61 protein-coding genes, 5 tRNA genes and 1 rRNA gene (1 of these 67 only partly in view) are annotated in these 56865 nt (G+C 56.9%); 6 read left to right on the top strand and 61 right to left on the bottom strand.

Annotated features, from left to right (window positions below; genetic code table 11):
- A protein-coding gene (locus R0125_RS15595; protein ID WP_248183690.1) for a potassium channel family protein crosses the window boundary here: on the top strand, window positions 1-342 show its 3' end. Its footprint begins 810 nt before the window's first position; the window shows 342 of its 1152 coding nt (coding positions 811-1152); its start codon lies off the left edge, out of view; its stop codon occupies window positions 340-342.
- Here the strand turns inward: R0125_RS15595 and R0125_RS15590 are convergent.
- From R0125_RS15590 to typA, 5 genes are all read right to left on the bottom strand, one after another.
- The gene (locus R0125_RS15590) at window positions 339-1205 is read right to left on the bottom strand and encodes a CYTH domain-containing protein (protein ID WP_317238744.1); all 867 of its coding nucleotides are present in this window, start codon (window positions 1203-1205) and stop codon (window positions 339-341) included. The two genes, R0125_RS15595 and R0125_RS15590, sit on opposite strands and share 4 nt — an antisense overlap.
- A gap of 107 nt (window positions 1206-1312) precedes the next feature.
- Window positions 1313-2341 (bottom strand): porin, encoded by a 1029-nt coding sequence (locus R0125_RS15585; RefSeq protein WP_317238743.1) that lies wholly within the window; start codon window positions 2339-2341, stop codon window positions 1313-1315.
- A gap of 508 nt (window positions 2342-2849) precedes the next feature.
- The gene (gene dtd / locus R0125_RS15580; protein WP_317238742.1) at window positions 2850-3305 is read right to left on the bottom strand and encodes a D-aminoacyl-tRNA deacylase; all 456 of its coding nucleotides are present in this window, start codon (window positions 3303-3305) and stop codon (window positions 2850-2852) included.
- An 81-nt stretch (window positions 3306-3386) separates the two neighbouring features.
- Window positions 3387-4349 (bottom strand): prolyl aminopeptidase, encoded by a 963-nt coding sequence (pip, locus tag R0125_RS15575; protein WP_317238741.1) that lies wholly within the window; start codon window positions 4347-4349, stop codon window positions 3387-3389.
- A gap of 97 nt (window positions 4350-4446) precedes the next feature.
- Window positions 4447-6258 carry a translational GTPase TypA gene (gene typA, locus R0125_RS15570; protein ID WP_248183684.1) on the bottom strand — a complete coding sequence of 604 codons (1812 nt, stop codon included), beginning with the start codon at window positions 6256-6258 and terminating at the stop codon, window positions 4447-4449.
- A 469-nt stretch (window positions 6259-6727) separates the two neighbouring features.
- Here typA and glnA point away from each other — a divergent pair, with 469 nt between their 5' ends.
- The 4 genes from glnA (at window position 6728) to ntrC (ending at window position 11641) form a co-directional block, all read left to right on the top strand.
- Window positions 6728-8131 (top strand): glutamate--ammonia ligase, encoded by a 1404-nt coding sequence (gene glnA / locus R0125_RS15565; protein ID WP_248183683.1) that lies wholly within the window; start codon window positions 6728-6730, stop codon window positions 8129-8131.
- A gap of 200 nt (window positions 8132-8331) precedes the next feature.
- Window positions 8332-8856 (top strand): DUF4124 domain-containing protein, encoded by a 525-nt coding sequence (locus tag R0125_RS15560; protein WP_317238740.1) that lies wholly within the window; start codon window positions 8332-8334, stop codon window positions 8854-8856.
- A 266-nt stretch (window positions 8857-9122) separates the two neighbouring features.
- Window positions 9123-10214: a nitrogen regulation protein NR(II) gene (gene glnL / locus R0125_RS15555; protein ID WP_248183681.1), complete on the top strand. Its 1092-nt coding sequence runs from the start codon at window positions 9123-9125 to the stop codon at window positions 10212-10214.
- Window positions 10214-11641 (top strand): nitrogen regulation protein NR(I), encoded by a 1428-nt coding sequence (ntrC, locus tag R0125_RS15550; protein WP_317238739.1) that lies wholly within the window; start codon window positions 10214-10216, stop codon window positions 11639-11641. Before glnL ends, ntrC begins: the two co-directional genes overlap by 1 nt.
- Before the next feature lie 76 nt (window positions 11642-11717).
- On the opposite strand, the gene ssb is transcribed toward ntrC, so the two are convergent.
- Both ssb and R0125_RS15540 read right to left on the bottom strand, forming a co-directional pair.
- Window positions 11718-12245, bottom strand: a complete 528-nt coding sequence (gene ssb / locus R0125_RS15545) for a single-stranded DNA-binding protein (RefSeq protein ID WP_317238738.1) — start codon at window positions 12243-12245, stop codon at window positions 11718-11720.
- A 58-nt stretch (window positions 12246-12303) separates the two neighbouring features.
- A complete protein-coding gene (locus R0125_RS15540) occupies window positions 12304-13674 on the bottom strand; it encodes an MFS transporter (protein WP_317238737.1) in 1371 nt (456 codons plus the stop codon).
- Between the two features lie 179 nt (window positions 13675-13853).
- Between R0125_RS15540 and uvrA the strand changes: the two genes are divergently transcribed.
- On the top strand, window positions 13854-16676 hold the full coding sequence (gene uvrA, locus R0125_RS15535; protein ID WP_317238736.1) for an excinuclease ABC subunit UvrA: 2823 nt from the start codon (window positions 13854-13856) through the stop codon (window positions 16674-16676).
- Window positions 16677-16736: 60 nt separating this feature from the next.
- Here the strand turns inward: uvrA and rplQ are convergent, their stop codons facing one another.
- From rplQ to rrf, 54 genes are all read right to left on the bottom strand, one after another.
- On the bottom strand, window positions 16737-17135 hold the full coding sequence (rplQ, locus tag R0125_RS15530) for a 50S ribosomal protein L17 (protein ID WP_248183664.1): 399 nt from the start codon (window positions 17133-17135) through the stop codon (window positions 16737-16739).
- 33 nt (window positions 17136-17168) lie between these two features.
- A complete protein-coding gene (locus R0125_RS15525; RefSeq protein WP_213478377.1) occupies window positions 17169-18173 on the bottom strand; it encodes a DNA-directed RNA polymerase subunit alpha in 1005 nt (334 codons plus the stop codon).
- Between the two features lie 35 nt (window positions 18174-18208).
- Window positions 18209-18829, bottom strand: a complete 621-nt coding sequence (gene rpsD, locus R0125_RS15520) for a 30S ribosomal protein S4 (protein ID WP_248183663.1) — start codon at window positions 18827-18829, stop codon at window positions 18209-18211.
- An 18-nt stretch (window positions 18830-18847) separates the two neighbouring features.
- Entirely contained in the window at window positions 18848-19237 is a 390-nt protein-coding gene (gene rpsK / locus R0125_RS15515; RefSeq protein WP_004580767.1) for a 30S ribosomal protein S11, read from the bottom strand.
- A gap of 13 nt (window positions 19238-19250) precedes the next feature.
- Window positions 19251-19607 (bottom strand): 30S ribosomal protein S13, encoded by a 357-nt coding sequence (gene rpsM, locus R0125_RS15510; RefSeq protein ID WP_048497755.1) that lies wholly within the window; start codon window positions 19605-19607, stop codon window positions 19251-19253.
- A 141-nt stretch (window positions 19608-19748) separates the two neighbouring features.
- Window positions 19749-19862: a 50S ribosomal protein L36 gene (rpmJ, locus tag R0125_RS15505; protein WP_008174902.1), complete on the bottom strand. Its 114-nt coding sequence runs from the start codon at window positions 19860-19862 to the stop codon at window positions 19749-19751.
- 30 nt (window positions 19863-19892) lie between these two features.
- Window positions 19893-21215, bottom strand: a complete 1323-nt coding sequence (gene secY, locus R0125_RS15500; protein ID WP_248183662.1) for a preprotein translocase subunit SecY — start codon at window positions 21213-21215, stop codon at window positions 19893-19895.
- Window positions 21216-21232: 17 nt separating this feature from the next.
- Window positions 21233-21667, bottom strand: coding sequence for a 50S ribosomal protein L15 (rplO, locus tag R0125_RS15495; RefSeq protein ID WP_248183661.1), 435 nt, complete (start codon window positions 21665-21667; stop codon window positions 21233-21235).
- A gap of 1 nt (window position 21668) precedes the next feature.
- Window positions 21669-21857 carry a 50S ribosomal protein L30 gene (rpmD, locus tag R0125_RS15490; protein ID WP_012139786.1) on the bottom strand — a complete coding sequence of 63 codons (189 nt, stop codon included), beginning with the start codon at window positions 21855-21857 and terminating at the stop codon, window positions 21669-21671.
- Window positions 21858-21861: 4 nt separating this feature from the next.
- Window positions 21862-22362 carry a 30S ribosomal protein S5 gene (gene rpsE, locus R0125_RS15485; protein ID WP_008174892.1) on the bottom strand — a complete coding sequence of 167 codons (501 nt, stop codon included), beginning with the start codon at window positions 22360-22362 and terminating at the stop codon, window positions 21862-21864.
- Window positions 22363-22374: 12 nt separating this feature from the next.
- Window positions 22375-22722 carry a 50S ribosomal protein L18 gene (gene rplR / locus R0125_RS15480; protein ID WP_213478382.1) on the bottom strand — a complete coding sequence of 116 codons (348 nt, stop codon included), beginning with the start codon at window positions 22720-22722 and terminating at the stop codon, window positions 22375-22377.
- Window positions 22723-22731: 9 nt separating this feature from the next.
- Window positions 22732-23265 (bottom strand): 50S ribosomal protein L6, encoded by a 534-nt coding sequence (gene rplF / locus R0125_RS15475; protein ID WP_248183659.1) that lies wholly within the window; start codon window positions 23263-23265, stop codon window positions 22732-22734.
- 9 nt (window positions 23266-23274) lie between these two features.
- Window positions 23275-23667: a 30S ribosomal protein S8 gene (gene rpsH, locus R0125_RS15470; protein ID WP_248183657.1), complete on the bottom strand. Its 393-nt coding sequence runs from the start codon at window positions 23665-23667 to the stop codon at window positions 23275-23277.
- Window positions 23668-23755: 88 nt separating this feature from the next.
- The gene (gene rpsN / locus R0125_RS15465; protein ID WP_099615764.1) at window positions 23756-24061 is read right to left on the bottom strand and encodes a 30S ribosomal protein S14; all 306 of its coding nucleotides are present in this window, start codon (window positions 24059-24061) and stop codon (window positions 23756-23758) included.
- Window positions 24062-24073: 12 nt separating this feature from the next.
- Window positions 24074-24613 (bottom strand): 50S ribosomal protein L5, encoded by a 540-nt coding sequence (gene rplE, locus R0125_RS15460; protein WP_012139778.1) that lies wholly within the window; start codon window positions 24611-24613, stop codon window positions 24074-24076.
- 15 nt (window positions 24614-24628) lie between these two features.
- Entirely contained in the window at window positions 24629-24949 is a 321-nt protein-coding gene (gene rplX, locus R0125_RS15455; RefSeq protein WP_248183656.1) for a 50S ribosomal protein L24, read from the bottom strand.
- A gap of 16 nt (window positions 24950-24965) precedes the next feature.
- Window positions 24966-25334, bottom strand: a complete 369-nt coding sequence (gene rplN / locus R0125_RS15450) for a 50S ribosomal protein L14 (protein ID WP_007154005.1) — start codon at window positions 25332-25334, stop codon at window positions 24966-24968.
- 18 nt (window positions 25335-25352) lie between these two features.
- Window positions 25353-25619, bottom strand: coding sequence for a 30S ribosomal protein S17 (gene rpsQ, locus R0125_RS15445; RefSeq protein ID WP_008174879.1), 267 nt, complete (start codon window positions 25617-25619; stop codon window positions 25353-25355).
- Window position 25620: 1 nt separating this feature from the next.
- Window positions 25621-25812 (bottom strand): 50S ribosomal protein L29, encoded by a 192-nt coding sequence (gene rpmC, locus R0125_RS15440; protein WP_248183822.1) that lies wholly within the window; start codon window positions 25810-25812, stop codon window positions 25621-25623.
- Entirely contained in the window at window positions 25812-26225 is a 414-nt protein-coding gene (rplP, locus tag R0125_RS15435; protein ID WP_048497744.1) for a 50S ribosomal protein L16, read from the bottom strand. Before rplP ends, rpmC begins: the two co-directional genes overlap by 1 nt.
- Before the next feature lie 12 nt (window positions 26226-26237).
- A complete protein-coding gene (rpsC, locus tag R0125_RS15430) occupies window positions 26238-26921 on the bottom strand; it encodes a 30S ribosomal protein S3 (protein WP_048497743.1) in 684 nt (227 codons plus the stop codon).
- An 11-nt stretch (window positions 26922-26932) separates the two neighbouring features.
- Window positions 26933-27265 carry a 50S ribosomal protein L22 gene (gene rplV / locus R0125_RS15425; RefSeq protein WP_008940674.1) on the bottom strand — a complete coding sequence of 111 codons (333 nt, stop codon included), beginning with the start codon at window positions 27263-27265 and terminating at the stop codon, window positions 26933-26935.
- Between the two features lie 17 nt (window positions 27266-27282).
- On the bottom strand, window positions 27283-27558 hold the full coding sequence (gene rpsS / locus R0125_RS15420) for a 30S ribosomal protein S19 (RefSeq protein ID WP_012139770.1): 276 nt from the start codon (window positions 27556-27558) through the stop codon (window positions 27283-27285).
- Window positions 27559-27581: 23 nt separating this feature from the next.
- Window positions 27582-28409 carry a 50S ribosomal protein L2 gene (gene rplB, locus R0125_RS15415; protein ID WP_213478390.1) on the bottom strand — a complete coding sequence of 276 codons (828 nt, stop codon included), beginning with the start codon at window positions 28407-28409 and terminating at the stop codon, window positions 27582-27584.
- Between the two features lie 17 nt (window positions 28410-28426).
- Window positions 28427-28720, bottom strand: coding sequence for a 50S ribosomal protein L23 (gene rplW, locus R0125_RS15410; RefSeq protein ID WP_248183655.1), 294 nt, complete (start codon window positions 28718-28720; stop codon window positions 28427-28429).
- Window positions 28717-29322 (bottom strand): 50S ribosomal protein L4, encoded by a 606-nt coding sequence (gene rplD / locus R0125_RS15405; RefSeq protein ID WP_248183654.1) that lies wholly within the window; start codon window positions 29320-29322, stop codon window positions 28717-28719. The genes rplW and rplD overlap by 4 nt, the downstream gene beginning before the upstream one ends.
- 11 nt (window positions 29323-29333) lie before the next feature.
- On the bottom strand, window positions 29334-29972 hold the full coding sequence (rplC, locus tag R0125_RS15400) for a 50S ribosomal protein L3 (RefSeq protein ID WP_248183653.1): 639 nt from the start codon (window positions 29970-29972) through the stop codon (window positions 29334-29336).
- Window positions 29973-30048: 76 nt separating this feature from the next.
- Entirely contained in the window at window positions 30049-30360 is a 312-nt protein-coding gene (gene rpsJ, locus R0125_RS15395; protein ID WP_041341420.1) for a 30S ribosomal protein S10, read from the bottom strand.
- Window positions 30361-30548: 188 nt separating this feature from the next.
- Window positions 30549-31745: an elongation factor Tu gene (gene tuf / locus R0125_RS15390; RefSeq protein ID WP_248183643.1), complete on the bottom strand. Its 1197-nt coding sequence runs from the start codon at window positions 31743-31745 to the stop codon at window positions 30549-30551.
- 35 nt (window positions 31746-31780) lie between these two features.
- A complete protein-coding gene (gene fusA / locus R0125_RS15385; RefSeq protein WP_317238735.1) occupies window positions 31781-33886 on the bottom strand; it encodes an elongation factor G in 2106 nt (701 codons plus the stop codon).
- An 18-nt stretch (window positions 33887-33904) separates the two neighbouring features.
- Window positions 33905-34375 carry a 30S ribosomal protein S7 gene (gene rpsG, locus R0125_RS15380; protein WP_048497735.1) on the bottom strand — a complete coding sequence of 157 codons (471 nt, stop codon included), beginning with the start codon at window positions 34373-34375 and terminating at the stop codon, window positions 33905-33907.
- Between the two features lie 113 nt (window positions 34376-34488).
- Entirely contained in the window at window positions 34489-34863 is a 375-nt protein-coding gene (gene rpsL, locus R0125_RS15375) for a 30S ribosomal protein S12 (protein WP_012139854.1), read from the bottom strand.
- A 166-nt stretch (window positions 34864-35029) separates the two neighbouring features.
- Entirely contained in the window at window positions 35030-39244 is a 4215-nt protein-coding gene (gene rpoC / locus R0125_RS15370) for a DNA-directed RNA polymerase subunit beta' (protein ID WP_248183651.1), read from the bottom strand.
- A gap of 79 nt (window positions 39245-39323) precedes the next feature.
- The gene (gene rpoB, locus R0125_RS15365) at window positions 39324-43400 is read right to left on the bottom strand and encodes a DNA-directed RNA polymerase subunit beta (RefSeq protein WP_317238734.1); all 4077 of its coding nucleotides are present in this window, start codon (window positions 43398-43400) and stop codon (window positions 39324-39326) included.
- Between the two features lie 242 nt (window positions 43401-43642).
- Window positions 43643-44017, bottom strand: coding sequence for a 50S ribosomal protein L7/L12 (gene rplL, locus R0125_RS15360; protein ID WP_213478402.1), 375 nt, complete (start codon window positions 44015-44017; stop codon window positions 43643-43645).
- Between the two features lie 40 nt (window positions 44018-44057).
- Window positions 44058-44588 carry a 50S ribosomal protein L10 gene (gene rplJ / locus R0125_RS15355; protein WP_248183648.1) on the bottom strand — a complete coding sequence of 177 codons (531 nt, stop codon included), beginning with the start codon at window positions 44586-44588 and terminating at the stop codon, window positions 44058-44060.
- A gap of 211 nt (window positions 44589-44799) precedes the next feature.
- Entirely contained in the window at window positions 44800-45498 is a 699-nt protein-coding gene (gene rplA / locus R0125_RS15350) for a 50S ribosomal protein L1 (protein ID WP_248183647.1), read from the bottom strand.
- 1 nt (window position 45499) lies between these two features.
- A complete protein-coding gene (gene rplK / locus R0125_RS15345; RefSeq protein ID WP_012139849.1) occupies window positions 45500-45931 on the bottom strand; it encodes a 50S ribosomal protein L11 in 432 nt (143 codons plus the stop codon).
- 118 nt (window positions 45932-46049) lie between these two features.
- Complete coding sequence (gene nusG / locus R0125_RS15340; RefSeq protein WP_248183646.1) at window positions 46050-46583, bottom strand: transcription termination/antitermination protein NusG; 534 nt, start codon at window positions 46581-46583, stop codon at window positions 46050-46052.
- Between the two features lie 12 nt (window positions 46584-46595).
- Entirely contained in the window at window positions 46596-46964 is a 369-nt protein-coding gene (secE, locus tag R0125_RS15335) for a preprotein translocase subunit SecE (protein ID WP_317238733.1), read from the bottom strand.
- Window positions 46965-46997: 33 nt separating this feature from the next.
- Window positions 46998-47073 (bottom strand) — tRNA-Trp (locus R0125_RS15330).
- Between the two features lie 42 nt (window positions 47074-47115).
- The gene (gene tuf, locus R0125_RS15325; RefSeq protein ID WP_248183643.1) at window positions 47116-48312 is read right to left on the bottom strand and encodes an elongation factor Tu; all 1197 of its coding nucleotides are present in this window, start codon (window positions 48310-48312) and stop codon (window positions 47116-47118) included.
- A gap of 51 nt (window positions 48313-48363) precedes the next feature.
- Window positions 48364-48439, bottom strand: a tRNA-Thr gene (locus R0125_RS15320).
- A gap of 16 nt (window positions 48440-48455) precedes the next feature.
- Window positions 48456-48530: transfer RNA gene (locus R0125_RS15315), tRNA-Gly, on the bottom strand.
- Between the two features lie 10 nt (window positions 48531-48540).
- A tRNA-Tyr gene (locus R0125_RS15310) sits at window positions 48541-48625 on the bottom strand.
- 38 nt (window positions 48626-48663) lie between these two features.
- Window positions 48664-48739, bottom strand: a tRNA-Thr gene (locus tag R0125_RS15305).
- A gap of 31 nt (window positions 48740-48770) precedes the next feature.
- Window positions 48771-49478 carry a hypothetical protein gene (locus tag R0125_RS15300; protein WP_317238732.1) on the bottom strand — a complete coding sequence of 236 codons (708 nt, stop codon included), beginning with the start codon at window positions 49476-49478 and terminating at the stop codon, window positions 48771-48773.
- Window positions 49475-50209, bottom strand: coding sequence for a type III pantothenate kinase (locus tag R0125_RS15295; RefSeq protein ID WP_248183641.1), 735 nt, complete (start codon window positions 50207-50209; stop codon window positions 49475-49477). Before R0125_RS15295 ends, R0125_RS15300 begins: the two co-directional genes overlap by 4 nt.
- Window positions 50206-51174, bottom strand: coding sequence for a biotin--[acetyl-CoA-carboxylase] ligase (locus R0125_RS15290; RefSeq protein ID WP_248183640.1), 969 nt, complete (start codon window positions 51172-51174; stop codon window positions 50206-50208). The genes R0125_RS15295 and R0125_RS15290 overlap by 4 nt, the downstream gene beginning before the upstream one ends.
- Window positions 51175-51294: 120 nt before the next feature.
- A complete protein-coding gene (locus R0125_RS15285) occupies window positions 51295-53691 on the bottom strand; it encodes a DUF6160 family protein (RefSeq protein ID WP_317238731.1) in 2397 nt (798 codons plus the stop codon).
- Between the two features lie 9 nt (window positions 53692-53700).
- Window positions 53701-54252 carry a DUF6160 family protein gene (locus R0125_RS15280; protein ID WP_410797713.1) on the bottom strand — a complete coding sequence of 184 codons (552 nt, stop codon included), beginning with the start codon at window positions 54250-54252 and terminating at the stop codon, window positions 53701-53703.
- A complete protein-coding gene (locus R0125_RS15275; protein WP_317238730.1) occupies window positions 54249-55331 on the bottom strand; it encodes a hypothetical protein in 1083 nt (360 codons plus the stop codon). Before R0125_RS15275 ends, R0125_RS15280 begins: the two co-directional genes overlap by 4 nt.
- Window positions 55331-56443, bottom strand: coding sequence for a hypothetical protein (locus R0125_RS15270; RefSeq protein WP_317238729.1), 1113 nt, complete (start codon window positions 56441-56443; stop codon window positions 55331-55333). Before R0125_RS15270 ends, R0125_RS15275 begins: the two co-directional genes overlap by 1 nt.
- Window positions 56444-56762: 319 nt before the next feature.
- A 5S ribosomal RNA gene (gene rrf / locus R0125_RS15265) occupies window positions 56763-56865 on the bottom strand; the annotation flags it as partial.

The raw sequence follows: 56865 nt of genomic DNA, 5'->3' as shown, positions 1-56865 counted from the left end.
GTCGCGCCGGGCTCCGAGAAAGTTCTGGAGGACATGTTCAATTATCAAAACGACCACCCCCATCGCTATGATCTGAAACTGGATGATCTGGACTGGGCGGACATCGTCAGCGCCCTGATCCGCCATGGTATCGGTACCGCGCTGGCCTATATCGATAACGATGGGGAAGTGGTGTGCCATCCGAGCACCAATGAGGAAATCAAGGGCAAGGGCCTGATCGTGCTGGTCAAGTCCCACGAAACTCCGACGGTTGAAGTGGTGGACGAAGCCCTGACTCGCTACCGGGCTTTCCTCGAAAAATGGAAAACTGCCGACGCCAAGGCCGAAGGTGCAGCCCCTTAAACTGTCGCCGATGCCAGCGCGAGCTGAAGCTGACCAAGCGCCTCCCGATTGGCCATTGCGGGCATCGGCTCGCTGGCCAGCAGGCCCTCAGACACCCGACTGAACTGCTCGCCGGCACCTCGCTGTGCCGCCAGCTGACCGATTGCCGCCAGGGCATCGGGCGCCACTTTCAGCGCCTCACCCTTGAGCCAGGCCACGCTCAGACCATGGAGAAATTCGGTCACCGAGAGACCGGTGGCGCCCTCTTCCCGCAGTGCCTCGGGTTCGTGCAAGCCCGCGAGAAAGTACCCCTGCTCGGCCTTGCTCACCAGATTCAGGAACACCGGCACCTGGGTCGCCAGGGCCTTTGCCCAGCTCACCAGTTGTGAGGCATCGCCGGCCTTCAGTTCAAACTCGATTTCATGCAAAGGGCGTTTGTTGTCGCCAGCGATGATATGGCCGGCATCCACCGCCACCTCGATCACCGTGCCACCATCCTCAACCATCACCACCTGGCGCTCGAAATTGGTTTCAAACACCGGTGTCAGCGCGGCAAGATTGATGCCCTGCCCCACGGGCGTGTCTGACAACAGCCCAAGGTTCAGTTCCGTGCCCATCAGCGGCCACTCCCATTCCTTTCGACGATGGACGCCGTCCACAAATTCACCCTGGGTTTTCAGGGTCTGAATGTAGCGGTCACCGGCCCGCCGGACCCGTAACGCCACTTTATGTCGGTTAAGATCGCCCGCCGGGGTGTCGTAGTAGCGGTTGACCAAGGTCTTGCAGCCCCCCTCAGAAGCAGCGGGCTGCGCCAGCAACCAGGTCAGGGCCAGACGCTGATGCGCCTCGGACAGACTGAGTTTGATTTCCAGTTCTTCGGCCACAAGAGCCCTCCCGGTTCAGATCGGATTTTTTGCAGCATACACAAAAAAACCGGCGACCCGAAGGTCGCCGGTTTTCCGGTTTACTGCCTGATTAGCTGGTTAGCGGATCAGAAGTAGTAAACAGCACCGACAGAGGCGATTGAGCGCTCGTCAGTTACAGCGTCATTGCCCAGTGAGTCAGTGTATTCGTACACGTCGTCACCGCCGCCCAGGTAGCCTTCGAAGTAGACATACATGTGGTCAGACACGTTGTGCAGAGCCTGCAGGGTAATGGTGTCTTGCTTGGTATCAGCAGCGTCATCAGCTTCGGCCAGCTCGTAGGACAGAGCGAACTGATTCGCACCCAGGGTGTAAATACCCATCAGGCCAAACAGATCGCCAGAATCATCACGAGTGTGGAATTCACCAGTCAGGCGCAGGTTGTCCAAGTTGTAGCTGGCACGCAGACCGTAGGTATTCTCGTTGTTGCCATCGCTGAGGTCGTTGGAGTCCATGGCCACGGCCAGTTCCAGAGCGTCAACTTCGTACAAAGCCGCCAGCTGGTATGGGTAGGACTTGCCACCGGCCGCTTTGGTGTCGTCGCCGCCATCAACGCCGTCACCGTTGACTTGCACTGCTCCCCAAATACTCAGGCCGCCAAAGGAAGGAGACATGTACTGAACCAGGTCGCCTTCCCCAGTGGTGTAGTCCGGGCCGATGTTCAGCGTAGCCACTTCATAGAACTCGGCGATCTCGCTGACTGCGCGCTCGTAGGTGGAGTCGTCGGAACCAACCCAGACCTGACCGAAGCTGTCACCTTTCACACCAATGTAGGCTTCGTCGATGTTGGCGCCAGTCGAATCTTTTTCGTCAGCACCAAAACCGTCCAGCTCGAGCTTGAAAAAGCCAGTGATGCCCGGCGCGATCTCGTGATCGTGAACAACACCCAGAGTCGAACCATTGTCGAAATGTTCGATGCCAGAAGGACCGCCATCAAAGCTATCGTGGGCGATTGCGTACTGGATGTTACCGTACACAGTCGGCATGGAATCCATTTTCGCAGCCAGTTCAGAAGCGGACATAGTGGCTTCTTGCGCCAGCGCTGCGCCAGAGAAAGTTGCGGCTGCAACTGCAGATGCGATGAGCGTTTTTTTCATGTTGCGTCTTCCTTTATTGAGTTAACTCAGGTTTTAGCGACGGGTTCAAATCCCGTTCTTGAGACTTTCACCAGGCAGGCTGGTCAGAGCCTTATTTTGTGCAGTTTCCATGTCAGTTTGATGACACGCAGCTAACATTTTTTCAGTTTTTGTTCGCCCCGAAAAACTTCGGATCGTTACAGCTCAATAGCTTACCCTGATAAGTTAAAGCGCTGCATGATGAACCTGTTTTAATACAACCATTGTAGTTTTGCAAATTTTTAACGACCGCTTTTTAGCTTTTTTGGTGCGTATTTACGGCATCGATATTCTTGTTTGGTCTTTCCTTTGTATCCCGCCAACCGTTCAAACCCGGGGCCAGAACATTAAAAAATCTTTTTAATCAGCCACTTAAAAATCGAACCGTTGAAACCCAGACGTAGAACCCATCTTTTTCCCCAATCGGGCCGCACCATTCAAGTTCGCCTTCATGGGCTGCGCGCAATTATGGTGCGAAATGAGATGCATTTCAGGAACTGCCTCCCACCTGCAGCATGAAAGTGACTGGCCCGTCATTAACCAACGCCACTTTCATGTCTGCTCCAAACTGCCCACGCTCGATACGACCGCCGGGCAGAAGGCTGCCAGCCACCTCCAGAAACTGGAGAAACAGAGTCTCGGCAAGCTCGGGGGGTGCCGCTGAAGAAAAGCCGGGCCGGGTACCGGAGCCGGTATCAGCCGCAAGGGTAAACTGGGGAACCACAAGAAGTGCGCCACTGACGTCCAGCAGGCTTCGATTCATCCGTCCCTGGTCATCGGCAAACACGCGGTAGTTGACGATTTTTCTGGCCAGCGCCTCAGCCTGCGCGGGGCCGTCACCACGCTCCACACCCAGCAGCAGCATAAGCCCCTGAGGTATGTCAGCAATGATCTGCCCGTCTACGGAAACACTGGCACTGGATACGCGCTGGATAAGCCCTTTCATCTAACTCCCTGTGGAAGGACCATTAACAAGTGGCAAGAGTGTATCCATGGGGTTACAGGACCGCAACCCCGAAAGGGCAATTCAGGCCAACGTCCCATTCACGTCAGCGGCCACTTCATCCACGCCACGAATGAGCGCATCAATGATGGCCGGCTCCGAGGCCGAATGGCCCGCGTCACGGATAATTCTCAGGTCGGCTCCGGGCCAGGCCGCCGTCAGTGCGAGGGCGTTATCCAGCGGGCACACCATGTCATAGCGCCCATGCACAATGACGCCAGGAATGCCGGCGAGTTTGCCGGCGTCACGCACGATCTGGTCAGGCTCGAGGAACGCCTGATTCATGAAGTAGTGGCACTCGATCCGCGCTAATGCGATGGCAACGTGGGGATGACCGAAATGCTCAACCACACGGGGATTCGGATGCAGAGTGGCACAACGGCCCTCCCAGATTGACCAGGCCTTGGCCGCCTGAATCTGCTCAAGCTCGTTGCTGCTGGTCAACCGTCTGTAGTAAGCAGACACCAGATCGCCGCGTTCGTCTTCGGGAATGGGCGCGAGGAAATCCTCCCAGTAATCCGGGAAAATCCGGCTGGCACCCTCCTGGTAGAACCAGTGTATGTCTCTCGGGCGGCACAGAAAGATTCCCCGCAACACCAAACCAAGAACCCGCTCGGGAAACGCCTGGGCGTACACCAGACTGAGCGTGGAACCCCAGCTGCCGCCGAACAGCAGCCAGCGCTCGATACCCAGAAAGGTGCGAACCGCTTCCATATCCGATACCAGCCGGTCGGTGCTGTTGCCTTCCAGTTCGGCGAGGGGGGTTGATCGTCCAGCTCCGCGCTGGTCCATCAAAATAATGCGGTAGCGCTCCGCATCGAAGAAGCGTCGATGATAATCCTCACACCCGCCGCCGGGCCCGCCATGCACTACCAGCACCGGCATGCCTTGTGGATTACCGCTTTCTTCGACGTACAATTCATGCGGCGGATCCACCGCAATTCGGTGCTGGGCGTTGGGCTTGATGTCTGGGTACAGCGTGAGCATCGGGGGCTCCGGGACGAAGGTATACCCGGAGTGTAGCTGAAGTTAAAAAAAAGGGCGGGCCATTTCGGGCCCGCCCTTCTGTTTCGCCGAACGCTGCTTACTTCTTGTTCGCGCGCTTGCGCTCGTTCTCGGTCAGCAGTTTCTTGCGCAAACGGACCGACTTCGGCGTGACTTCTACCAGCTCATCGTCGTCGATAAATTCCAGCGCCTGCTCGAGGGTGAACTTGATCGGCGGTACCAGAGCAATCACCTCGTCCTTACCGGACGCACGCATGTTGTCCAGCTTCTTGCCCTTGGTGGGGTTCACCACCAGATCGTTATCACGGCTGTGGATACCGCACAGCTGGCCCTCGTAGATTTCCTGGCCCGGATCAAGGAACAGCTTGCCGCGGCTCTGAAGGGTCTCCAGAGAGTAGGTCAAAGCAGTGCCGGTCGCCATGGACACCAGTACGCCGTTCTGACGATTGGTCACGTCACCACCCTTGATCGGACCGTAATGGCTGAACGTGGACGTCAGAATGCCGGAACCGGAGGTCATGGTCAGGAACGAGTTCCGGAAACCGATCAGGCCACGAGCCGGGATGGTGTACTCCAGACGCATACGACCCTTGCCATCCGGAATCATGTTGGTCATGTCACCCTTACGAAGCCCCATCTGCTCCATCAGAGCACCCTGATGCTGCTCTTCGATGTCAACGATCACGTTTTCGTAAGGCTCCTGCTTAACACCGTCGATCTCACGAATGACCACTTCCGGCCGTCCGACGGCCAGCTCGAAATTCTCGCGGCGCATGTTCTCGATCAGAACCGACAGGTGCAGCTCACCGCGGCCAGACACCTTGAACTTGTCCGCGGAGTCGCCTTCTTCCACACGCAGCGCCACGTTGTGCAGCAGTTCTTTCTCCAGGCGCTCCTTGATGTTGCGGCTGGTGACGAACTTGCCTTCCTTACCGCAGAAGGGCGAATCATTAACCTGGAACGTCATGGATACTGTTGGCTCGTCCACCGTCAGCGGAGGCAGGGCCTCAACACTGCTCTGATCACAGAGGGTGTCAGAGATGTACAGCTCATCCAGACCGCTGACACAGACGATATCGCCGGCCTGAGCCTCTTCCACTTCAACGCGCTGCAGACCCGAGTGCCCCATGATCTTGAGAATCCGGCCCTGGCGCTTCTTGCCGTCAGCGCCAATCGCGGTTACCGGGGAGTTGGTCTTGATCTTGCCGCGCGTAATACGGCCGATGCCGATCACGCCCAGGAAGCTGTTGTAGTCCAACTGGGAAATCTGCATCTGGAACGGGCCATCCAGATTGACGGCAGGCGCCGGAACGTGGTCAACGATGGCCTGGAATACCGCGTCCATGTTGTCGTCCAGCTTTTCGTGATCCATGCCGGCAATACCGTTCAGGGCACTGGCGTACACGATCGGAAAATCGAGCTGTTCGTCGGTGGCACCGAGGTTGTCGAACAGATCAAACACCTGATCAACGACCCAGTCCGGACGAGCGCCCGGGCGGTCAATCTTGTTGACCACAACAATCGGGTGAAGGCCGGCATCGAACGCTTTCTGCGTCACGAAGCGGGTTTGCGGCATCGGGCCATCTATGGAGTCGACCACCAGCAGTACACAGTCGACCATGCTCATGACCCGCTCCACCTCGCCACCGAAATCGGCGTGGCCCGGGGTGTCTACGATGTTGATGTCGTAGCCATTCCATTTCAGTGCGGTGTTCTTGGCCAGGATGGTAATGCCACGTTCTTTTTCCTGGTCGTTGGAATCCATCACCCGCTCACTTTCGAGCTCTTTGCGATCCAGTGTGCCCGACTGACGGAGCAACTGGTCAACCAGGGTGGTTTTACCGTGGTCAACGTGGGCGATAATGGCGATATTACGAAGTTTTTCAATCACAAAAATAATCCTGCGGCATGTACGGAGCTTCCCTGCAAAGTATTTCCCGATTTGGCATCCGAAAAGCAGCAGGGTATAAATGAAGCGGCGCGCAGTATATCGAAAACTCGATGTCGTTAATATGAAGAAAAACGCCTATTCGCTCAATTCGACCTGCGCACTAATTTGGGTCATGCTCACGCCTGGCGCACCAACATGACGCACCAATGAAGTGCAGAGGGACGGCAGCAGCGAACCTATGCGCGCCAAAAAAGGCCGAACTCCTTGCAGTTGCGCTGTTCTGGCGCACATGAATCAAATTGGCAAGGCAATTGCTTGACCTGAGACAGCCGATTTTGAAGGTAAGACGCCGCCGCTTTTGGTAAGCTGCCCCGACCTCAATAACAGATCGGAAGTCAGCGTCGCTGAACGATCCGGCATAACGAACATGAAATCACCCGCGCAGCGGGTAACACGATGGAGCATGCACATGTCCAAGACAGTTGATTTGATCAAAGAACACGAAGTCAAATGGGTTGACCTGCGTTTCACCGACAGCCGCGGTAAAGAGCAGCACGTGACCCTGCCCGCCAGCGAAGTGAACGACGACTTCTTCACGGATGGCAAGATGTTCGACGGCTCCTCTATTGCCGGCTGGAAAGGCATCAACGAATCCGACATGATCCTGATGCCGGACGACAGTACATCTGTTCTTGATCCGTTCACCGAAGAAACCACGCTGAACATCACCTGCGACATCGTTGAACCCTCAACCATGCAGGGTTATGAGCGTGACCCGCGCTCCGTTGCACGTCGTGCCGAAGAGTATCTGAAGTCCACCGGCATTGCCGATGGCGCGCTGTTTGGTCCCGAGCCCGAGTTCTTTGTCTTCGATTCAGCCAAGTGGAAGACCGATATGCAGGGCTCCATGTACGAGCTCTACTCTGAAGAAGCGGCGTGGGTTTCCGGCGAAGATTTCGATCGCAACAACATCGGTCACCGCCCGGGCGTCAAAGGCGGCTACTTCCCGGTTCCGCCGGTAGACAGCCTGCATGACCTGCGTGGCGCCATGTGTGCAGCCATGGAATCCATGGGCCTGGACATCGAGGTTCATCACCACGAGGTCGGTACTGCTGGCCAGTGTGAAATCGGCGTTGGCGCCAACACCCTGACCAAGAAGGCTGACGAAGTTCAGATCCTCAAGTACTGCGTACATAACGTCGCTCACGCTTACGGCAAAACAGCGACGTTCATGCCCAAGCCGGTGGTTGGTGACAACGGTTCCGGCATGCACGTTCACATGTCCCTGAGCAAAGACGGCAAAAACCTGTTTGCCGGCGACAGCTACGCGGGCCTGAGCGAATCTGCCCTGTACTACATCGGCGGTGTGATCAAGCACGCCAAGGCTATCAACGCCTTCACCAACAGCTCCACCAACTCCTACAAGCGTCTGGTTCCGGGCTTCGAAGCTCCGGTTATGCTGGCCTACTCTGCCCGCAACCGCTCCGCTTCGATCCGTATCCCGTACGTGAACAGCCCTAAGGCTCGTCGTATCGAAGTTCGCTTCCCTGACCCGTCAGCCAACCCGTACCTGGCATTCGCCGCGCTGATGATGGCCGGCCTCGACGGCATTCAGAACAAGATCCACCCTGGCGATGCTATGGACAAGGATCTGTACGACCTGCCGAAGGAAGAAGCTCTGAACATTCCGAAGGTTGCAGAAACCCTGGCGGAAGCTCTGGACTGCCTGGAAGCCGACCACGAGTTCCTGACCCGCGGTGGCGTGTTCACCGAAGACATGATCGGCGGCTACATCGATCTGAAGCGTGGCGAAGTTGAGCGCATCAACATGACCACTCACCCGGTCGAGTTCGAGCTGTACTACTCCTGCTAACAGCGGCTGCTGTCGACAGGTAAGGAATGACTCTCGGGTCATTCCGCGAAAAAGCCCCGCTCCGGCGGGGCTTTTTTTGTGAGCTACGACACAGTCACTGCGGCCCTTAACGATATGTAACTCTTTGAACCCGAGAGACCGTTGAAAACCCACCGCCGGCGACTGATAATCGAATCAAACCCCAATAACAGGTTAGTGGCATGAACATACGGCTTGGAATCTTTGTTGGCATTTTTCTCATCGGTGCCGCCCCGGCCCTCGCGGAGGTCTACCGCAACGTCGATGCCCAAGGCAACGTCACCTTCTCGGATGAGCCGTCAGACGGAGCAGAGGAGGTCAAGGTCAAGCCTGTCACCACCGTCACGCTACCAAAGCCGGCAGATGTTCAGGAACCGGAGAGGCTGAGGCGGCAGGTGGAAGAGGAAGGTGCCGCCTACGACAGCGTGCGCATTATTGCCCCCAATGACGACGAGGCATTCCACAGTGGCAGTGGGGATGTGGCCTTCCGGGTGGCCAGTGAGCCTGCGCTGAAAAGAGGCCATCGCTATGAGGTAACGCTCGATGGCCAGCCCGTCGGCCAGACGGCTTCCGACACCGTCACGGTTCGCAACGTATTTCGCGGCACCCACAACGCCGGCGTCAACATCATCGACGAGAAGGGTGTTCAGGTAAAATCCGGCGAATCCATCCGCTTTACTATTCATCGTCCCTCCGTCAATAACTGACCCACCAAAGTCTGTGCGCACCAGTATAGTGCGCGCGCACCATAAAAAAGCCATACTCTGATCGCGAACGGGGCGCTCTTTCCGCTACCCTCTGGCAGCCTTTGCCAAAACGCACTACGTAATTGCGTCCGCACAGGCTGTCCGGGCCACGTGCTCGTTAAGCGGGCACGCAAACTGAACCGAATTCGGAAACTGGTTCAGTTTTTGCAGAACTGCGTTGCAAGACCGGGAAGTACGCAGCAATGCCAATCGATCGAGACAGCAGCATGGCACTCTTACAAACCAAAGCCTCCGGCTACAAGAACATTCTGGATAGCCTGACCACCGCCGTTCTGGTGATCGAGGATGGCCTGCGTATCCAGTACCTGAACCCGGCCGCCGAGAGCCTGTTCGAAACCAGCAACACCCGAAGCCAGGGCCTGCCCATCCGGGACATTCTGGTGGACTCCGAAGACGCACTGACCACACTGCACGCCGCGGCCGAGAACGGGCACTCCTACACCCGGCGGGAGGCGGAATTCGTGCTCACCAGCGGCACGCGACTCACTGTGGACTATTCGGTATCACCGGTCAGCCTCGACCCCAACGAATTGCTGATTGAGATTCAGCCCCGGGATCGGCTGCTCCGTATCAGCCGTGAGGAAGACATTATTTCGCAACAGGAAACCACCCGCATCCTGGTACGTGGTATGGCCCATGAGATCAAGAACCCGCTGGGCGGCATCCGCGGTGCCGCCCAGTTGCTCGACCGGGAGCTGGATGACGAAGGCCAGCGGGAGTACACCCAGGTCATCATCGACGAGGCGGACCGTCTGCGCTCTCTGGTAGACCGCATGCTCGGCCCCAACAAAGCGCTGAAGCTGGCGCCCACCAACGCTCACGAAGTGCTGGAGCGGGTCAAAACCCTGCTGGAAGCCGAAAGCCGCGGGCGGCTCCAGTTCCGCCGGGACTACGACCCCAGCCTGCCGGAGTTCTATGGTGACAAGGAGCAACTGATTCAGGCGTTCCTGAACATTGCCCGAAACGCCATGGAAGCGGCGTTTGAAAACCAGGCCGAACAGAGCGGTGACGAGCCGCCCACCATTACCTTCCGCACTCGCGCCCTGCGGCAATTTACCATTGGCCACAAGCGTCATCGCCTGGTCTGCCGGATTGACGTGATCGATAACGGCCCCGGCATTCCGCCGGAGCTGTTGCAAAATATTTTCTACCCGATGATCAGCGGCCGTGCCAGCGGCACCGGCCTGGGCCTTTCGATTACCCAGAGCATCATCGGGCAACACCACGGGCTGGTTGAATGCAAGAGCGAGCCCGGCAAAACCGACTTCATCATCTTCCTGCCCCTGGAGGACAACTAATGAGCCAACCGGCAAACGTCTGGATCATAGACGACGATCGCAGTATTCGCTGGGTGCTGGAGCGCGCCCTTAATCAGGCCGGTATGCAACCCCGGGTTTTCGACAGCGGCGAAAGCATCATGATGCGGCTGGAGCACCAGCAGCCCGACGCCATCATCAGCGATATCCGCATGCCGGGTGTCGATGGCATTACCCTGCTCTCCCAGATCGTAGAGGCCTACCCAGACCTGCCGGTCATCATCATGACCGCTCACTCCGACCTGGAAAGTGCGGTCACCAGCTACCAGACCGGCGCTTTCGAGTATCTGCCCAAACCATTCGACGTGGACGATGCCGTTGCCCTGGTCAAGCGGGCCGTTGCTCACAGCCATGAGCGACGTGCAACGTCGGAACCGCAGGTTGAAAGTACTCAGCGCAACACCGAGATCATCGGTGAAGCCCCGGCGATGCAGGAAGTGTTCAGAGCCATCGGGCGTCTTTCCCATTCCAACATCACGGTTTTGATTAACGGCGAAAGTGGCACAGGCAAAGAGCTGGTCGCGCAGGCGCTTCACAACCACAGCCCCCGTGCCAACCATCCGTTTATTGCCCTGAACATGGCAGCCATTCCCAAGGACCTGATCGAATCCGAGCTGTTCGGCCACGAGAAAGGCGCCTTCACCGGCGCCGGCGCCGCGCGCCAGGGGCGTTTCGAGCAGGCCAACGGCGGCACCCTGTTCCTGGACGAAATCGGTGACATGCCCGCAGACACCCAGACCCGGCTGCTACGGGTACTGGCGGATGGCGAGTTCTACCGCGTGGGGGGCACCACGCCCATCAAGGTGGATGTGCGCATCATTGCCGCCACGCACCAAGATCTGGAAAAGCTGGTTCAGGCCGGCTCGTTCCGGGAGGACCTGTTTCACCGCCTGAACGTGATCCGGGTTCACCTGCCCAAACTGGCCGAACGCCGGGAAGACATCCCGAGGTTGATGCAGCACTTTCTCAAACGGGCTGCCAAAGAGCTGACCGTGGAGCCCAAGATTCTGCGGCCGGAAGCGGAAGAGTACCTCACCACCATGCCCTGGCCCGGCAACGTCCGCCAGCTTGAGAACACCTGCCGCTGGCTGACCGTCATGGCCAGCGGACGGGAGATTCACATCGATGACCTGCCGCCGGAACTGCTCCACCAGGCCGAGACGCCGGCCACTGGTCAGACCTGGCAGGAGGGCCTGCGGAACTGGGCCGAACAGGAGCTCAAGCGGGGCCGTAAAAGCATTCTGGATACTGCGGTACCCGAATTCGAAAAGATCATGATTGAGTGCTCGCTGAAACATACCGGCGGCAGGCGCCGGGACGCATCTATATTATTGGGCTGGGGACGCAACACCTTGACACGGAAAATTAATGAGCTGGATATGGATCATCCCGATGATGGCGAGGACTAAAGCCTGAAGCCCCGCATTTGCAGGGCATAAGAGAATCAGATCGACTCCAGTCGTTACACTTTACAAAAACTCAGTCTTAAAACGGGATGTCGTCGTCAAAATCATCCACCGGCTCAGGCATACTGCCCTGGGACGGCTGGCTGTACCCACCGGACTGCTGCTGCGGCTGGCTACCCTGATTCGCCGGCGGCGCATTGTAGCTAGACTGCTGTGGACGCCCGGCCGGCGCACCCTGTGACATTCCACCGCCGTCAGCGCCGCGGCTGTCGAGCATCTGCATCTGGCCGTTGATATCCACAACCACTTCGGTGGTGTAGACGTCCTGGCCTTCTTTGTTCTGCCATTTACGGGTCTGCAGCTTGCCCTCAATGTAGACCTTGGAGCCCTTGCGCAGATACTGACCGGCCACTTCGGCGATCTTGCCGAACATCACCACCCGGTGCCATTCAGTTTTCGGCACCATCTGACCGGTTTGCCTGTCCTTGTAACTCTCGTCGGTTGCAAGGTTAAGGTTCACCACGGCATTGCCGTTGGGGGTATAACGGGTATCGGGGTCCTGTCCCAGGTTACCGATAAGAATGACCTTGTTTACGCCTCGTGCCATGATCTGCTCCTGACTCTGTTTTCAGGGACAACCCGTCGTCCATGCGGGCTTCCAAATTTCAAGAACCGTTACCGTGCCGGACAAATGGGAAGTCCGCAAGTAACCCTTTATCAAAACGCTGACGATCCACCTTCAGATAGGCCGTACCCGCATCTTCAAGGATCACCACATCCTGAACACCGGGCAGCGCCATCAAGGCGTCATCAATACTATCAAACTGGCTTTGCGCCACTTCTTTCAACTGTACCACGAAACTGGTGGTGTAACCCGGCGCCGGCATGGTCAGAGCGACCAGTAACCACAATACCAGAACACCAACCATCAGCCATAAGACGCCGCTGACGCCAGCCACCTCCAACAGCAAGCCGCCGACGGCGCCGCCCACGAACGCGCCCATGAACTGGGACGTAGAATACACCCCCATGGCGGTTCCCTTACTGGCCGCTGGCGCCTCTTTGCTGATCAATGATGGCAGCGATGCCTCCAGCAGGTTGAACGCCATGAAAAACAGGAACAACACCCCCCAGGCCGCTACCAGACTGCCGGATACCTCGGCTATCCCGGCCGTGGACAGGGTAAGCAGCACAATGGCACCGCAGAGCACCGGCTTCATCTTGCGCAACTTCTCGCCAATGATGATGAACGGCACCATCGCGAAGAATGAGGTCACCATCACCGTCAGGTAGAACCACCAATGGTCGGACGACGCCAACCCGAGCTGGTTCTGAAGCAGCAAAGGAAACACCAGAAATATCGCCGTCAATGCCAGGTGTAACGCAAAAATTCCGAAATCCAGACGCAGCAACCGACGATCCACCAGCACCCTGGACAGCATTTCCCGCGCGGGGTGGGTATCGGCGCTGACCTTGTGCTGATGGGGTGTGGGCACCAGCCGCCAGACAACGAACATCGCGACAACCGCCAGCATGGCCGTCAGATAAAAGAGCCCGGACAAACCGAAAGCCGAGCCGATCAGGGGGCCCAGCACCAGCGACACAGAAAACGACAACCCGATGGAGATACCCACCGTAGCCATGGCTTTGGTGCGCTCCTCTTCCCGCGTCAGGTCACTCAGGAACGCCATCAGCACGCTGGCGATGGCGCCGGCGCCCTGAAGAATCCGTCCGGCGATTACAACGTATATGGAATCGGTCGACGCGGCTACGAGGCTGCCGGCCGCAAACAGAACCAGACCAAGATAAATCATGCGTTTACGGCCAACCCGATCAGACAGCAGGCCGAAAGGTATCTGCAGTAAAGCCTGACTCAGTCCGTAGGCGCCGATGGCGAAGCCGATCAGAGCCGGCGTCGCGCCCTGCAACTCATCACCCAGCAGGACAAATACCGGCATCACCATGAACAGGCCAAGCATCCGCATGGCATACACCGATGCCAGCGCTGCGACGGATCGCCTTTCCAGTGGATTCATGGGGGAGATTATCCTCAAAACGGTTTCTGGCGGGACATCGCCTTTCCGGAGACCGCGTATTGTATCAGAACCACGCAGGTCACGGCACCGTGGCTTGACCTGTCATTACTTACCGTCACGGCTTTCGCCGGGCGGCGGATAACACGGTATAATCCCTGTTTTTCTTGAAGCGAGGTGTTATGGATCATATCCAGATCAAAGGTGCGCGTACCCACAATCTGAAGAACATTGACCTGGATATACCAAGGGACAAGCTGATTGTCATTACCGGCCTGTCCGGCTCGGGGAAGTCATCCCTGGCTTTTGACACCCTTTACGCGGAGGGGCAGCGCCGTTACGTGGAGTCGCTCTCCACTTACGCCCGTCAGTTTCTTTCGATGATGGAAAAGCCCGACGTGGATCACATCGAGGGGCTCTCACCGGCCATTTCTATTGAGCAGAAATCCACCTCCCACAACCCGCGCTCCACCGTCGGCACCATTACCGAAATCTACGACTACCTGCGCCTGCTATTCGCCCGTGCCGGTGAACCTCGCTGCCCCGATCACCACCAGCCGCTGGAAGCACAAACCGTCAGCCAGATGGTTGATCAGGTTCTGGCCATGCCGGATGAAAGCAGGCTGATGATTCTGGCGCCGGTAATCCGGGATCGCAAAGGTGAACACCTGCAGGTTGTCGAGACCATGCGCAGCCAGGGCTTTATCCGTTTGCGTATCGACGGCACGGTGTATGACATTGATGACGTACCGGCACTGGACAAGAAGCGCAAACACCAGATCGACGTGGTGGTGGATCGCTTCAAGGTAAAACCTGGGCTGGAACAGCGCCTGGCGGAGAGCTTCGAAACTGCGCTCGAACTGGCCGACGGCATCGCCCTGGTTGCCCCGATGACCGGGGAGGGTGAGGAGCACACCTGCTCCGCACGGTATGCCTGCACCCAGTGCGGGTATTCCCTGAGCGAACTCGAACCGCGCCTGTTTTCCTTCAATAATCCCGCTGGCGCCTGCCCGACCTGCGATGGCCTGGGCGTCAAACAGTTCTTTGACCCGGAGAAAATCGTCCAGCATCCGGAGGCCAATCTGGCCGCCGGCGCTATCAAAGGGTGGGACCGCCGGGCGGTGTATTATTTCCAGATGCTGACCAGTGTTGCCGAGCACTATGGCGTCGACATGGAAACCCCCTGGGCTGATCTTCCGGACAGCTTCAAGCAGACTCTGCTATACGGTTCCGGCTCCGACGACATTCCCTTCCGCTATATGAACTCCCGCGGTCACATCATGGAAAAGGCACATCCGTTTGAGGGCATCCTGCCCAACCTGGAACGCCGCTACCGTGAAACCGATTCCCAGAGCATGCGCGAAGAGCTGGCACGGAACCTGAGCACCCAGCCCTGTAAGGACTGCCACGGCTCAAGACTGCGGCGCAGTGCCCGGCATGTATTCATTGAAGAGAATAACATCTCCGATGTCACTCATCTGCCGGTGGGCGAGGCTCACAGTTATTTCGAGTCCCTCGCCCTGCCCGGTCGCAAGGGCGAAATCGCCGAAAAGATCCTGAAAGAGGTACGGCAACGTTTACAGTTCCTGGTCAATGTAGGACTGGAATACCTCACCCTTGAACGCAGTGCCGATACGCTATCCGGCGGTGAGGCCCAGCGAATCCGCCTGGCAAGCCAGATCGGGGCCGGCCTGGTGGGCGTCATGTACATCCTGGACGAACCTTCCATCGGCCTTCACCAACGCGACAACGACCGCCTACTGGCTACCCTCACCCACCTCCGGGACCTGGGCAACACGGTGATCGTGGTCGAGCACGACGAAGACGCCATTCGCGCCGCTGACCATGTCATCGACATCGGACCGGGCGCTGGCGTTCATGGCGGCCAGATCATTGCACAGGGGACGCCAGAGCAAATCATCAACAACCCCGACTCCCTGACCGGACAATACCTGAACGGCACCAAAGAAATCGCCATTCCGGCTGAGCGCAACGTTGGAAACGGCAAACAGCTGGTGCTGGCCGGCGCCAGCGGGAACAACTTGCAGAATGTCACTCTGACCATTCCGCTGGGTGTGATGACCTGCGTGACGGGCGTATCCGGGTCCGGCAAGTCGACCCTGATTAACGGCACGCTGTACCCCGTTGCCGCGGCGAAACTCAACAAGGCGACGAGCCTGAATCACGCTCCTTACGACAGCCTCAAGGGGCTCGACCATCTGGACAAGGTCATCGACATCGACCAGAGCCCCATCGGTCGCACCCCGCGCTCCAACCCGGCCACGTACACCGGGCTGTTCACGCCCATTCGGGAGCTCTTTGCCGGCACGCAGGAAGCCCGCTCCCGCGGCTATAAACCTGGACGCTTCAGCTTTAACGTCAAGGGCGGGCGCTGCGAGGCCTGTCAGGGCGACGGTGTGATCAAGGTCGAAATGCATTTCCTGCCCGATGTGTACGTCCCCTGCGACGTCTGCAAGGGTAAACGCTACAACCGGGAAACGCTGGAGGTTCGCTACAAGGGCAAGAGCATCCACGAAGTCCTCGAGATGACGGTTGAGGAAGGCCGGGAATTTTTCGACCCGGTGCCGTTCATCGCTCGCAAGCTCCAGACACTCATCGATGTGGGGCTGTCCTACATTCGCCTGGGGCAGAGTGCGGTTACGCTGTCCGGGGGCGAGGCCCAACGGGTCAAACTGGCGAAAGAGCTGTCCAAACGGGACACCGGCAAGACACTCTACATCCTCGATGAACCCACCACCGGCCTGCACTTCTATGATATTCAACAGTTGCTCAACGTGCTTCAGCGGCTGCGCGACCACGGCAACACCATTGTGGTGATCGAGCACAATCTGGACGTGATCAAGACTGCCGACTGGATCATTGACCTCGGCCCCGAAGGCGGATCGGGTGGCGGCCAGATCATTGCCGAAGGCACGCCTGAACACGTCGCCGGAAGCGCAACCTCCCACACCGGACACTACCTCAAACCCATGCTGGAAAAATAAACAGACATAAAAAAAGCCGGAGGTTTCTCTCCGGCTTTTTTTGTGGCGGCAGCGAAGAGCTTATTCTTCGCCTTCGTCCACTTCTTCCGCTTCGATATCCAGCGGACGGCCAACCAGCTCAACGAATGCCATAGGGGCATTGTCGCCAGCACGGAAGCCGCACTTCAGAATACGAAGGTAACCACCCGGACGCTCGTTGTAACGGGGGCCCAGCTCATTGAACAGCTTGGCTACCGCCGCATCGCTACGCAGGCGTGAAAACGCCAGACGACGATTCGCGACCGAATCATTCTTAGAGAGCGTGATCAAAGGCTCGGCTACACGACGAAGCTCTTTAGCTTTCGGCAGCGTTGTCTTGATCAGCTCGTGTTCAACCAGTGACGCAGTCATGTTACGGAACATGGCCTTGCGATGCGCACTGGTCCTGCTGAACTTACGACCACTCTTACGATGACGCATTGCTCTTATTCCTTACCTTAAACCAATCGGCGATTAACCGCCCAGAACCCGGTCATCACCACGGAGGCTTGCCGGCGGCCAGTTATCAAGACGCATGCCCAGTGACAGACCACGGGACGCAAGAACGTCCTTGATCTCGGTCAGCGACTTTTTACCAAGGTTAGGCGTCTTCAGCAGCTCAACTTCTGTGCGCTGAATCAGATCGCCGATGTAGTAGATGTTCTCAGCCTTCAAGCAGTTAGCTGAACGCACTGTCAGTTCCAGATCATCGACCGGACGCAGCAGGATAGGATCAATTTCTTCCTCTTCCTCAACGCGCTCCGGCTCTTTCTCGTGATCGAAATCAACAAACACCGCCAGTTGCTGCTGGAGAATGGTCGCGGCCCGGCGAATCGCTTCTTCCGGATCGATAGTGCCATTGGTCTCCAGATCAATAACCAGCTTGTCCAGATCGGTGCGCTGCTCTACCCGTGCACTTTCCACGGCGTAAGCGACCCGACGAACCGGACTGAAGGTTGCGTCCAGCTGCAGGCGTCCGATAGCGCGAGTTTCGTCCTCGTCCAGACCCCGCTGATCAGCAGGCTCATAGCCGCGACCACGGGCAACCTTGAGACGCATGTTCACTTCACCGTTTTCACTCAAGTGACAGATCACATGATCCGGGTTGGTGATCTCGACATCATGATCCAGCTTGATATCTCCGGCTGTGACGACGCCCGGACCTTTCTTGCTGAGGGTAACCTCAGCTTCGTCCCGACCGCCCATCTTGACCGCCACGCCCTTGAGATTCAGAAGAATCTCAATGACGTCTTCCTGGACACCCTCGATTGCGCTGTACTCGTGCAGAACACCGTCGATCTGTGCTTCGGTAATCGCACAGCCCGGCATTGAGGACAAGAGTATACGACGCAGTGCACTGCCCAGGGTGTGGCCGAAACCTCTTTCCAGAGGCTCCAGGGTCACCTTGGCGCGCGTGGCGTTTGATTCCTTCACGTCAATGGTACGAGGTGTCAATAACTCATGTACTGAACGCTGCATAGACGCCCCTATCTGCTCTCGTTGCTAACTGGGCTTTACTTCGAGTAAAGCTCGACGATGAGGTTCTCGTTGATGTCGGCCGGCAGTTCAGTACGCTCGGGCACTGACTTGTAAACGCCTGACATCTTGCTGGCGTCGACCTCTACCCAGCTCACCGGTGCGCGGCCTGAAGACAGGTCCAGCGCGCCTTTAACGCGGAGCTGGTTTTTTGCCTTTTCACGCACGCTCACAACATCGCCCGGCTTGACCTGGTAGGAAGCAATGTTCACCACCTTGTCATTGACCAGGATCGCTTTGTGAGAAACGAGCTGACGGGATTCAGCACGGGTAGAACCAAAACCCATGCGGTATACAACGTTGTCGAGACGCGCTTCAAGCAGTTGCAGCAGGTTTTCACCGGTTGCACCTTTGATGCGGGCCGCCTCTTTGTAATAGTTACGGAACTGCTTTTCGAGCACACCGTAAATACGACGAACTTTCTGCTTTTCACGAAGCTGTACGCCGTACTCGGACAGACGACCGCGACGCGCGCCGTGCATACCCGGCGGAGTCTCGATGTTGCACTTCGAATCGAGCGCGCGAACACCGCTCTTCAGAAAAAGATCTGTCCCTTCACGACGAGACAGCTTGCACTTCGGGCCTATATAACGAGCCATAATTCACTGTCTCCTGTGTTAGACGCGGCGCTTTTTGGGCGGACGACAGCCGTTATGGGGAATCGGCGTCACATCAGTGATGTTGGTGATCTTGTACCCGCAGCCATTCAGCGCGCGTACAGCGGATTCACGTCCGGGCCCAGGACCCTTAACCTCTACGTCCAGGTTTTTAAGGCCGTATTCAGCAGCCGCATTACCGGCTCTTTCAGCTGCTACCTGCGCAGCAAAAGGTGTACTCTTGCGTGACCCACGAAAACCGGAACCACCAGAGGTAGCCCAGGACAGGACGTTGCCCTGACGGTCAGAAATGGTCACGATAGTGTTGTTGAAGGACGCGTGAATGTGCGCGACGCCATCAACAACCGTCTTTTTCACCTTTTTACGGGTACGTGTACCTGGCTTTGCCATGTTTGCCTACCTGTTACTTACGAATAGGTTTGCGAGGACCTTTACGGGTGCGTGCGTTGGTCTTGGTGCGCTGGCCACGGACCGGAAGGCCATGACGGTGACGCAGACCACGGTGACATCCGAGATCCTTCAAACGCTTGATGTTCATCTGTACTTCACGACGCAAATCGCCTTCGACAGACACCTTGCCCACTTCGGTACGAAGTGCTTCAAGTTGCTCGTCGCTCAGGTCCTTGACCTTGACGTCCGGCTTGACGCCGGTTGCATCGCAAAGCTTTTGAGCTGTTGTCTTGCCAACACCGAAGATGTAGGTCAGCGAGATAACAGCATGTTTGTGATCGGGTATATTGACACCGGCTATACGTGCCATCCAAATTACTCCGCGTTCAAAGCTTTGCTGTGTGAATTTTCCGCCACTATAAAAGGGCGCGAAATAATAGCGCTTGACCCCATGCGAGGTCAAGCGCCATTAATCGTACCCTCTACAATGCCAGAGCTGAATCCGTAAGGATTAACCCTGACGCTGCTTGTGACGAGGCTCCGAGCAAATGACTCGTACTGAGCCATTGCGACGAATTACTTTGCAGTTACGGCAAATTTTCTTTACCGAAGCGCGTACTTTCATTGTCGACTCCAGTTTTCAAGGGGAACGGGATTAACCGTTCCGACCATAGCCCTTGAGATTGGACTTCTTCATCAGTGATTCATACTGATGCGACATCAGGTGTGACTGCACCTGTGCCATGAAATCCATCACCACGACTACAACAATCAGCAGAGACGTACCGCCCAGATAGAACGGAACATTCCCGGCCACCATCAGGAACTGAGGGAACAGGGAAACTGCTGCAATGTACATTGCACCGAACAACGTCAGCCGGGTCAGTACGCCATCAATATACTTGGCAGTCTGATCACCTGGACGGATGCCCGGAATAAACGCTCCAGAGCGCTTGAGGTTATCCGCAACTTCTTTCGGGTTGTACATCAGCGCTGTATAGAAGAAGCAGAAAAACACGACTGCTGCCGCAAACAGAATAATGTACAGAGGCTGACTGGGCGCCAACGCCTGGGACACATCGCTGAGCCATTCCATGCCCTCGCCTTGCCCAAACCACTGCCCGAGCGAAGCCGGGAACAACAGAATGGACGATGCGAAGATCGGCGGAATAACCCCGGCCATGTTGACCTTCAGTGGCAGGTGGCTGGACTGCTGGGCAAACACCCGGCGGCCCTGCTGACGCTTGGCGTAGTTGATGGTCAGCCTACGCTGGCCACGCTCCATGAAGACCACGAAGCCCACCACAGCAATTGCCAGAACACCAATCCCGAGAACGACCAGCAGACTCATCTCGCCGTTCCGTGCCTGCTCCAGTGTCTGGCCGATGGCGCCGGGCAGCCCGGCAACGATCCCTGCAAAAATCAGCAGGGAAATACCGTTACCGACACCGCGCTCGGTGATCTGCTCACCCAGCCACATCATGAACACGGCACCACTCACGAAAGACACAACGGCCACGAAGTGGAAGCTGAAGCTGTCGTTGAAGGTGACGCCTTGCGAAGCCAACCCGACCGAAATACCAAAGCCCTGAACCAGAGCCAGGACAACCGTACCGTACCGCGTGTACTGACTGATCTTGCGACGGCCAGCCTCACCCTCTTTCTTCAGCTGCTCAAGATGCGGACTGACCGCTGTCATGAGCTGCATGATGATCGAGGCAGAGATGTACGGCATGATACCGAGTGCAAAGATACTCATGCGCTCAAGCGCACCACCGGAGAACATGTTGAACAGACTCAGGATCGTGCCCTGATTCTGATCAAACAATGCTGCCAGGCGGTCTGGGTTGATACCCGGCACCGGAATGTGGGCACCGATCCGGTACACCAGCAATGCCAGGAAGACAAACCAGAGCCGCGAACGCAGCTCTGCCAGTCCTTTACCCGCGCCCGCAGGCAATGATGCTGTCTTGGCCATTTAGTCCTCGACTCGCCTTAGTCTTCGACTTTTCCACCCGCGGCAGTAATCGCCTCGCGTGCGCCTTTGGTCACTCGCAGCCCTTTAACGGTCACTGCACGGCTCAGTTCGCCGGACAGAATCACCTTGGCTTCGCGAATTTCATCCCGAACGATGTCGGCTTTCTTGAGGGCGTCGAGATCGACCACGTCGCCTTCAACTTTTGCCAGTTCGTTCAGGCGGATCTCAGCAACATAACGCTGCTGACGCGACGTGAAGCCAAACTTCGGCAGACGACGGGCCAGCGGCTGCTGACCGCCCTCGAAACCAGGAGCTACACTGCCACCTGAACGGGCTTTCAGACCCTTGTGACCGCGACCACCGGTTTTACCGAAACCGCTACCGATACCACGACCTACGCGCCTTGCGGCCGGACGTGAACCGGGCTCTGGACTAAGTTCGTTCAGACGCATCTTAGTTCTCCTCAACCCGAACCAGGTAATCTACCCGGTTGATCATCCCGCGGATGGACGGAGTGTCCTCCACTTCCACGGTGTGACCGATTTTACGGAGACCCAGGCCCTTGACGCACAGTTTGTGCTTGGGCTGACAGCCGATTGGGCTGCGGGTCAGTGTTACTTTGATCGTTTTTGCGTTCGCCATGACTTCAACCCAGAATCTCTTCCACGGTTTTACCGCGCTTGGCTGCAATATCCTCAGGCGCTTGTGTCGCCTGGAGACCCTTGATGGTGGAACGTACCACGTTCACCGGGTTGGTAGACCCGTAACACTTGGACAGTACGTTCTGCACACCGGCAACTTCCAGTACTGCACGCATCGCACCGCCGGCGATGATACCAGTACCTTCAGAAGCAGGCTGCATGTAGACCTTGGAGCCGCCATGCTGAGCCTTGACCGGGTATTGCAGAGTCGTGCCGTCGAGCGGAACCTCTACCATGTTCTTGCGCGCGGCTTCCATAGCCTTCTGAATCGCAACCGGCACTTCACGCGCCTTGCCACGACCAAAACCAACGCGACCTTTGCCATCACCCACTACAGTCAGTGCGGTGAAGGCGAAAATACGGCCACCTTTAACAACTTTAGCGACGCGATTGACCTGAACCAGCTTCTCCTGGAGCTCAGGCGCCTTCTGTTCGTTAACGCTCATCTTCTCCACCTCTTAGAATTGCAAGCCAGCTTCACGGGCGGCGTCGGCCAGAGCCTGCACGCGACCGTGATAACGGTAACCGGAGCGGTCAAAAGCAACGCTCTCTACACCTGCCGCCTTGGCGCGCTCAGCAATCAACTGACCCACCTTCTTGGCAGCGTCCACGTTACCGGTTGCACCCTGGCGCAGCTCCTTATCCAACGTGGAGGCAGTGGCAATTACTTTGCTGCCATCTGCAGTCGTAACCTGGGCGTACATGTGACGCGGTGTGCGATGAACACACAGACGATTGGTACCCAGCTCACGGATCTTCATGCGCACTTTGCGTGCGCGACGCAATCTTTCGTTATTCGCGCTCATAGTCCCGCCTTATTTCTTCTTGGCTTCTTTGCGTCTGACCTGCTCATCCGCATAACGAACACCTTTGCCTTTGTAAGGCTCTGGCGGACGGAATGCGCGGATTTCCGCAGCGACCTGGCCAACCTGTTGCTTGTCGATTCCGCGAATCACAACTTCCGTATTGGACGGAGTTTCAGCGGTAATCCCCTCGGGCAGCTCGTACTCGACCGGGTGAGAAAAACCCAGTGTCAGGTTGAGCTTCTTACCTTGCGCCTGAGCACGGTAACCTACGCCCGTCAGGGCGAGCTTACGCTCCCAACCTGTCGAGACACCGGCAACCATGTTGTTGACCAGTGCGCGGGTAGTACCAGCAAGAGCGCGGGACTGTTTGGCACCATCGCGGGCCGCAAAGCGAAGAACACCTTCTTCCTGCTTTACTTCAACCGCCTGGTGAATGGTGATTTGAAGCGCTCCCTTGGAGCCCTTCACATTAATTTCCTGTCCGTTCAGCTTGACCTCAACACCGGAAGGCAGCACGACAGGATTATTGGCAACCCTGGACATGTGATTCTCCTAGAATACGGTGCAGATGACTTCGCCACCCACGCCAGCAGCACGTGCGGCGCGGTCTGTCATAACGCCCTTAGACGTTGAGACAATCGCGACTCCCAAACCACCGGATACTTTCGGCAGTTCCCCAGCGCCTTTGTACTGGCGCAGACTCGGACGGCTGACCCGCTTGATCTCTTCGATAACCGGCTTACCGCCGAAATACTTCAGAGTAATCGTCAGCTCGGGCTTCGCGTCAGCTGAAACGGAAAAATCTGCAACGTAACCTTCGTCCTTGAGGACCTGGGCCACGGAGATTTTCATCTTTGAAGACGGCATGGCCACGTCGGCCTTTTGTGCCATCTGTGCATTACGAATACGCGTAAACATATCCGCAAGCGTATCTTGCATACTCATTGGTATGAGGCTCCTGATCTTTTTAGTTGTGCAGCGGCGCGCCGCACCGCTTACCAACGGGCACCTGACCGAAGTCAGGATGCCTGTCTTACCAGCTTGCCTTGGTCAGACCCGGTACGTCACCGCGCATGCCGTATTCACGGAGTTTGATCCGTGAAAGCTCGAACTTGCGCAGAACGCCGTGGGGACGACCAGTCACCTGGCAACGATTACGAAGACGCGAAGGAGAAGCATCGCGAGGAAGCTGTTGCAGCTTCATCTGTGCGTCCCAACGCTCTTCATCGCTGGTATTCGGGTTCTTGATAATCGCCTTGAGCTCAGCACGCTTTGCTGCGAATTTCGCAACGGTTTGCTCGCGCTTCAGCTCACGGTTCTTCATGGAAACCTTAGCCATTACACTCGTTCCTTATTTCTTGAACGGAAAGCCGAAGGCTTTCAACAGTTCGCGACCTTCGTCGTCGGTACCGGCAGTGGTGGTAATGGTGATGTCCAGACCACGGATCTTGTCGACCTTGTCGTACTCAATCTCCGGAAAAATGATCTGCTCACGCACACCCATGCTGTAGTTACCACGACCGTCGAACGATTTGGGGTTCAGACCGCGGAAGTCACGAACGCGGGGAACCGCGATGTGAACCAGACGATCAAAGAAGTCCCACATACGCTCGCCGCGCAGAGTAACCTTACAACCGATAGGCCAACCTTCACGGATCTTGAAACCCGCAACGGATTTACGTGCCTTGGTAACAACCACTTTCTGACCCGCCAGGCGCTCTAGATCCGCCACTGCGTTTTCAATCAGCTTTTTGTCACCAACCGCTTCGCCGACACCCATGTTCAGGGTGATCTTTTCGATACGCGGCACCTGCATGATGTTCTTGTAGCCGAACTCCTTCTGCAGGGCGGGTACCACTTCCTTACTGTACTGCTCTTTCATGTTAAGCATCGTAACCACCACCGCTTACTGGTTATCGACAGCTTCTTTCGTGGACTTAAAGATCCGCGTCTTGGCGCCGTCTTCCTTGGTCAGGAAGCCTACGCGATCGGCTTTGCCGGTCTGCGGATTAAAAATAGCCACGTTGGAAGCCTGGATAGGTGCTTCTTTCTCGACGATGCCACCTGGGGTGCCCAGCATCGGGTTCGGCTTAGTGTGCTTCTTCATCATGTTGATGCCAGAAACAATCACTCGGCCATCGTCCTGAACTTTCAGAACTTTACCACGTTTGCCTTTGTCTTTCCCCGTGGTGACGATTACTTCGTCATCTCGTTTGATCTTTTTCATAACCGGCCTCTGGTCCTTAAAGTACTTCGGGTGCCAGTGAGATAATCTTCATGAACTTCTCGTTACGCAGTTCACGGGTAACCGGTCCGAAGATACGGGTACCAATGGGAGCGTCCTGATTGTTCAGAAGTACCGCCGCGTTCCCGTCAAAACGGATCAGCGACCCGTCCGGACGACGCACACCCTTGCGGGTACGTACTACAACAGCCTTCAGGACCTGGCCTTTCTTCACCTTGCCGCGGGGGATGGCTTCCTTGACGGTCACCTTGATGATATCCCCAACGCTCGCATAACGCCGGTGTGAACCGCCCAGGACCTTGATGCACATCACCTGACGCGCACCGCTGTTATCCGCGACTTCAAGCATTGTTTGAGTCTGAATCATGGTTGTTCTCCGGGCGAATTACACCTTGGATGCACGTTCGGTAACTTCCACCAGGGCCCAGCTCTTGGTCTTCGAGACCGGACGGGTTTCCTGGATTGTTACGGTGTCACCGATGTTGCACTGGTTGCTCTCATCGTGAGCATGAATCTTGGTTGAGCGCTTCATGTACTTACCGTACAGAGGGTGCTTCACCTGGCGCTCAACCAGGACAACGATGGATTTCTCCATCTTGTTGCTCACGACCTTGCCGCTCAGAGTTCTGGCAGTTTGGGTAGCTTCGGTCATGTCACTGTCCTGCCTTTTCATTCAATACTGTTTTCACGCGAGCGATGTCGCGCTTCACATTGCCGAGAAGGTGAGACTGATTCAGCTGACCTGTCGCCTTGCGCATGCGCAGGTTGAACTGCTCCTTCAGGAGATCGATCAACTCGCCATTCAGCTCCTCGACGGATTTTTCACGCAGCTCTGTTGCATTCATCACATCACCGTCCTCGTAACAAAGGTGGTCTGTACCGGCAGCTTGGCTGCAGCGAGAGTGAAGGCTTCGCGTGCCACATCTTCGGCAACACCTTCCATCTCGTAGAGCATACGGCCAGGCTGAATTTCAGCCACCCAGTACTCGACAGAACCTTTACCTTTACCCATTCGTACTTCGAGCGGCTTACCAGTGATCGGCTTGTCCGGGAACACCCGGATCCAGATCTTACCGCCCCGCTTGATGCGGCGAGTCATGGTACGACGCGCTGCCTCAATCTGGCGCGCAGTTATACGCCCACGGCTGGTCGCCTTCAATCCGTATTCACCGAAGCTCACCTTGTTAGCGCGGTGAGCCAGACCGGTGTTACGGCCTTTCATTACCTTGCGAAATTTGGTGCGTTTTGGTTGCAGCATAAGAGTGCCCCTTTACTTAGAACCTTTCTTCCCAGAGGCTTTCTTGTCAGCACGGACCTGCTCCATACCACCAAGAATCTCACCTTTGAAGATCCATACCTTGACGCCGATAACGCCGTAAGTGGTATGCGCTTCGTAGGTTGCGTAATCAATATCTGCACGCAGAGTGTGCAGAGGTACACGACCTTCGCGATACCACTCGGAACGCGCGATTTCAGCACCCCCGAGACGTCCGCCTACCTGAATCTTGATACCCTTGGCGCCTTGACGCATGGCGTTCTGTACCGCGCGCTTCATGGCACGACGGAACATCACACGACGCTCCAGCTGACCGGCAACGTTTTGCGCTACCAGGCGGGCATCCAGGTCCGGCTTGCGGACTTCTTCGATGTTGATGTGCACAGGCACACCCATCATGTCGCTGACTTCACGACGCAGACGGTCAACATCTTCACCCTTCTTACCGATAACGATACCGGGACGGGCTGTATGGATCGTGATACGGGCGTTCTGAGCAGGGCGCTCGATCACAATCTTGCTGACAGACGCCTTAACCAGGCGCTTGTCGAGAAATTCGCGAACCTGAATGTCGTTCAGCAGGTTCTTTGCGTATTCCTTTTTATCGGCATACCAGACTGAGTTGTGCTCTTTAATCACACCCAGGCGCATGCCGGTTGGATTTACTTTATGACCCATCTGAGCATCTCCTACTTGTCGGCGACCTTGACGGTGATATGGCAGGTGCGCTTGAAAATCCGGTCAGCGCGCCCCTTGGCTCGAGCTTTAATTCGCTTGAGCGTCGGGCCTTCATCCACCATAACGGTGGAAACCCGCAGATCATCTACGTCCAGGCCTTCGTTGTGCTCAGCATTGGCAATGGCGGACTCAAGAGCTTTCTTGATCACAACCGCTGCCTTTTTTGGGCTGAAAGTCAGAATATTCAGGGCATCCTCAACAGCTTTGCCGCGTACTTGGTCAGCGACAAGACGCGCTTTCTGAGCTGAGAGGCGAGCGCCCTTGTACTTAGCCGCTACTTCCATTTCTATTCCCCTCACAATCAGCGTTTAGCTTTCTTGTCGGCCGCATGACCACGATAAGTACGCGTTGCCGCGAACTCACCCAGTTTATGCCCGACCATATCTTCGGTGACATAAACCGGCACGTGCTGCTTGCCGTTGTGGACTGCAATGGTCAAGCCTACGAACTCCGGGAAGATCGTTGAACGACGGGACCAGGTCTTGATCGGACGCTTGTCGTTCGCTTCCAGAGCTGCCTCGACCTTCTTCAACAGATGCAGGTCTATAAAAGGACCTTTCTTTAAAGAACGTGGCACAGCAATTACCTCTATGTAGTCGTTTACTTGGCTGAACGACGACGTACTATCATCTTGTCAGTACGCTTGTTCTTACGAGTCTTATGCCCTTTGGTCGGAACACCCCACGGAGTAACCGGGTGACGCCCGCCAGAGGTACGCCCTTCACCACCACCATGTGGGTGGTCAACTGGGTTCATAGCAACACCACGTACTGTTGGACGTTTACCGCGCCAACGTGATGCACCCGCTTTACCAAGCTGCTTGAGGCTGTGCTCGCTGTTGGATACTTCACCCAACGTCGCGCGGCAGTCCACAAGCACCTTTCGCATTTCACCTGAGCGCAGGCGGATGGTGGCATATGCACCTTCACGCGCTACCAGCTGTACGGATGCGCCCGCGGAGCGAGCCAGCTGAGCACCTTTGCCAGGCTTGAGTTCGACGCAGTGGATCACAGAACCGACCGGAATGTTCCGGAGCGGAAGTGTAGAACCCACCTTGATCGGCGCGTCGATACCGGAACGCACAGGATCTCCGATCTGCATACCCTTGGGAGCGATGATGTAACGACGCTCGCCATCGGCATACTTCAGGAGCGCAATGTGCGCAGAGCGGTTAGGATCGTATTCCAGGCGCTCAATAGTCGCCGGGATACCATCTTTGGTCCGCTTGAAATCGATAACACGGTAGTGCTGCTTGTGGCCACCACCAATGTGACGAGTAGTAATGCGGCCCACATTATTACGGCCACCAGACTTACTCTTTGTTTCTACCAACGGCTCGTATGGGCGCCCTTTGTGCAGATCCGGGTTGTAAAGCTTTACAACGTGACGGCGTCCGGCAGATGTTGGCTTGGTTTTGACGATCGGCATTTTACGACCCCTTTACCTTATTCCACATCCAGAAAATCAATGTCCTGACCTTCCGCAAGCTTCACATAAGCCTTACGAATGTCAGTACGCTTGCCGAAGCCGCGAACGGTACGCTTGAGCTTACCCTTACGGTTCAGAACCTGAACACCTTCGACGGTGACGTTGAACAGTTGCTCAACGGCTTTCTTGATCTCGGGCTTGGTGGCGTCCGGGGCAACCCGGAAAACTACCTGGCCGTGCTCGGCCACCAGAGAGGCTTTTTCAGATACGTGCGGTCCCAGAAGAACCTTGTAAATGCGTTCCTGATTCATCCCAGCATCTCCTCGATCTTCTTCAGAGCGGGAACAGTCACCACGACCTTCTCGTAGGCTACCAGGCTCACCGGATCCAGACCGGCAACGTCACGCACATCAACGTGCGGAATGTTGCGGGAGGCCAGATGCAGGTTCTGCTCAACACTGTCAGACAGAATCAGTGCGTTATTCACGCCCAGATCCTTCAGCTTGGCAGTAAAAGCCTTGGTCTTGGGTGTGTCGACGTTGATGTCGTCAACCACAACCAGACGCTCTTGGCGAACCAGCTCGGAAAAAATGGAGCGCATCGCTGCGCGGTACATTTTACGGTTGACCTTCTGCTCGAAATCACGTGGCTTCGCAGCAAAGGTCACACCACCGGAGCGCCAGATCGGGCTACGGATGGTACCGGCACGGGCACGACCGGTGCCCTTCTGACGCCACGGCTTCTTACCACCGCCACTGACTTCTGAACGCGTCTTCTGAGCCTTGGTACCCTGACGGCCGGCTGCCATATAAGCAGTAACCACCTGGTGAACCAGCGACTCGTTAAAATCTTTGGCAAATGCGGCATCGGAAACAGAAATTCCTTTACCGCTACCTGTAATAGTCAATTCCATCGAACCGCTCCTCAGGCTTTAACTGCAGGCTTGATGACAACGTTACCGCCGGTCGCGCCGGGGACGGCACCACTTACCAGCAGAAGGTTGCGCTCGGCGTCGACACGGACAATCTTCAGGTTCTGCACAGTGACCTGCGCATTACCCATCTGGCCCGCCATCTTCTTGCCCTTGAACACCTTACCCGGAGTCTGGTTCTGACCGATGGAACCCGGAGCACGATGCGACAGTGAGTTACCGTGAGTGGCGTCCTGCATGGAGAAGTTCCAGCGCTTAACACCGCCCTGGAAACCTTTACCCTTGGACTGACCAGTGGCATCTACAATCTGACCGTCTTCGAAGACAGAAGCAGTGATCTCGCCGCCGGCTACGAGGTCTTCACCTTCGCCGTCAGCCAGACGGAATTCCCACATACCACGCCCGGCTTCAACACCGGCTTTGGCATAGTGGCCCGCTTCGCTCTTGGTCACACGAGAGGAACGACGAGCACCGACGGTTACCTGAACCGCACGATAGCCATCGCTTTCAAGAGATTTAAGTTGGGTAATGCGGTTGGGCTCAACCTCGATTACCGTCACGGGCAGCGCCTGCCCATCTTCCGTAAAAATACGGGTCATACCGGCCTTACGACCGACAACACCAATTGCCATGTTTCACCTCTTAAGTGTACGGGGCTCTCACCCTCTATGGCCTTATGACAGTTACACAGATTAATACCGGGCGGTATTAACCGAGGCTGATCTGAACGTCTACACCTGCTGCCAGGTCCAACTTCATCAAAGCATCTACTGTCTTTTCCGTCGGCTCAACAATGTCGAGCAAACGCTTATGAGTACGAATTTCATACTGGTCACGCGCGTCTTTATTGACGTGCGGGGAAACCAGAATGGTGTACTTTTCCTTCCGCGTCGGCAGAGGGATAGGCCCACGAACTTGAGCGCCGGTCCGCTTAGCGGTATCGACGATCTCCTGCGTGGACTGGTCGATCAGACGATAATCAAACGCCTTCAACCGGATTCGAATTTTTTGGCTTTGCATGATGCACCCAAACTCCACTCGTAGCAGCTACTTGACTAGCCGACCTTCAAAAAAAGGAGCCGCATTGTATGCATAATACCCAACCGTGTCAACTGCCATGCAGATTGACCCGGTCGGGTAACATTTGCGGCTTTAACAGAAAAAGGGGCTGAAGTTTCAGCCCCTTTTTCCTGGACCAATCGAGCGACTTACTCGATGATCTTGGAGACCACGCCGGCACCAACGGTACGGCCACCTTCGCGAATCGCGAAGCGCAGACCATCTTCCATGGCGATCGGAGCGATCAGGGTAACACTCATCTTGACGTTGTCACCCGGCATTACCATTTCCACACCTTCCGGCAGTTCGCAAGAACCGGTTACGTCGGTGGTACGGAAGTAGAACTGCGGACGGTAGCCCTTGAAGAACGGAGTATGACGGCCGCCTTCTTCTTTGGACAGTACGTACACTTCACACTCGAACTTGGTGTGCGGCTTGATGGTTCCCGGCTTGCACAAAACCTGACCACGCTCAACGTCGTCACGCTTGGTACCACGCAGCAGAACACCTACGTTCTCACCGGCACGACCTTCGTCCAGCAGCTTGCGGAACATCTCAACGCCGGTGCAGGTCGTTTTGACGGTATCCTTGATACCAACAATCTCGATCTCTTCACCAACTTTTACAACACCACGCTCAACACGACCGGTCACAACAGTACCACGACCCGAGATGGAGAATACGTCCTCGATCGGCATCAGGAACGGCTGATCGATAGCACGCTCCGGCTCAGGGATGTAGTCGTCCAGGGCCTCTACCAGCTTCTTCACAGCGGTAGTACCCATTTCGTTGTCGTCTTTGCCTTCCAGCGCCATCAGCGCAGAACCGGTGATGATCGGAGTGTCGTCACCCGGGAAGTCGTACTGGCTCAGCAGATCACGAACTTCCATCTCAACCAGCTCCAGCAGCTCTTCATCGTCTACCATGTCCGCTTTGTTCAGGAACACAACGATGAAAGGAACGCCTACCTGACGAGACAGCAGGATGTGCTCACGAGTCTGCGGCATGGGGCCGTCAGCTGCGGAACACACCAGAATCGCGCCGTCCATCTGCGCCGCACCAGTGATCATGTTCTTCACATAGTCAGCGTGGCCCGGGCAGTCTACGTGGGCGTAGTGGCGAGTCGGTGAATCGTACTCAACGTGAGAGGTCGCGATGGTGATACCACGCGCACGCTCTTCCGGTGCGTTATCGATCTGGTCGAACGCACGGCTCTCGCCGGTGCCCCATACTTCGTGACATACACGGGTCAGGGCTGCGGTCAGAGTGGTTTTACCATGGTCTACGTGACCGATGGTGCCCACGTTCAAGTGCGGCTTACTACGCTCAAATTTTGATTTAGACACGGTTACACCTCTTCCTGTTTCTTGAGTCCTGGGGATCAACCCTTTTTAATGATCGCTTCGGCAATGTTCGAGGGAGCTTCCATGTAACGGGAGAACTCCATCGCATAAGACGCACGACCCTGAGTTGCTGAACGCAGGTCGGTGGCGTAACCGAACATTTCCGACAACGGAACTTCTGCACGGATGACTTTGCCCGCGGGGCCTTCATCCATTCCCTGAATCAGGCCGCGACGACGGTTCAAATCACCGACGACGTCACCCATATAATCCTCAGGGCTAACGACTTCAACTCTCATGATCGGCTCGAGAAGCGCAGGATTGGCTTCCAGAGCACCTTTCTTCATCGCCATGGAACCGGCGATTTTGAAAGCCATCTCGTTGGAGTCAACATCGTGATACGAGCCGTCGTACAGGGTTGCCTTGATGCGCAGCAGCGGATAACCGGCCAGACAGCCGTTCTGCATCTGCTCGGAAATACCCTGCTGAACCGCCGGGATGTATTCCTTCGGAACCACACCACCGACAATCTCGTTCACAAAGATAAAGTTTTCGCCATCTTCGTCATCCAGCGGCAGCGGTTCAAGCTTGATCTTGACGTGACCGTACTGACCACGACCGCCAGACTGGCGAACAAACTTGCCTTCCACGTCAACCGGCTTGCGGATGCACTCGCGGTAAGCAACCTGCGGCTTACCGATGTTGGCCTCAACTTTGAACTCGCGACGCATGCGGTCAACGATGATATCAAGGTGAAGCTCGCCCATACCGGAGATGATGGTCTGGCCGGACTCTTCGTCAGTGCGAACACGGAACGAAGGATCTTCCTGCGCCAGTTTGCCGAGGGCAACACCCATCTTTTCCTGGTCCGCCTTGGACTTCGGCTCTACCGCGACGGAGATAACCGGCTCCGGGAATTCCATGCGCTCGAGAATGATCTTGTGGTTCTCGTCACACAGGGTATCGCCAGTGGTCACGCTCTTGAGGCCGATCGCCGCAGCGATGTCACCCGCGAGCACTTCCTTGATTTCCTGACGGTCCTTGGAGTGCATCTGCACCATACGGCCAACGCGCTCTTTCTTGCCCTTGACCGAGTTGTACACCGCACTGCCGGACTCGAGCTTGCCCGAGTAGACCCGGAAGAAGGTCAGCGTACCAACGAAGGGGTCAGTTGCAATCTTGAACGCCAATGCCGCAAACGGCGCATCGTCGTCAGCCTGACGGGTCTCTTCGGTGCCGTCTTCGTCAATCTCACCACGAATGGCCTTGACTTCGTCCGGCGCCGGCAGGAATTCGACAACCGAATCCAGAACCGCCTGCACACCCTTGTTCTTGAATGCGGAACCACAGGTAGCCACAACGATTTCGTTGGCCAGGGTGCGCATACGCAGCCCTTTCTTGATGTCATCGTTGGACAACTCGCCCTCGTCGAGGTAGCGCTCCATCAACTCTTCATTGGCTTCGGCCGCCGCTTCCATCATCTGCTCACGGTACTTGGCGACTTCGTCAGCCATCTCCGCGGGCACGTCTTTTTCGTCGTAGGTTGCACCGGAATCCGCTTCGTTCCAGTAAATCGCCTTGTTACGAATCAGGTCGATGATGCCGGCGAAGTTTTCTTCTGCGCCGATCGGCAACTGAATCGGAACGGCGTTGGCACCCAGACGGTTCTTGATCTGGTCAACAACCCGCAGGAAGTTTGCACCGGCACGGTCCATCTTGTTGACGAACACCATGCGGGGAACTTCGTACTTGTTGGCCTGACGCCACACTGTCTCGGACTGCGGCTCAACACCGGAGGAACCACAGAACACCACAACTGCACCGTCGAGAACACGCAGTGAACGCTCTACCTCGATGGTAAAGTCAACGTGCCCCGGGGTGTCGATGATGTTGATCCGGTGCTCCGGATACTGCTTGTCCATGCCCTGCCAGAAACAGGTCGTCGCAGCAGAGGTAATGGTAATACCACGCTCCTGCTCCTGCTCCATCCAGTCCATGGTAGCTGCACCATCATGAACCTCACCGATCTTGTGCGAGATACCTGTGTAAAACAGCACCCGCTCGGTGGTTGTGGTTTTGCCCGCATCAACGTGCGCACAAATACCAATGTTTCTGTAACGCTTGATAGGAGTCTTGCGTGCCACTGTATAAACCTCGGCTGATTAGAAACGGAAGTGAGAGAACGCCTTGTTGGCTTCTGCCATGCGGTGTACGTCTTCACGCTTCTTAACAGCGGAGCCTTTGCTGTCAGCGGCGTCAAGAATCTCACCTGCCAGACGCTGAGCCATGGACTTCTCACCGCGCTTCCGTGAATATTCTACGAGCCAGCGCATCGCCAGCGCGTTCTGACGGGAAGGCCGTACTTCTACGGGCACCTGGTAAGTAGCACCACCCACACGACGGGATTTAACCTCGACCATCGGCTGGATGTTCTCCAGGGCCTTCTCGAACATGTCGATCGGCTCTTCCTTTGATTTCTCGGCAACAATGTCCAGGGCGCCGTAAACAATGCGCTCTGCAACTGACTTCTTGCCGCTTTCCATCACGTGGTTGATGAACTTGGCAAGACGTGCACTGCCGAATTTAGGATCCGGGATAATTTCCCGCTTTGCTGCAACTCTTCTTCTAGGCATCGATAAGCCCTTATCTAATTAAAGGTCTTCAGGAACCCCTGAGATAGCATCAGCTACTCAGCCTTACTCTTACCGTTCTGACAAGCAACGATAAAAGACACCCGCTCGGGACATCAGGACTTGGGTCGTTTTGCACCGTACTTGGAGCGGCCCTGCTTACGGTTCTGTACACCCTGGGTGTCCAGTGTTCCGCGAACAGTGTGATAGCGCACACCCGGAAGGTCTTTTACTCGACCGCCACGGATCAGCACAACACTGTGCTCCTGAAGGTTGTGACCTTCACCACCAATGTATGAGGAAACCTCGAAGCCGTTGGTCAGACGAACACGGCACACTTTACGCAGTGCTGAGTTCGGCTTCTTCGGCGTTGTAGTGTATACACGAGTGCACACACCACGGCGCTGAGGACAAGCCTGGAGAGCAGGAACATCGCTCTTGGCTACCTTGCGCTTACGAGGCTTACGCACCAACTGATTAATCGTTGCCATGTAAGCAAACTCCAAAAAACCGTATCAATGAAACTTGCCCCCAGAAGCTGGGGGCAAAATTTAAGGGACGCAAGTTTAAGCCTGCGCCCCTGCACAGTCAAGATGACTGATCTCTTTTTAACCACCCGCGGCATAGGTAACTACCGGCGGTTGGTGCTCACCCAACTCAGCTTTCGCGGTTGAGTTCGGCGCTCAGAGCTTCTTCCACATCGGCTGCAGTCACGCCCTGCTCTTCCAGGTCACGCTTGCGGCGACGCGCGCTGTGATAAGCCAGACCGGTACCCGCAGGAATCAGTCGACCAACCACAACGTTTTCTTTCAGGCCCCGCAGGTAGTCGCGCTTGCCAGTAACGGCACCTTCGGTGAGTACCCGGGTGGTTTCCTGGAACGATGCCGCCGAAATGAACGACTCGGTTGCCAGGGACGCCTTGGTAATACCCAACAACAGGCGCTCGAACCGTGCCGGCTCCTTGTCTGCGGTGTTGGCCTTCTCGTTTTCTTCCAGAACCTGGGTAATCTCTACCTGGTCACCGGACAGCAGCGTGGTATCACCCGGATCGCTGATTTCCACTTTACGCAGCATTTGACGAACGATAACTTCGATGTGTTTATCGTTGATGACAACGCCCTGCAGACGGTAAACGTCCTGGATTTCGTTGGTGATGTACTTGGCCAGCTCGACCACGCCCAGCAGACGCAGAATGTCGTGCGGGTTGGACGGACCGTCGGAAATCACCTCACCCTTCTCAACCGTTTCGCCTTCGAACACGTTCATCTGGCGATGCTTCGGGATCAGAACCTCATAGGCGTCCGCATCTTTCGGTGTAATCACCAGACGCTTCTTGCCTTTGGTTTCCTTACCGAAGGAGACGGTACCGCTGATCTCCGCCAGGATGGACGACTCTTTCGGACGACGTGCCTCGAACAGGTCGGCAACACGGGGCAGACCACCAGTGATGTCGCGGGTCTTCGAGCTTTCCTGCGGAATACGCGCTACCACATCACCAAGCTCGACGTTTGCACCGTTTGCCATGGTGACCAGGGCATTAGCCGGCAGGAAGAAGATCGCCGTGCCGCCAGCAGGCAGCTCGACATCGTCGCCCTTCGCGTCCAACAGCTGAATGGCAGGACGGATGTCCTTGCCGGCCGCCGGCCGCTCTTTGGAGTCGATCACTTCCATCGTGGACAGGCCGGTCAGCTCGTCAGTCTGGGTGCGGACGGTGATGCCCTGATCCATGTTGACGAACTTCGCGGTACCACTGGCTTCGGCGATGATCGGGTGCGTGTGGGGATCCCACTTGGCAACCACGACACCCGCTTCCACCGCGTCACCGTGCTTGACGGACAGCACCGCACCGTATGGCAGCTTGTACCACTCGCGCTCACGACCCTGATCATCGGCAACAGCCAGTGCAGAGGAGCGGGAGATGACCACCAGGGAACCGTCGGTCTTCTCGATGGACTTCAGGTTGTGCAGGCGGACAGTACCACCGTGCTTGACCTGAATGTTGTCCACCGCAGAGGCCCGGCTGGCAGCACCACCAATGTGGAAGGTACGCATGGTGAGCTGGGTACCCGGCTCGCCGATGGACTGGGCCGCGATAACCCCGACGGCCTCACCCACGTTGACTCGGTGGCCACGGGCCAGATCCCGGCCGTAACACTTGGAACAGATGCCGTGGCGGGTCTCACAGGTGATCGCGGAGCGCACCCAGACTTCATCGACACCGGCACGCTCCAGTGTTTCGACCGTCTTCTCGTCGAGCAACGTGCCGGACTCAACAACGGCGTTGTCTTTGTCGGTCGGGGTAAAGGCGGCACGCGCCGTTACACGACCCAGCACGCGATCGCCCAGCGGCACAACCACGTCGCCGCCTTCGATGTGCGGCGTCATCAGCAGGCCTTCGTCGGTACCACAGTCTTCCTCGGTCACGACCAGATCCTGGGACACGTCAACCAGACGACGGGTCAGGTAACCGGAGTTCGCGGTCTTCAGTGCGGTATCCGCCAGACCTTTACGAGCACCGTGGGTGGAGATGAAGTACTGGAGTACGTTCAGACCCTCACGGAAGTTCGCAGTAATCGGCGTTTCAATGATGGAGCCATCCGGCTTGGCCATCAGGCCACGCATACCGGCGAGCTGACGAATCTGGGCCGCGGAACCCCGGGCGCCGGAATCAGCCATCATGTACACGGAGTTGAACGACTCCTGCATCTCGTATTCGCCGTCCTCACCCTTGACCGGCTTGCCATCAGGACCAATCACCTGCTCTTTTGACAGGCGCTCCATCATGGCTTTGGAGACCTTGTCGTTGGCACGGGACCAGATGTCGATAACCTTGTTGTACTTCTCGCCCTGAGTCAGCAGACCGGACGCATACTGGGTTTCGATATCCTTCACTTCGTCCGAGGCAGCATCCACCAGCTCGTACTTCTCCGGCGGGATCTCGAAATCGTTGAAACCGATAGAGATGCCGGAAACCGTGGCGTAGTGATACCCCATGTACATCAGCTGATCCGCAAAGATCACGGTGTCTTTCAGACCGGCATCACGGTAGCAGGTGTTGATCAGGTTGGAGATCGCCTTCTTGACCATCGGCTTGTTGACCAGGTCAAACGACAGACCGTCCGGCACGATATCAAACAGCAGCGCGCGGCCAACCGTGGTGTCGACAATCTTGTACGCCTCGGTGCGCTCGCCACTCTCGTGGATGGTTACTTCCTTCACGCGCACCTTGACGATGGCCTGAAGATCCACCTTGCCGGCGCCATAAGCACGATGCGCCTCTTTGACATCCGCAAACACCATGCCTTCACCGAGGGCGCTCTTGCGCTCACGGGTCATGTAGTACAGACCCAGGACCACGTCCTGGGACGGCACGATGATGGGCTCGCCGTTGGCGGGCGACAGCACGTTGTTGGTGGACATCATCAAAGCACGGGCTTCGAGCTGGGCTTCCAGGGTCAGCGGTACGTGGACCGCCATCTGGTCACCGTCAAAGTCGGCGTTGTACGCCGCACACACCAGCGGGTGCAGCTGGATGGCCTTGCCTTCGATCAGTACCGGCTCGAAGGCCTGAATACCGAGACGGTGCAGCGTCGGCGCCCGGTTCAACATGATCGGGTGCTCACGAATGACTTCGTCCAGGATATCCCAGACCACGCCTTCCTCGCGCTCGACCATCTTCTTGGCCGCCTTGATCGTGGTCGCCAGACCGCGATGCTCCAGCTTGGAGAAAATAAACGGCTTGAACAGCTCCAGCGCCATCTTCTTGGGCAGACCGCACTGATGCAGGCGCAGGTAAGGCCCGACCACGATGACCGAACGGCCGGAGTAGTCGACCCGCTTACCCAGCAGGTTCTGACGGAATCGACCCTGCTTACCCTTGATCATGTCAGCCAGGGACTTCAGCGGGCGCTTGTTGGTACCGGTGATGGCACGACCGCGACGGCCGTTGTCCAGCAGCGCGTCTACAGCTTCCTGCAGCATGCGCTTCTCGTTGCGCACGATGATGTCCGGGGCATTCAGCTCCAGCAGGCGCTTGAGACGGTTGTTGCGGTTGATCACCCGACGGTACAGATCGTTCAGATCCGAGGTGGCAAAGCGACCACCGTCCAGCGGAACCAGCGGACGCAGATCTGGCGGCAGAACCGGCAGTACGGTCATCACCATGTCGCCCGGCTTGTTGCCGGAGTACAGGAAAGCCTCAAGAATCTTCAGACGCTTGCTGAATTTCTTGATCTTGGTTTCCGAGTTGGTCTGCGGAATTTCTTCACGCAGCGAATCCACTTCGGCCTGCAGATCGATGCCTTCAAGAAGCTCTTTGACCGCTTCGGCACCCATGCGGGCGTCGAACTCGTCACCGAACTCTTCCAGAGCCTCATAGTACTGTTCGTCGTTCAGCAACTGACCCTTTTCGAGGGTGGTCATGCCCGGGTCGATCACAATGAACGACTCAAAATACAACACCCGCTCGATATCGCGCAGTGTCATGTCGAGCATCAGACCGATACGGGACGGCAGCGACTTGAGGAACCAGATGTGCGCCACCGGGCTCGCCAGTTCAATGTGGCCCATGCGCTCACGGCGCACGCTGGCCAGCGCGACTTCGACGCCGCACTTTTCACAGATTACACCGCGATGCTTCAGGCGCTTGTACTTGCCGCACAGGCATTCGTAGTCCTTGATCGGGCCAAAAATCTTGGCGCAGAACAGACCGTCGCGCTCAGGCTTGAAGGTACGGTAGTTGATAGTCTCAGGCTTTTTGACTTCGCCAAAAGACCATGACCGAATCATGTCGGGAGATGCCAGCCCGATACGGATGGCATCAAATTCCTTGCTTTGATTCTGGCTCTTGAGAAGATTCAGCAAATCTTTCATCAGTAAAAGCTCCGGATGGCGTTATTCTCGGGCGGGCGCCCGTAGGGCGACCCGCTCACGCTGCCAAAAACAATTCGGCTCAGTCGGATTCCAGCTCGATGTCGATACCCAGCGAGCGGATTTCCTTGACAAGAACGTTGAAGGATTCGGGCATGCCCGGCTCCATGCGATGATCGCCATCGACAATGTTCTTGTACATCTTGGTCCGACCGTTTACATCATCAGACTTGACGGTAAGCATTTCCTGCAGCGTATACGCCGCACCGTAGGCTTCCAGAGCCCACACTTCCATCTCACCGAAGCGCTGACCACCGAACTGCGCCTTACCACCCAGCGGCTGCTGGGTAACCAGGCTGTACGAACCGGTGGAACGAGCGTGCATCTTGTCGTCGATCAGGTGGTTCAGCTTGAGAATGTACATATAGCCAACGGTGACCGGACGATCAAATGCATCGCCGGTGCGGCCATCGTACAACTTGGTCTGCCCCGTGGTGTTCAGGCCAGCCAGCTCAAGCATGCGCTTCACCTCGGCTTCCTTGGCACCGTCGAATACCGGCGTTGCCATGGGTACGCCGGAGCGAAGATTGCCAGCCAGATCCAGGATTTCCTTATCGGTAAACGAGTCCAGATCCACCTTGGTGACTTCGTCAGAGTGGTTGTAGATCTCGTCCAGCAGCTTGCGCAACTCAGCGACCTTGCGCTGCTCATCCAGCATCTGGCTGATCCGCTCACCCAGACCCTTGGCTGCAGCACCCAGATGGGTCTCCAGTACCTGACCAACGTTCATCCGCGACGGAACACCCAGCGGGTTCAGCACGATATCCACGGTGGTACCGTTGTCGTCGTAAGGCATATCCTCAATCGGCATGACCGCCGAGATAACACCCTTGTTACCATGACGACCGGCCATCTTGTCACCCGGCTGGATACGACGCTTGATCGCGAGGTAAACCTTGACGATCTTGAGAACGCCCGGAGCCAGGTCATCGCCCTGCTGAAGCTTGCCTTTCTTGTCATCAAAGCGCGCTTCGTGCTCTTTCTTGCGATCTTCAAGACCCTGCTCGGATTTCTCAAGCAGCTCGTTCAGGCTTTCGTCTTTCATGCGAAGCTTGAACCAGTCAGCCTTCGGCAGCTCGGCCAGATAGCTTTCGTCCAGCTTGGCGCCTTTCTTCAGTCCCGGACCGCTGATCACCTCCTGCCCGTTCAGGGCATTGGTCAGACGCTCATAGGTGGCACCTTCGACGATACGGTACTCGTCTTTGAGGTCCTTACGGTACTGATCCAGCTGCTCTTTCTCGATGGCCTGGGCGCGCTGATCCTTCTCGATACCGTCACGGGTAAAGACTTGTACGTCAATGACCGTTCCGCGGGTGCCGGTCGGCACGCGGGAGGATGTGTCTTTCACATCCGACGCTTTTTCACCGAAGATCGCACGCAGCAGCTTCTCTTCCGGTGTCAGCTGGGTTTCGCCTTTCGGCGTTACCTTGCCCACCAGAATGTCGCCGGGGCCCACTTCGGCACCGATGTAGACAATACCGGACTCATCCAGCTTGGACAGCGCACTCTCACCAACGTTCGGAATATCTGCGGTGATTTCTTCGCTGCCGAGCTTGGTGTCCCGAGCCACACAGGTCAGTTCCTGAATGTGGATGGTGGTCAGGCGATCTTCCTGAACCACTTTCTCGGAGATGAGAATGGAGTCTTCAAAGTTGTAACCGTTCCACGGCATGAAGGCGATACGCATGTTCTGGCCAAGGGCCAGCTCACCGAGATCCACCGACGGACCGTCAGCCAGAACGTCACCACGGGCGACCGTATCATCCTGGCGCACAATTGAACGCTGGTTGATACAGGTGTTCTGGTTCGACCGGGTGTACTTGGTGAGGTTGTAGATATCCACACCAGCATCACCGGCCTCGGTTTCCGCGTCATTAACACGCACAACCACCCTGGCCGCATCGACACTTTCAATCACACCACCACGACGAGCAGTCACACAGACGCCGGAGTCCTGGGCCACGGTCCGCTCAACACCGGTACCGACCAACGGCACCTGTGATCGCAGGGTAGGCACCGCCTGACGCTGCATGTTCGAACCCATCAGGGCGCGGTTGGCGTCGTCGTGCTCAAGGAACGGAATCAGCGATGCCGCAACCGAAACAACCTGGCGCGGCGACACGTCCATAAAGTTAACGTTTTCTGGCGGCGTCACCGTAAACTCGTTCTGATGGCGAACCGTTACCAGCTCGTCAGTCAGACGCTTGTTATCGTCCATGGCCGCGCTGGCCTGGGCGATAATGTAATTGCTTTCCTCAATCGCCGACAGGTAGACCACGTCGTCAGTGACCAGACCGTCGATCACCTTCCGGTACGGGCTCTCAAGGAAGCCGTAGGAATTGGACCGGGCATAGGTCGCCAGCGAGTTGATCAAACCAATGTTCGGGCCTTCCGGCGTCTCGATCGGGCATACACGGCCATAGTGGGTCGGGTGCACGTCACGGACTTCGAAGCCGGCACGCTCACGGGTCAGACCGCCAGGCCCAAGAGCCGAAATGCGGCGCTTGTGAGTGACCTCGGACAGCGGGTTGTTCTGGTCCATAAACTGGGACAGCTGGCTGGAACCGAAGAATTCCTTCACCGCCGCCGCAACCGGCTTGGCGTTGATCAGATCCTGCGGCATCAGGCCTTCGCTCTCGGCCAGACTCAGACGCTCACGAACAGCACGCTCAACCCGAACCAGTCCAACACGGAACTGGTTTTCTGCCATCTCGCCGACACAGCGGACACGACGGTTACCCAGGTTATCGATGTCGTCGACCTGACCCTGACCATTACGGATATCGATCAGCGTTTTGAGGACGTCGATAATGTCGTCATGGGTCAGCGTACCTTCGCCGGTGCTTTCTTCGCGACGCAGACGACGGTTCAGCTTCATGCGACCGACCGCAGACAGATCGTAACGCTCCTCGGAGAAGAACAGGTTGTTGAACAGGTTCTCCGCAGATTCTTTCGTTGGCGGCTCACCCGGGCGCATCATGCGATAGATTTCCACCAGCGCCTCCAACGGAGTGCGGGTGGGATCAATGCGCAGGGTGTCGGACATGAACGGTCCGCAGTCCAGATCGTTGGTGTACAGAGTTTCAATCTCGGTAACACCGGAATCCAGGATCTTGGTGACGATCTCTTCCGTCAGCTCACTGTTGGCCTCGACCAGCACTTCCCCGGACTTGGTGTCGATCATGTCCCGGGCCAGAACGCGGCCGTACAGGTATTCGGTCGGCACTTCCAGTTCGTTGATCTTGGCTTTTTCGAGCTGCTTAATGTGACGAGCAGTGATCCGGCGGCCTTCTTCAACGATCAGCTCGCCTTTGCCGTCCTTGATATCGAAGGTAGCGATGTCACCACGCAGCCGGCTGGGAACCAGCTCCAGCTTGCACACTTCGGCGCCAACCGCGAACTTACTGGTCTCGAAAAACATCTCCAGCATCTGCTCGGAGGTGTATCCCAGCGCGCGCAAAAGAATGGACGCCGGCAGTTTCCGACGACGGTCGATACGAACGAACACGCTGTCCTTCGGATCGAACTCGAAATCCAGCCAGGAGCCACGGTAAGGAATCACCCGAGCCGAATACAGCAGCTTGCCGGATGAGTGGGTCTTGCCCTTGTCGTGGTCGAAGAACACACCAGGTGAACGGTGGAGCTGGGAGACGATTACTCGCTCGGTACCGTTAATAACAAAGGTACCGTTCTCCGTCATCAGGGGCATTTCGCCCATGTAGACTTCCTGCTCTTTGATGTCCTTGATCGCCTTGTTGGACGATTCCTTATCGTAAATGATAAGGCGGACTTTAACGCGCAGCGGTGCTGCGTAGGTTACGCCCCTAAGCTGGCATTCCTTGACATCAAATACCGGCTCACCGATACGGTAACTCACGTATTCGAGCGCGGCGTTGCCAGAGTAACTGACAATCGGGAATACGGATTTGAATGCTGCGTGAAGACCGGTTTCCCGGCGATCTTCAGGTGCGGCTTCCATTTGGAGGAAGTCCCGGAACGAATCCAGCTGAATAGACAGCAAATAGGGGACGTCCATCACGGAAGGCAATTTACTAAAATCTTTGCGAATCCGCTTTTTCTCAGTGTAGGAGTAAGTCATCTGCATTCCCCAGCTTTAGACCTGATACCTGGTATCAAGAAGCAACCATTGTTCTGCTTCGGGGCCGAATTGCTCGGCATACTGCGCCGTCTTGAACAAGACTCTGGCTGTAGGTTATAGAAACTGACATCAACCTGTAATTGCACACCAGACTCTATAGCATATACAACAGAAAAAGGCCGGTGGCATAAAGCCACCAGCCTACCCGTGCTCAGCGCACGGTTTCGATCAACAGCCGACTCTTACTTAAGCTCAACAGAAGCGCCTGCTTCCTCAAGCTTCTTCTTGGCTTCTTCAGCGTCAGCTTTGCTCGCAGCTTCCTTGATGGTAGAAGGAGCACCGTCAACCATTTCTTTCGCTTCTTTCAGACCCAGGCCAGTCAGTTCACGAACGGCCTTGATAACGTTTACTTTCTTCTCACCAGGACCGGTAAGAACAACGTCGAATTCGGTCTGCTCTTCAGCAGCTTCACCGGCAGCAGCAGCTGCAGGAGCAGCGGCAACGGCGGCAGCCGCAGATACGCCGAACTTCTCTTCCATTGCTTCAACCAGCGCAACAACGTCCATTACGCTCATTTCTGCAATTGCGTTCAAAATGTCTTCGTTAGACAGAGCCATGACTTTCTCCCAAAAATATAAAAAATGGTGTTCAACAGAATCAAGCAGCTTCTTGCTTCTGGTCGCGAACTGCCGCTACAGCACGAGTCACTTTCGAAGGAACTTCGTTCAGTGTACGTGCCAGCTTGGTGATCGGTGCCTGTGTTACAGCAGCCAGCATTGTCAACGCTTCGTGACGCGTTGGCAGCTTGGCAAGGCGATCAATCTGGTCTGCACCCATCAGCTCACCGCCGACGGCCAGGCCTTTGATCTCAAATGCCTCTTTCTCTTTGGCAAAATCCTTCAGCAGGCGCGCAGCCGCTCCCGGATCTTCCATTGAGAATGCCAGAATGGTCGGGCCAACCAGAACTTCATCAATGCACTCGAACTCGGTGCCACGAATCGCGATCTTTGCCAGGTTGTTACGAACAACCTTCAGACGCACGTTTTCGGCACGAGCCTTGGCACGAAGAGCCGTCATGTCACCAGAGGTCACACCACGGTAGTCAGCCAGAACCACAGACAGAGCACCACCGGCAGTCTCGTTGACTTCAGCGACGATCGCTTTCTTGTCTTCGAGTCTAATTGCCACTGGATTTCTCCTCGATTTCGCCGGGGGTATTCCCGGCAAACCCATCATTGCCCTTGCGGGCGCCTTAACGGTGTTTGGGTTCAGAGAGAACGTCTTCACACCGTCTGCGCAGGCGTTGCTTTAACCCTTTCGGCCAGATGACCTCAGGGGCCTGCGGTCTTTGACAGCCTTGGCTTCCGCCCAGACTACAAAGTAACTACCGCTCAGAGGATCAGATGTTCAGACCGCTCTGATCGATAGTCAGACCAGGACCCATCGTTGACGAAACGGTGATCTTTTTGAGATACACACCTTTCGCCGATGACGGCTTGGCCTTTTTCAGATCTGCCACGAGCGCTTCAAGGTTTTCCTTGATGTTCTCGGCAGAGAATTCAACATTACCCAGCGGCGCGTGGATGATGCCGTTCTTGTCAGTACGGTACCGAACCTGACCCGCCTTGGCGTTCTTGACCGCAGTCTCAACGTCCGGGGTCACGGTACCGACTTTCGGGTTCGGCATCAGGCCGCGGGGACCGAGAATCTGGCCCAGCTGACCAACAACACGCATGGCGTCCGGCGTGGCGATGACCACGTCAAAATCCATGTTGCCTTTTTTCACTTCGTCAGCCAGGTCATCCATACCGACGATGTCAGCGCCGGCGGCAGTCGCTTTCTCGGCGTTAGCGCCCTGGGTGAATACCGCCACACGCACGGTCTTGCCAGTGCCGTGGGGAAGTACGGTGCTGCTACGAACAACCTGGTCGGATTTACGTGCATCCACGCCCAGGTTGACGGCAACGTCTACGGATTCTTGGAACTTGACGCTCTGGCCCAACTCGACCAGCAGGGCAACCGCTTCGTCTACAGAGTAGGCACGGGTGGCATCAACTTTTTCACGAATAAGCTTCTGACGCTTGCTCAGCTTTGCCATCTTACAGGCCCTCCACATTCAGGCCCATACTGCGGGCTGTTCCTGCAATGGTACGAACCGCTGCATCCATATCGGCTGCAGTGAGATCCGGCTCTTTGGTTTTGGCAATCTCTTCGAGCTGCTCACGGGTCACGGTACCGACTTTATCGGTGTTCGGACGACCGGAACCGCTCTTGATGCCAGCTGCCTTCTTCAGCAGAACCGGTGCAGGCGGAGTCTTGGTGATAAAGGTGAAGCTGCGATCACTGTAAACAGTGATGACCGTAGGAATCGGCAGCCCCGGCTCCATGTCCTGGGTCTGGGCGTTGAACGCCTTGCAGAATTCCATGATATTTACGCCGCGCTGACCCAGTGCAGGACCAACGGGGGGGCTCGGGTTGGCCTTACCGGCAGCAACCTGAAGCTTGATGTACGCTTCGATCTTCTTTGCCATGATAAATCTCCTGTGGGTTCAAGCGCCTTTCGGCTCCCCGGTTTTTACAACTGCCAAAAGCAGACACAAAAAGCCCGCGTCGCCTAAGCGCGCGAGCTCTCAGCTCTCGGTTTGCGACCTAGTCTTTCTCGACCTGTCCAAACTCCAGCTCTACCGGAGTTGAACGACCGAAAATCAGAACCGCAACCTTGACCCGACTCTTGTCGTAGTCGACCTCTTCTACCACACCGTTGAAGTCCGCAAACGGGCCTTCAACCACACGAACCACTTCACCCGGCTCGAACAACGTCTTGGGCTTGGGCTTGTCCGCACCGCTCTCAACGCGGCGCAGAATGGCCTCGGCCTCACGCTCAGTGATCGGCGCAGGCTTGTCCTTGGTGCCGCCAATAAAACCAAGCACCCTGGGCGTATTCTTCACCAGGTGCCAGGTAGCGTCCTCCAGATCCATCTGAACAAGCACATAACCGGGATAGAACTTGCGCTCGCTCTTACGCTTTTTGCCATCACGCATTTCGACAACTTCTTCGGTCGGAACCAGAATCTCACCGAAGCTGTCTTCCATGCCCTCAAGAGCAATGCGCTCTTTCAGAGTGCGCATTACGTGCTTTTCGAAGCCAGAATACGCATGAACGACGTACCAGCGCTTAGCCATTGCCCACTCCTGTTAACCGATAAATCCGGCGACCAGCAAGCTGATCAGCGAATCCATTCCCCACAACAACAGCGCCACGACCAATACAAACACCACCACAATAACGGTGGTCTGAATCAGCTCGGGCCTCGTGGGCCATACGACCTTCCGGATCTCAACACGTGCTTCCTTGAGCAGCGCCGCAAAGCGACGGCCACGGTCAGTCTGCAGCGCAACGAAAGCCGCCACCAACGCAAGAGCCACGAGAGCCAGAACACGATACAGCAGTGACTCGGCATTAAAATACTGATTTCCCACCACACCGATGGCAATCAGAACGAAAACAACCAGCCACTTCACAGTATCGAAACGGCTGGTCGACTGAACGGCTTTTGACTCCATAGGAATCAGCTTATGTATCCGGATGTTAAAAAATGGCAGGCCAGGAGGGAATCGAACCCCCAACCTGCGGTTTTGGAGACCGCTGCTCTGCCAATTGAGCTACTGGCCTGCACCGAAACAACTCAGCGCAACACAAAGAGTAACCCGAAAGTTACTCGATGATCTTGGAGACCACGCCGGCACCAACGGTACGGCCACCTTCGCGAATCGCGAAGCGCAGACCATCTTCCATGGCGATCGGAGCGATCAGGGTAACACTCATCTTGACGTTGTCACCCGGCATTACCATTTCCACACCTTCCGGCAGTTCGCAAGAACCGGTTACGTCGGTGGTACGGAAGTAGAACTGCGGACGGTAGCCCTTGAAGAACGGAGTATGACGGCCGCCTTCTTCTTTGGACAGTACGTACACTTCACACTCGAACTTGGTGTGCGGCTTGATGGTTCCCGGCTTGCACAAAACCTGACCACGCTCAACGTCGTCACGCTTGGTACCACGCAGCAGAACACCTACGTTCTCACCGGCACGACCTTCGTCCAGCAGCTTGCGGAACATCTCAACGCCGGTGCAGGTCGTTTTGACGGTATCCTTGATACCAACAATCTCGATCTCTTCACCAACTTTTACAACACCACGCTCAACACGACCGGTCACAACAGTACCACGACCCGAGATGGAGAATACGTCCTCGATCGGCATCAGGAACGGCTGATCGATAGCACGCTCCGGCTCAGGGATGTAGTCGTCCAGGGCCTCTACCAGCTTCTTCACAGCGGTAGTACCCATTTCGTTGTCGTCTTTGCCTTCCAGCGCCATCAGCGCAGAACCGGTGATGATCGGAGTGTCGTCACCCGGGAAGTCGTACTGGCTCAGCAGATCACGAACTTCCATCTCAACCAGCTCCAGCAGCTCTTCATCGTCTACCATGTCCGCTTTGTTCAGGAACACAACGATGAAAGGAACGCCTACCTGACGAGACAGCAGGATGTGCTCACGAGTCTGCGGCATGGGGCCGTCAGCTGCGGAACACACCAGAATCGCGCCGTCCATCTGCGCCGCACCAGTGATCATGTTCTTCACATAGTCAGCGTGGCCCGGGCAGTCTACGTGGGCGTAGTGGCGAGTCGGTGAATCGTACTCAACGTGAGAGGTCGCGATGGTGATACCACGCGCACGCTCTTCCGGTGCGTTATCGATCTGGTCGAACGCACGGCTCTCGCCGGTGCCCCATACTTCGTGACATACACGGGTCAGGGCTGCGGTCAGAGTGGTTTTACCATGGTCTACGTGACCGATGGTGCCCACGTTCAAGTGCGGCTTACTACGTTCAAACTTAGACTTAGACATTCGACCAATCTCCCTAATCAACCTGGATCGTAACGTTGACCGGACAAATAGTGGAGCTCATGACCGGAATTGAACCGGTGACCTCATCCTTACCAAGGATGTGCTCTACCGACTGAGCTACATGAGCATTTCAAAAACCAAATTGGAGCGGGCAGCGGGAATCGAACCCGCGTCATCAGCTTGGAAGGCTGAGGTAATAGCCACTATACGATGCCCGCGAGCAATTAGTGGTGGAGGGGGCAGGATTCGAACCTGCGAAGGCGATGCCGTCAGATTTACAGTCTGATCCCTTTGGCCACTCGGGAACCCCTCCGAGTCGAACCCGCTTACGCGAATCCGGCAAAACTTAAGTGGAGCTGGCGGACGGAATCGAACCCCCGACCTGCTGATTACAAGTCAGCTGCTCTACCAACTGAGCTACGCCAGCTCACATTCGCCTCGTCAGCGAGGGCGGTATACTACGGATTTTTATCTGGCGTTGCAACACCTTCACAGCGCCCGATTTCGACTAGATCGAAATTCCTCTGATAATCCGATTCTGCCGCCCGGACCGCCTCAGAACCCTGAAGTGGACCGGCTTCAAAAACGAGGGCGTAGCTTATCTGATTTCGGGGGAAGATGGCCAGTATTGCATTGAGATTCTGACGCTTTTTTTCCTCCAGCACGGAAATTGCGGAGGTTCTGGACTCGAACAAGCCCAGGGAGATGGCGAAACGGTTCTCCCCTTCGGTGACCAGGTAGGAATCAATGCCCCGCCGCTGGATCGCACGGAACTCCGCCCGGGCCAGTTCCGGGGACTGGGGCGGGATCAACACCCAGTGCAGGGGTGCCAGCTCCCGCTCCTGACGCTCAACGACCGGGTCGCTTCCGTCAAGACTCAATGCCTGACCCGCTGCGCGTGCATCCTCCTCGCTGTCGAACCAGCCAATTCGCGCACAGTACATGTCAGGCACTGGCGGCGCGCCCAGCGCCACCGGCTCCGTCGATGGGTCAGGGTCCGCCGGTACGGCGGCCTGTTCAGGCTCGCCGACCGTTTTCAGTGTCGATACCCGCGGCAGGGTTCCCTCGCCGAGGGGGACCGGCGGAGCCCCGGCCGGGACCGGCGATGTCGCGGAATACCACACGGCAACGTTGACCAGCACCAACAGAAACGCAAACCACTTCATGAGGCGGCCTGCTCCTCAGCATCAATGGCAGCAAGCCCCGCTAGCACCAGATCCCCGGCCAGATCTCCCTGCAAGCCAGCGGCCTGAATGCCGGCCGCATCGCCGCCGGTGACCAGAATGGTGTTGATGCCGTTGGTGTCGCAGTCCCGGTGAATCCGGGAGGCCATGGCCTGCCACAGCCAAAACAAGCCGTGATGTACACACTCGGTGGTGGACGCACCGGGATCGCCGGCGCTGACCTCATGGTCCTCGAAGCCGATTCTGGCGGCGTCGTTCTTGAGGCTGCGCAGCATCATTCCGCGACCCGGCAGGATATAGCCGCCCAGATGCTGGCCGCGGTCGTTGACGTAATCGACGGTGACGGCACTACCGGCGTCGATGACAGCGAAACCGCTGGCCAGGTCTTTCCAGGCACCGTACATGCCATGCCAACGGTCGGCTCCCATTCGGCCCGGAGTGGCGTACGCATTAACCAGTCCGTCACGCTCGGCCTCAGCCCAGTAGAACTGTGGCGGCACCGCAAGATGACGGGCCAGCACTTGCGCCAGCTCACTGCGCTTTTGCTCGGACACTACCGTGGATACGGCAACACCGCTGATTGATGAATCCAGGCTGGCAAGATCATCAAACAATGCCGGGCCTAATTCACCGACACCCTGGCGCACGATCGCGTCGCCGTTGCGCAACTGCCATTTCACCCGGGTATTCCCGGCATCCACCAGCAACCTCACGAGGCTACCCGCAGGCTGATTTCCCCGGCACGAACCGGTACCACCGTCTGATCGGTCTGCAGCAGGTAATTTCCGGACTCATCGATGCCCCGCCCCAGGCCGGAGAGGTTGCCCTGACTTGCCGACAACCACTGATCGGCAAAGATATCCCGCGCCTGCCACCGTGTGCGGAAAGTTCCGAAGCCCTCCGCGGCAAACTGATCGGCGGCCGAAATCAAGGAAGCGATGAGACGGGACGAGAGGTCGTTACGGGACCACCGCCCCTCTGGCGCGGCAATTGAAAGACTGTCCCACGCCTGATCTACCGCTCCCGCCTGCCGCATGTGCACGTTGAGACCGATGCCGGCGACAACCTGAACGACCCCTTCCTCCAGCTCACCCTGCAACTCAACGAGTATGCCCGCGATTTTGCCGCGCCCAAGAAACAGATCGTTGGGCCACTTGAGCCCCACCTGCGCTACTCCGGCGGCCTCCAGCGCCTCTGCGACCGCTACCCCGAGCACCAGGCTCAGACCATCCAGCATGGAAAAGCCACCACGGAAGGTCAGACCGAGGCTCAGATAGAGATTCTCGCCCCTCGGACTTTGCCAGGCACGCCCCCGACGTCCGCGGCCCGCCGTCTGGAAATCCGCAATACAGACCGGAATGATGGCCGAGCCGGAGCCCGGGCGAAGCCGGACGACTTCGGCGTTGGTGGAATCCACCTCATCGAGAACATCCAGCTGTACACGGCGCCGTGTCGACTCAGGCATCTCTTTGAGGATCGCTTCACGATCGAGCAGATCCACAGGGGTGGTCAGCCGATAGCCCTTCCCCCGGATGGTGTCGATATCATAGCCCTCCTCGATCGCCCGTTTGACCTGCTTCCAGATCGCGGTGCGACTGATACAGAGACTGGAGGCAAGGGATTCCCCGGAATGCACCTTGCCATCCGCCAATAGACCTATCAGAGCTCGGGATTTCATGGGATAACGCCTGAATGTTGAAAGAACCAGAGCGGGATTAAACAACAGGAGAACAGAAAAGACAAAGCGGGGCAGCCACGAGCGGGACCACCCTGCCGACCTGAAGGGCCTGACGCGAGCTCAGGGGATAGGCGTCGCAGTCAGGTTGGCCTTGATATCAAAATTCTGCATCTTGACGCCATAAACGACTGTTTGCGCGCCGCCAACCGGGTGCACAAGGTCAATGTTGTTGATGGACAACTCCTTGAACCGGCTCTGCGCACGAACGGCAAAGCCCAGTGGCCGGTTTTCCAGATCGGCGTCTGAGGGTGCCGATTCGTAACGGTACCCGGCCGCGGCTGAGGCATCCATAATTTTCTCATCACCCCGCGCGCCGGACACCCCGAGAGAATCGGGGCCATCCGTCTTTTTAACGACTCTGGTCTGGTACACATCCACTGACAGATCGGTACGAATCCCGAACGTGTTGTCGTCCACCCCGTCATTATCGAAGTCACCGCCGTCACTGGTGTAGATGTCATTCAGCTCGAGCCGGGTTCCGGTTCCGTTGACCGGCCGCCCGTCACTACCCAGCTGCCGGTTGGTTTCCCAGGCAAAGGAATTTTTCCGGTTTTCATCCGCGGCGCGGGCGAGGATCTGCTTCAGTTTGATGGTCACACCTTCTTCGCCACGGCGCTCCCAGATACCACCGGATGCGCTGCAGGCATCTGCAGTTGCCCCGGTGCCGCCGGCGCACACATCACCGGCACCTCCGGGCATGATCGTCATACTGCTCCCCGCCTCATACTTCTGGGCAATGAACCGGCCGAAGCTTGCGCCGGAGAGCTTGTCCCCCAATCGAAGATTACCCACATCCATCGTGCTCCAGCTTTCCGCTGTGACCATGGCCAGCCCCTCTTCCGTCACGTCAACGGTCATATCCCGGATATGGGCGTCAAAGCTCAGGTCGGTCAGCCATACCCCCTTCTGGGGCATTTCGCCAGCACCGTCATCATACGGGCCGGCAATCAACGCCGCGCGTCCGTTACGGATCCGGATATCGGAATTGATGGTAATACCGTCACCGCTGGCGCCTCCGGCCCCGAGAGTGACATGGCCATTCAGGGTAAAGTCATACGCCGGGTAAAACCCCAGCGCCAGCAACAACTCGGTGCCACCCTGCAGTGGCGCATCGTCGTCACCGACCCGGAGCCCGTTGATCCGGTATCCCGCTTCAATGCCCTCAAATCCGATACGCAGGCCATCGAAAAAGCGCGTGCCGTTCCGCACCTCGTCCTTGGTGACATTGATCGTCACATCACCCCGGCCCCAGGATTGCAAACCACTGAAGATCACCCTGTTGCCATCTTCGGTATAACTGAGATCCGCAAGACGCAAACTCCATTCGGTGGCCAGACGCAGGCCTTGCTCACCGGCGTCAGGGTGGCCACCACCCTGCAGGTAGATGGCGTTGGTGTAGTTGCGCCCGTTGAACACCTGGTCCTCCAGAAGGAAACTCACATTGACAGCACCCAGGCTGCGCCCGCTGGCCCCCAGCTCCACGGCACCAATATTGAACTCGCCGTCGGCCGAACCAAGCGTGAGACCTAGCGCGGACCGGCCGTGCCAGTCGTCGGTAACGTCCAGACGAAGATCCTCGATCCGGTAGTGTCCGGTGATATCCCGCAGCGCCAGCGCGTTGCCGTCATCCACATACAGGAAGTGCGCACTGTTGATGGTGGCCTCATGATCGATCCGCAAGCCCTGCCCCTGCCGCCCGCCACTACGGAGCGAGGTGCGGCTGCTGAGATCGAATGCGCCACTGAGGCCGCCGTAGCTGGGCAGCTCCAAGCCGGTGGTGACATCCCGGCTGTTACCGTGGTTGAGCGGATTGTTGCTGTAGCGAATAGCGCCCACAGCAAAGGAACCGGTCACCCGGGGCGCATCCAGCTCGAGCGCGCTGCCGACCACGTCCAGGGTGACCCCCAACGCCTCGACATCGAGCGTGATGTCGTCCAGAAACACTTCATTGCCATTGGTGCGGTACCCGAGGCGGCCACCGGTCATGGTATACGCGGAATCAAAGGTATAGCCGGCACCACCCATTGCGCCTCCGGGGCGGATGGTCAGACTGCCGGCCAGTGTGTGATCGAAGAACAAACCGCCCATGCTGAGGCCCGGCGCACCGGCAAGGCGAATGTCACCAAACTCGATTCTCCGGTCCTCCACCAGATAACCCAGATTCAGTGCGGCATCGTCACGGATGTCGACCTTGACCAGATGAAAAGCCTGGCCGTCCGGATCGGTTGCCGAACCCACCCGAAACCCCTCAAGATGAATACCTTCGCCGTCGTCGAAATAGGACAAGCGGTCCGCTGTCATCTGCAGATCCATTTCCAGGGTAAGACCGCTCTGGCCACTGATATCAGACAAGACGCTGTCATCCAGGCGCTGCATATCGGCGACGACAGGCGCAGCCTGCAGCACTGCCCACCCAGCCAGCGCCAGGCCTCCGGTGATCCGGTAACGTTCAGTCATTTTGATCTCCTACGGATTGCCTTCGGGGAACACGAGCAAGTTGCCTTCCATGATCACGTCGCCCCGCATCTGCACCGAAAAGATGTCGGTTTGCTGAAACCCCGGATCGGTAGGGCGAGGCGTACTGCTGGCCGCGATCTTGAAGCGGACATCGTTGAAACGGACCACGTCCGGTAGGCCCAGCTCCAGCACATCCCGATCAAACAATTCGCCATCGCCTCCGAAACCGGAATCGATGGTTCGGACCCGCAATGTCAGCCCTTCGAAGGCAAAATTTCCGCGGATGTCGTCGAGTACCATCCAGCCACCGTTTTCTTTAAGCTGATAGGCGAAGCGGGCGCCGCATTTTTTGTTAGCCTCCTCACAGCGACCGAAATAGCTGTTGTCCACGGGACCACCCAGTTCGTTAATACTGATGTCACCGGACAGGTAGATACCCCCCTGGCCCGACACAGCCGACAGACTCTGGTCGTCCAGGCGGGTCATCTCGGCGCTGGCTGCGGACACCAGCACAACGCCACAGGCCGCCAGGATCTGCTGAGAAAGCCTCTTGGCAATCATGGCGCCAGGTCCCTCGTCCGAATTTCCAGGTGCTGTATCAACATGCCCTCCACCCGCGCAGAGCCGAAATCCCGATCGCCGACACTGAAGTTGCCGATGAACAGATTGCTGCGGTACTCGGGATTGGTGTAGTAATCCTCATAGAAATCCCAGGCTTCAGGATTACTGCTCGCCCGCTGCCCGTCAGCTCCGATCTCTCCGAACCCTGGCCGACGGATTGACGCCACCTCAATGACGAAATTACCGGTACCGTCTACATCAAAGAACACCGGCTGGAGTTCGTTACCGATGGCCAGCTCCAGAATAAAATCCCGGAGCAGAATACGGGAACCACACTCACTGCCATCCAACTCGCAGGCATTGATCGACACTTCCGGCGAGTAGAAATTCAGCCTGAACTGGCCGACCATCTGGCGCCGTTCGTTATCGCCCCACAGCCGCAGATAGCTGCCGTCAATCACGGCGCTGGCAGCGTGGATATTGATGTTTGCAGAGCGGTCCTCGCCCACGGCAAGGTTCATTTGCAGGCCGATGTCCGGGCGTTCACCTACGAAGTCGTCGCTTTTTGGCCGGCTGGCACAGGTACCTGAACCGGTCACCGCGTTGGAGCTCAGGCAGTCATAACCCTGCCCCGGATTCACCAACGCCGGAGCCGCGAATTCGAGAACGGCCTTGTCCGGCACGCCGATGGCATTACCGTCCACCACATCGATGCGGTAGGGGTTGATCAGCCGACCAAGGTTCACCGGACTGAGATTCTGACCGTAGTCGCTGCCACTGCCAGAGATATAGAGGTGGTTGACCGTAATATCCACGTCGCGGCCATCCGTGCTCTTGATGCCACCGATCCGGAAGATCCGCGCCTGCTCTCCATCAGGCCCCGGCTGATCCGTGCCGTGGGAAAATTTGAAGTCCTCCAGCACGACACCAATGCCCGCCCCCTCGATATCAGACAGCTCAGCCTCACTCAGACCCCGGAGCTCCGTATGGGCAAGGGATGAACACATCAACGCCGACACGAAGGCCACGGCCAACGGACCTGGGCCACCAAACGTCTTCACTGTCTTGAAGGCGGCCATCAGAACAGACCCTTACCACGGTCGATGTACTCGGTGCGGTAACGGACCGTGCCGTTCAGCGCCTCCGCCAGGTTGACCTCGACGGCGCCATTGGGGATATTGAAAAACGCGCCGGAGGTTGCGCGGATAAAATCCTCCGGTGTCGCGCTGGTGTTCTTCACATCGGTCAGCCATTCAAGGTCTTTGGTCTGAAACGAAATGAAAGCGCCGGTCTTCGGAGCAACAATACGACGCCCCCCGCTGCCGTCGCTTTCTAGCTCACCCACCGGGAAACTGCTGTACTGGTCCAGGGAAAAGCAGGCTTCAATACCCAGCACCTCGCAATCCCGGGCAACCACCACCACATCGCAGGAACCGAAAAGAAACCCGGAGCAATTGGTGGTGTACAGCTCGGAACTGAGCGTGGGTGAAATGAAATCGATGATCCCCGCAACGGCGCCGTTGACATCTTCCAGAACGAACGATTCCCCGTTGGGCACGCCCACGAATTCCGCTCTTATCGGATCAAGCTCTCCGGCGTTCGGTGCATCGGGGCCCTGGACCAGTTGCGCCTTGGTGATCAGCGGACTGCCACCGGCCAATACAGGCGTCAACAGCTGAACCAGTTGGTCGAAAAAACCACCGGTGCTGTTTTCCGCTTCCCGTAGCCCCTGACCGGTATCGATAATGTCGATATTCACGTTGCCGGTAAGGCTCTGAATACTGCCCGACAACACACCCATGGCTTCACCAAACCCGAGCCGGACACCGACTACTTCGTTGGTGGCCTCGTCAAAAGCGAACTCAAAAAATGGGTCGATGATCTGGAAAGGCACGATTTCCCCCTCATCGTAGAGACTACCATCGGACTTGACCTGACGGGCAGCCTTGGGGTTTTTATCGAAGTACGCCTGATTATTGATGTAGCCAAGGGCGAAGTCTTCGATCAATACGTCCGAAGAACCGGGTCGCTCGCCTTCACGCTCATAACGACCGAGCTCGAGCACATCAACATTGGTCTGAACGTCGATCTCCATACCCAGGTTGATGCGGGTGTACGACGTTGTATTGGCGGGGTCGGGATGATAATCCCGGTCAACGGAAAGAAAAGCCTGACCGGTCACTTCGGACATAGCTTCTTCCGAAATGGGGCGCAACTCAGCACATACTCCCGAGGCCAGTACCGACAGGAGCACAAACGATGACATTTTTTGACTCATGGCCACATCTCACGACGGCCGCATTGTTGATCTTGTGCGGCGGATTAAAAGATGACTGATGAGCGTCTCTGAGTCTGGCTCTTATCGTGTTTTGGCCAGTTTGTGTACAGAAGTTTATCTTTGTTTACACAATGTCACTGTGCGCGGCGTCATAGAATGACAACGTTCGGTGCATTTCTTTGAGGCAATAAAAAACCCCAGCATCAAAGATACTGGGGTTTGGGTATTAAGAGCCTGACGATGACCTACTCTCACATGGGCGAACCACACTACCATCGGCGCTGGTCTGTTTCACTTCTGAGTTCGGGATGGGATCAGGTGGTTCCAGACCGCTA

Origin of the sequence: Marinobacter sp. M-5 (genome assembly GCF_032911545.1) — a bacterium.
Taxonomy (GTDB): domain Bacteria; phylum Pseudomonadota; class Gammaproteobacteria; order Pseudomonadales; family Oleiphilaceae; genus Marinobacter; species Marinobacter goseongensis.
This window is presented reverse-complemented; position numbering and strand designations above follow the sequence as displayed.

What these genes read in the sequence shown, in the direction of transcription:
- uvrA (WP_317238736.1), top strand. Translation starts at nt 13,854, where the DNA reads ATGGATCATATCCAGATCAAAGGTGCGCGTACCCACAATCTGAAGAAC.
- nusG (WP_248183646.1), bottom strand. Translation starts at nt 46,583, where the DNA reads ATGGCTAAGCGCTGGTACGTCGTTCATGCGTATTCTGGCTTCGAAAAG.
- rplQ (WP_248183664.1), bottom strand. Translation starts at nt 17,135, where the DNA reads ATGCGTCATCGTAAGAGTGGTCGTAAGTTCAGCAGGACCAGTGCGCAT.
- rplF (WP_248183659.1), bottom strand. Translation starts at nt 23,265, where the DNA reads ATGTCCAGGGTTGCCAATAATCCTGTCGTGCTGCCTTCCGGTGTTGAG.
- rplN (WP_007154005.1), bottom strand. Translation starts at nt 25,334, where the DNA reads ATGATTCAGACTCAAACAATGCTTGAAGTCGCGGATAACAGCGGTGCG.
- tuf (WP_248183643.1), bottom strand. Translation starts at nt 48,312, where the DNA reads ATGTCTAAGTCTAAGTTTGAACGTAGTAAGCCGCACTTGAACGTGGGC.
- rpmC (WP_248183822.1), bottom strand. Translation starts at nt 25,812, where the DNA reads ATGAATGCAACAGAGCTGCGTGAAAAATCCGTCGAGGAGCTGAATGGC.
- rplB (WP_213478390.1), bottom strand. Translation starts at nt 28,409, where the DNA reads ATGCCGATCGTCAAAACCAAGCCAACATCTGCCGGACGCCGTCACGTT.
- rplX (WP_248183656.1), bottom strand. Translation starts at nt 24,949, where the DNA reads ATGAAAAAGATCAAACGAGATGACGAAGTAATCGTCACCACGGGGAAA.
- rpsM (WP_048497755.1), bottom strand. Translation starts at nt 19,607, where the DNA reads ATGGCACGTATAGCCGGTGTCAATATACCCGATCACAAACATGCTGTT.
- rpoC (WP_248183651.1), bottom strand. Translation starts at nt 39,244, where the DNA reads ATGAAAGATTTGCTGAATCTTCTCAAGAGCCAGAATCAAAGCAAGGAA.
- rpsC (WP_048497743.1), bottom strand. Translation starts at nt 26,921, where the DNA reads ATGGGTCATAAAGTAAATCCAACCGGCATGCGCCTGGGTGTGATTAAA.
- R0125_RS15270 (WP_317238729.1), bottom strand. Translation starts at nt 56,443, where the DNA reads ATGTCCGAAGTGACCGGTCAGGCTTTTCTTTCCGTTGACCGGGATTAT.
- rpoB (WP_317238734.1), bottom strand. Translation starts at nt 43,400, where the DNA reads ATGACTTACTCCTACACTGAGAAAAAGCGGATTCGCAAAGATTTTAGT.
- rplL (WP_213478402.1), bottom strand. Translation starts at nt 44,017, where the DNA reads ATGGCTCTGTCTAACGAAGACATTTTGAACGCAATTGCAGAAATGAGC.
- rpmD (WP_012139786.1), bottom strand. Translation starts at nt 21,857, where the DNA reads ATGGCGAACGCAAAAACGATCAAAGTAACACTGACCCGCAGCCCAATC.
- ntrC (WP_317238739.1), top strand. Translation starts at nt 10,214, where the DNA reads ATGAGCCAACCGGCAAACGTCTGGATCATAGACGACGATCGCAGTATT.
- rpsN (WP_099615764.1), bottom strand. Translation starts at nt 24,061, where the DNA reads ATGGCTAAGGTTTCCATGAAGAACCGTGAGCTGAAGCGCGAGCAAACC.
- rplE (WP_012139778.1), bottom strand. Translation starts at nt 24,613, where the DNA reads ATGCTTAACATGAAAGAGCAGTACAGTAAGGAAGTGGTACCCGCCCTG.
- rpsG (WP_048497735.1), bottom strand. Translation starts at nt 34,375, where the DNA reads ATGCCTAGAAGAAGAGTTGCAGCAAAGCGGGAAATTATCCCGGATCCT.
- R0125_RS15275 (WP_317238730.1), bottom strand. Translation starts at nt 55,331, where the DNA reads ATGGCCGCCTTCAAGACAGTGAAGACGTTTGGTGGCCCAGGTCCGTTG.
- rplK (WP_012139849.1), bottom strand. Translation starts at nt 45,931, where the DNA reads ATGGCAAAGAAGATCGAAGCGTACATCAAGCTTCAGGTTGCTGCCGGT.
- rpsK (WP_004580767.1), bottom strand. Translation starts at nt 19,237, where the DNA reads ATGGCAAAGCCAGGTACACGTACCCGTAAAAAGGTGAAAAAGACGGTT.
- R0125_RS15300 (WP_317238732.1), bottom strand. Translation starts at nt 49,478, where the DNA reads ATGAAGTGGTTTGCGTTTCTGTTGGTGCTGGTCAACGTTGCCGTGTGG.
- rpmJ (WP_008174902.1), bottom strand. Translation starts at nt 19,862, where the DNA reads ATGAAAGTACGCGCTTCGGTAAAGAAAATTTGCCGTAACTGCAAAGTA.
- rplW (WP_248183655.1), bottom strand. Translation starts at nt 28,720, where the DNA reads ATGAATCAGGAACGCATTTACAAGGTTCTTCTGGGACCGCACGTATCT.
- rplO (WP_248183661.1), bottom strand. Translation starts at nt 21,667, where the DNA reads ATGCGTCTGAACGAACTTAGTCCAGAGCCCGGTTCACGTCCGGCCGCA.
- rplC (WP_248183653.1), bottom strand. Translation starts at nt 29,972, where the DNA reads ATGGCAATTGGTGTTGTCGGTCGTAAGGCCGGTATGACCCGTATTTTT.
- dtd (WP_317238742.1), bottom strand. Translation starts at nt 3,305, where the DNA reads ATGAAAGGGCTTATCCAGCGCGTATCCAGTGCCAGTGTTTCCGTAGAC.
- rplR (WP_213478382.1), bottom strand. Translation starts at nt 22,722, where the DNA reads ATGAGCGCGAATAACGAAAGATTGCGTCGCGCACGCAAAGTGCGCATG.
- R0125_RS15290 (WP_248183640.1), bottom strand. Translation starts at nt 51,174, where the DNA reads ATGAAATCCCGAGCTCTGATAGGTCTATTGGCGGATGGCAAGGTGCAT.
- secE (WP_317238733.1), bottom strand. Translation starts at nt 46,964, where the DNA reads ATGGAGTCAAAAGCCGTTCAGTCGACCAGCCGTTTCGATACTGTGAAG.
- rpsE (WP_008174892.1), bottom strand. Translation starts at nt 22,362, where the DNA reads ATGAGCGTTAACGAACAGAAGGCGCCTGAGCTCCAGGAGAAGCTGGTT.
- rplP (WP_048497744.1), bottom strand. Translation starts at nt 26,225, where the DNA reads ATGCTGCAACCAAAACGCACCAAATTTCGCAAGGTAATGAAAGGCCGT.
- glnL (WP_248183681.1), top strand. Translation starts at nt 9,123, where the DNA reads ATGGCACTCTTACAAACCAAAGCCTCCGGCTACAAGAACATTCTGGAT.
- R0125_RS15285 (WP_317238731.1), bottom strand. Translation starts at nt 53,691, where the DNA reads ATGACTGAACGTTACCGGATCACCGGAGGCCTGGCGCTGGCTGGGTGG.
- rpsL (WP_012139854.1), bottom strand. Translation starts at nt 34,863, where the DNA reads ATGGCAACGATTAATCAGTTGGTGCGTAAGCCTCGTAAGCGCAAGGTA.
- R0125_RS15585 (WP_317238743.1), bottom strand. Translation starts at nt 2,341, where the DNA reads ATGAAAAAAACGCTCATCGCATCTGCAGTTGCAGCCGCAACTTTCTCT.
- rplD (WP_248183654.1), bottom strand. Translation starts at nt 29,322, where the DNA reads ATGGAATTGACTATTACAGGTAGCGGTAAAGGAATTTCTGTTTCCGAT.
- rpsD (WP_248183663.1), bottom strand. Translation starts at nt 18,829, where the DNA reads ATGGCTCGTTATATAGGCCCGAAGTGCAAGCTGTCTCGTCGTGAAGGG.
- rplA (WP_248183647.1), bottom strand. Translation starts at nt 45,498, where the DNA reads ATGGCAAAGCTGAGCAAGCGTCAGAAGCTTATTCGTGAAAAAGTTGAT.
- pip (WP_317238741.1), bottom strand. Translation starts at nt 4,349, where the DNA reads ATGCTCACGCTGTACCCAGACATCAAGCCCAACGCCCAGCACCGAATT.
- rpsJ (WP_041341420.1), bottom strand. Translation starts at nt 30,360, where the DNA reads ATGCAAAGCCAAAAAATTCGAATCCGGTTGAAGGCGTTTGATTATCGT.
- ssb (WP_317238738.1), bottom strand. Translation starts at nt 12,245, where the DNA reads ATGGCACGAGGCGTAAACAAGGTCATTCTTATCGGTAACCTGGGACAG.
- rpsH (WP_248183657.1), bottom strand. Translation starts at nt 23,667, where the DNA reads ATGAGTATGCAAGATACGCTTGCGGATATGTTTACGCGTATTCGTAAT.
- glnA (WP_248183683.1), top strand. Translation starts at nt 6,728, where the DNA reads ATGTCCAAGACAGTTGATTTGATCAAAGAACACGAAGTCAAATGGGTT.
- rpsQ (WP_008174879.1), bottom strand. Translation starts at nt 25,619, where the DNA reads ATGACCGAAGCTACCCAAACTGCCAGAACTCTGAGCGGCAAGGTCGTG.
- R0125_RS15280 (WP_410797713.1), bottom strand. Translation starts at nt 54,252, where the DNA reads ATGATTGCCAAGAGGCTTTCTCAGCAGATCCTGGCGGCCTGTGGCGTT.
- R0125_RS15540 (WP_317238737.1), bottom strand. Translation starts at nt 13,674, where the DNA reads ATGAATCCACTGGAAAGGCGATCCGTCGCAGCGCTGGCATCGGTGTAT.
- rplV (WP_008940674.1), bottom strand. Translation starts at nt 27,265, where the DNA reads ATGGAAGTAGCGGCTAAGTACAAGGGCGCTCGCCTCTCAGCTCAGAAA.
- R0125_RS15560 (WP_317238740.1), top strand. Translation starts at nt 8,332, where the DNA reads ATGAACATACGGCTTGGAATCTTTGTTGGCATTTTTCTCATCGGTGCC.
- R0125_RS15525 (WP_213478377.1), bottom strand. Translation starts at nt 18,173, where the DNA reads ATGCAGCGTTCAGTACATGAGTTATTGACACCTCGTACCATTGACGTG.
- secY (WP_248183662.1), bottom strand. Translation starts at nt 21,215, where the DNA reads ATGGCCAAGACAGCATCATTGCCTGCGGGCGCGGGTAAAGGACTGGCA.